The organism is Campylobacter sp. IFREMER_LSEM_CL2090 (assembly GCF_025771865.1).
Lineage (GTDB): Bacteria > Campylobacterota > Campylobacteria > Campylobacterales > Campylobacteraceae > Campylobacter_D > Campylobacter_D lari_D.
Genome location: NZ_JAKMRA010000009.1, coordinates 1 through 57,671 on the forward strand (window position 1 = coordinate 1; position 57,671 = coordinate 57,671).

The window sequence follows — 57,671 nt, forward strand, 5'->3', positions numbered from 1 at the left end:
AAAGCCTTATGAATAAAATAAATAAATTATAATGTATTTAGTTTATACTGTCTTCTTTTAATAAAAAAAGAAATAGAGAATGAATTAGCAATTGAATATAAAAAAGTAAAATGTATTTTTTATTTTATTCTTTTTTTAAATATTTTTATAAAAGTCAATTTCTTTTTTAGATTATAATGATAAATTATATTATTTTAACATGGAGTATTAAAAATTAATTTTTAAGAAAAAAACCGCTACCAAAACCGCTCCCTGAGTTTTTTAAAAATTTTAGAAAGTAGCTTCAAAGCATGGTGGTGCGGATGAAAGGACTTGAACCTTCACGCATTGCTGCACCAGATCCTAAGTCTGGCGTGTCTGCCAATTTCACCACATCCGCAAAAGTGGTACGCTCAAGAGGATTCGAACCTCTGACCTACGGCTTAGAAGGCCGTTGCTCTATCCAGCTGAGCTATGAGCGCAAAAAATAAAAGTAACAATAGGCTTATGGTGCGCCCGATAGGAATCGAACCCATAACCTACAGATCCGAAGTCTGTCGCTCTATCCAGTTGAGCTACGAGCGCTGATGGGGTGAGTGATGGGAATCGAACCCACGACCCTCAGGACCACAATCTGATGCTCTAACCGACTGAGCTACACTCACCATTTATAAAAATGGTCGGGGTGAAAGGATTCGAACCTTCGGCCCCTTGGTCCCAAACCAAGTGCGCTAACCAGACTGCGCTACACCCCGATGTATAAAAATAAAGCGTTATTCTACATAAAAAAATATTAAAAGTCAAGATAAATAAGAATATTTAGCATAAAAAATGCTAAATATTTTAAGAATTATTTGTTTGTTTTTTTTGTGAAATGATGTTTAAAATTTCAACTACCAAAGAAAAGGCCATAGCTACATAAATATAGGCCTTATCTATATGAATATCAAAACTTTCACATACTAAAACAAAACCTATCATTACTAAAAATGCCAAAGCTAAAATTTTAATGCTTGGATATTTTTCTACAAAATCTGCAATTGGTTTAGAAGCAAAAAGCATTACTAATACTGCAATAATAACAGCAATAATCATAATCTCTATATCTTGAGCAATACCCACAGCAGTAATAACACTATCTAGAGAAAATACTATATCTATCACAGCTATTTCAGCAACTACAATCCAAAGTTTATTGCTGATTTTTATATTACTTTGACTTTCCTCTTGATGTGTTATACTTTCTTTGATTTCTTTGATAGATTTAACTATCAAAAACAAACCTCCAAGCAAAAGCACCAAATCCCTACCTGAAATTTCATTGCCTAATATACTAAATAAAGGTGTAACAAGTTTCATAACCCAAAACAAAGACAATAACAATAAAATTCTAGTAATCATCGCAAAAGCAAGGCCTAAAACTCTACCCTTATCTCTATGTTCTGGTGGTAATTTAGAAACCAAAATAGCCAAGAAAATGATATTATCAATCCCTAGCACAATCTCTAAAGCTGTAAGCGTAAGCAACACTACCCACGCATCCACACTAAAAATCCACTCAAACATTTAACTTCCTTAAAATAAAAAGCGTAATTATAATGATAAAAAATTAATCATTTTCAAAAATTTCAACAATAGTTGCAGGTAAAATTTCATACTCTAATTTATGAATTTTATCTTCAAATTCTTCAAAGCTTAGTTTAGCTTTTTCAAACGCCTTTTGAGCAATGATTTTACCACCATCAAGCTCTTCGTTAACCCAATGCACGCTAACACCCGCAACTTTCATATCGCTCTCATAACTTTCTTTGATAGCATGAGCACCTTTAAATAAAGGAAGCAAAGAAGGATGAAGATTAATAGCTTTTATATTTTGAGTGAAAATAGGACTTAAAATTCGCATAAATCCTGCTAAGATGGTCAGATCTGCTTGACTTTCTTTTATAATTTTTACCAACTCTGCGTCAAATTCTTCTCTTGAAGTAAATTTTTCATGCTCTATAATTTGAGTATTAAGGTTATATTTTAAAGCTCTTTGTATACCATAAGCTTCTTTTTTATTGCACACGCATAAAACCACTTCAAAGGTATTTTTACCAAAAGTTTTTTTATGTAATTTTGCTAAAATATTTTCCAAATTACTTCCATTACCACTAAATAAAATTGCTAATTTTATAAGCATTTTAACCCCTTTATCAATTTTAAAGCATCAAAACTAATTTTGTTTTTCTTATAATTTTTAGCTACTAAAGCATGAGCTAATACTGCATTTTTAGCAGCTTCTAAAGCATTAAATTTAGCTCCAAGCAAAGCTGCTATCATACCACTTAACACATCCCCACTTCCACCTTTTGCTAAAGCTTCATTGCCACAATTTACTATAAAAAATTTTTCTTTTTGAGCAATAATAGGATTAGCTCCTTTTAATACCAAAACACATTGAAATTTAGAACTAAACTTTCTTGCATAAAAAAAGCGTTTGTTTTGAATTTCTTCTACGCTTATATCCTCATTAAAACAAAGTTTTAAAAGCATACAAAATTCTTTAGGATGAGGGGTTAAAACAACATCTTCTCTAGCAAGATATGAAAGTAAATTTTCACTTTGAAAGCAATTTGCGTCTAAAACTAAAGGAATGTTTTTTAATCTTTCATCTTTTAAAATACTTAAATCATCAAGTCCCATACCTATAGCAGCTGCATTTATTTTGCTTTCAATATCATCTTTTAGCATAATCAAAGGTGAAAAACTTTCTTTAGCCACTAAAGATACAAGTCCTGCTCCAAATTCTAAAGCACCAAGTCCTGCTAGAGTACCTGCACTTTTATTTGCAAAAATATAAATATGGCCAAAATCGCCTTTATTTGAGTTAATCTTTTTTGTAATAAGTTTTAAATCTTTTTTTTCTAGTAAAAAACTTGAAGTATTTTGCATATAAGGTTTTAAACCCAAATTTGCAATTTTAATTTTACCTACAAATTCTTTTGCAAAATCTTCTAATAAAATTTCTTTAATCGCTCCCATGCAAAGAGTGTAATCAGCCTTAAAACATAGCTCTTGTCCAAGACCACTAGGAACATCACAAGCTATTTTTAAAGCCTTACTTTTAGCAATTTTTTTAAAAATTCTTTGCAAATTTTCATCTAAAGCTTTATTTAAACCACTCCCAAAAACACAATCAACAATGATGTCAAAATCTTTAAATTTAGGTTCTTTTTTTAAAAATTTAAAACCTATATTTTTTAAAATTTGCTCTTGCTTGATAAACATTGTATTTTTTTTATATGGCATAACAAAAGCAAAAGCTTTTTTTAAATGCCTTATAGCCACAAGTCCATCAGCTCCATTTCCACCAGCACCAAGCAAAAATAAAATTTTAGCATTTTTTATGTTTTTATTTTTTTTCTTAATCAAATTTGCAAGCTCTATGCCTGCATTTTCCATCATTAAAAACTCATCCAAACCTTTTTCAATAAGTTTTTTTTCATAAGAAATATTATCTTTAAATACTGCTTTCATCGCTCATCTCACATTTTATAAATTTTTGAGTTTTAGCGCCTAGCTCTTTAAGCTTTATCACTCTTGATGCAATATTTCCACTTCCATGAGTAAGCTTTGTTTGCATATTATCTACATTTGTGTTTAATCTTTTAACATTTTCTTTGATTTTTTCAAAATCATCCAAAACACCTGCAAATTTATCATGAAATTTACCCAGTTCATCAAAAGCTTTTAGGATATTTTCATTACTTTGTATATTTTTCCATGAAATATTTATAGTATTTAATGCCATAAAAAGAGTGTTTGGTGTAGTTAAATAAACCTTTTTTTTATAAGCGTATTGATAAATTTCAAGATCTACATTTAAAATCAAATCTAAGATATTTTGATAAGGTATAAAAAGCAAAACAAACTCATAAGTGTGTTTATCATACTGCATATAAGGCTTTTTAGCTAACTCATCAATTCTTGATTTTAGATTATAAGCTAAATCAAGACAGGTATTTTTACTAATATCTTCAAAACTAAAATCACTTGGTAGAGAAAATTTTGCATCTATAACTATACTTTTTTGTTTATCTAAAAACACAACCGCATCAGGAATGTAAGTTTTACCCTCATCTTGAAATCTCTCTTGCAATTTATACTGCACACCCTCTACTAAACCACTATTTTCTAAAACTGATTTTAGTTGTAATTCTGCAAAATTACCACGAAATTTTTTATCTCCTTTTAAAATTTTAGCTAGCTTATCTGCATTTTCTCCCATATTTTGACTAAATTTAAACATATGATCAATTTGTGTTTTAATGCTAACTTCATTTTGACTGAGTTTTTCACTATACTCTTTAACACTTTTTTTCACAGGCAAGAAAATTTCTTCTAAGATTTTTTTTGTATCTTCATTGAGCATAAGTTTGTTTTGATTTAAAATACTAGCATTTTGTTTTTGGAAATTTTGCTCTAGCTCTTGTTTTAATCCCGCCAAACTTTGTTTATATTTTTCTTCTAATTTTATTAAGGTTTGAGTGTATTCTTCTTTTAAATTTGCACGCTCTTTTAAATGCATATTTAAAAGTTCTTGTTGAGTTTGTTCTTTTTGTGCTAATTTTGCCTCTAAAGCTTCATTTTTAGATAAATACGATATTTTTTCATCTAAAAGTTTGGAATTTTTTTCCATAAGTGCAGTTTTTTCAAACTCTAAATTAGAAAGTTGATTTTGCAAAGTCATATTGTTTTGATTTAAAAATTCTAACTTTACTTTTTCTTTCTGACTTTTAAATACCACCCATACAAAAGCTAAAATTACAACAGCCAAAAAAGCTATTAAGATATTTTCCATTTTTAAGCCTTTGCTTTTTCAAGGAAATAAATATTTTTCTCATTTGCTTCTTTAAATTGTTTCATCTTTGGTAAAAGTTCTTTCATCAAAGCTTTAAAATTTTTAAAGCCGAAATTTTGTGGAATAAAATTTGCATGTTTTCTGTTCATATTGGTACGAATTTGAGCATATTCTGCGCGACCTTTTTCTTCTATCAAAGCCTCTGCGATATTGATTAAATCTTTGATATATTCTTTTTCAATTATGACTTTTGTTTTTGATTTATCTTGATCTAAATAAAAGAATTCACTAAAGGAATTCACATAAGATTTTACAGCTTGCTTTAAACCCATGCCTATAACTTGTTTTTTATTTTCTTTTAGCTTCTGTATCAAACTAGTATAATCACTATCGCTTGATACAATAACAAAAATATCAATATCTTTTTCATAAAAAACACTCATAATATCAGTAATTAAATACATATCACTTGAATTTTTATTAGCTAAAAAATTAAATTGTTGCATAGCAATGATAGAATATTGTGCGATTTGTTCTTTCCAATTTTGTATATTTTTTTGAGTCCAATCTCCATAAATTCGCTTTATAACAATTTCTCCATAATCAGAAGCAATACCAAAAATCGATTTTGCGTATTTTGAAGGAATATTTTCCGCATCTATAAAAATTGCTATGCTTTTATTTTCCATTTTTGCTCCTAAATATTTCTCATTCTAAAACTTAATGCTTTTAAAATATGAGTTTTTAAAATCAACTCACTTTGCTCTAAATCTGCAATGGTTCTTGCTACTTTTATAGTTTTATTTACCCCTCTTTGAGAAAGATTATATGAATTTATAGCCTTTTGCAAAATTTCATTAGCAGAAGACTCTAAAATACAAAATTGTTTCATCTGCTCATCATTTAATTTAGCATTAAACTCTTCTTGCTGTCTTTGTTTTTGAAATAAAAATCCTTTAAATACCATCTCGCTCATTTGCTCTGATGTTAAACTCATTTTATCCTTATATGAAATTTCATCCATAGCTACATAAAGATCAATTCTGTCTAAAATTGGAGATGAAATTTTGTTTTTATATTTTTTTATTTCTATTTCTTGACAACGACAATTTTGATTTTTAGAAAATAAATTTCCACAAGGACAAGGATTTTGCGCACAAGCAAATAAAAATTTAGTTTCATAAATCACTTTGGTATTAACTCTTGAAATAAGAATTTTAAAATCCTCTAATGGCTCTCTTAAACTTTCTATGATTTGTTTTGAAAAATGAGGAAACTCATCAAAAAACAAAACTCCTCCATTTGCAAGTGCTATTTCTCCTATCTTGGCATTTTTAGTTCCTCCACCAAAAATACTAGCCCTAGTACTTGTATGATGAGGACTTCTAAAAACCCTACTAGCGCTAAAATCATCATCTAAAGAATTTAATGACTTATAAGCGTTTTGAGCTAAAATTTCTTTCAAGCTTTGCGGTGGCATGATAAAAGGAAGTCTTTTAGCACACATACTTTTACCGCTACCTGGACTACCTTCAAATAAAATATTATGCATTCCTAAAGCTGCTATTATACAAGCAAATTTAGCATTTTCTTGGCCTTTAACTTCCTTAAAATCATAAGGAAAGCTAGTGTTTTTTATATATTTTTCCCCATTAAATTTTATAGCATTTTCAAATAAAGGATGCGCATTACATATATGATAATTCTCATATTTTTTTTCTTTAAAAAAATCTACAGCCTGGGCTAAATTTTCTAAAGCATAAATTGTTAAATTAGGTATCATTGAAGCTTTTTGTGCTATGGCTTTTGGTACTACTACTTTAGCATTTTGTATTTTTGTACTTAAAAAAAGCAAGATAGAAAATAAACTAGCAGTGCTTTTTATACTCCCATCTAATCCAAGTTCTCCAAAAACAAAAAAATCATCTAAAATTTCTTTTTGAAATAAAATCAAAATTGCAATAGCTAAGTCAAAATGAGAACCATTTTTAGGAATATCCGAAGGACTTAAGTTGATAGTAATTTTTTGTGCTGGAAAGCTAAAATTCTGACTTAACAAAGTTGCTTTAATTCTTTCAGTGCTTTCTTTGATGGTAGAGTTTGCAAGACCCACTATGCTAAAGCCTGGCAAACCTCTTGTGAAAGTTGATTCTACATCGATGATATCAAGTTCTGTAGAAAAACTTGCACATTTTAGCTTTTTCATTTATTCTTTTTGGATTTTTTCTTAAAGTCTTTATCAAATTTTTGACGCTTTAAAAAAGAAAGTTTTTCTATAAATAAATGTCCATCAAGATGATCAACTTCATGTTGGATAGCCACTGCTAAAAACTCATGTGCTTGCAAACTTTGTGGCTTTCCAAACCTATCTTGATAGTCAAGTTGTATATTTTTATAACGCATTACATCTTCATAAAAACCTGGTATACTTAAACAACCCTCATTACAAGAAATTCTTTCATCATCTAAAGGTGTTATAATGGGATTGATGATTTCTAAAAGAGTTTGTTTGTCTTCTTTTTGCTCACCTTCTTCATCACCAATATCTACAAGTAAAGCTCTAATTGGCACATCAACTTGGATAGCTGCCAAACCTACACCTTTATTAGCTATCATTGTTTCATACATATCATCTAAAAGTACATGTAAATCTTTATCAAAATTTTCTACTTTTTTTGATTCTAAAAATAATCTTGGATTAGGATAGGTAATTATCTTTCTTATCATTTTTCTTTTTCCACTATTACAAAAGGTTCTAAATTTTTTCCCGAGTCTTTTAAAGCTTCAATGCATTTTTCTATTAATTCTTCACCTTTGCTGTCACTATTAACTGCACTAATAGCAACCTCCACATCTGCCTCTATTTCTTTATCTGCTAAGAAAAAATTTGAATTTTCTAAGGATTCTAAAATTTTATTACATATTTCTTGTGCTTTTTCTAAATTAGTATGAGAGATCATTATAGCAAAAATATTATTTCCACAATGTGCTACTATATCACTTGAAGAAACATTTTTACTAAAAATTTTACAAACACTTTTTAAAAAGGCATTTTTCTCTTTTTGAGTATAAGTTTGCTCTAAAATTTCTTCTTTTACTCTAAAGAATATCAAAGAGGTATAATAATTATATTTAGCATTACTCTCTATGCTTTTTTCCAAATTTTCTAAAAAATATTTTTTATTAAAAACTCCAAATTTAGAGTCAAAATCACTCTGCTCTTCTATATGTTTATAAGTCTGTCTAACCTCATCAAAATTTTCTTTAATCTCATCTGAATACTTATCTAAAATGCTAGAAAATCTTGAAAGGTCTGTTTCAAGGGCATGGATTACATTAGAAACAGCTAAATTTCCTGTACTAATAGCAAGTTCTGAATTACGCCTTTTTAGCATATCTTTAACTGTTTCAAGATGCCTATAAATCATGGCAATATATTGCAATAATGCCGAAGTAGAATTAAAACTTTTCTTTATTTCTTGTTCTATATTTGCACGCTTAAGACCATCATCATTTTGCTCAAATTCCATAATCTCACCAACTTTTTTCTTAAAAGCTCCTGGACGCTCTTCAAGCATTTTTTGAAAATAAACCCCATAATTAGTAGGAGTTGGAGGCACATTATCTTTTACAAGTTCAGTTAAAATAGATTTCGCAAATTTCTCAAATTCGCCTCCACTAATTTTTTGAATTTTTGGAGCTTCTTTGGCTGGAGTTGGATCGCTATTTAAATTTAAATCAGCAAATAAATCATCATCTAGCATTGCTTTGTTTCCTTATTTAAAACTTTTTTCCAAAACCTTATCGATTAAGCCATATTCCTTAGCCTCTATAGCACTCATAAAAAAATCTCTATCGGTATCTTTTTCTATTTTAGAAAGTTTTTGCTTAGTATTTTTTGCCAAAATATCATTTAAAATCGCTTTTAATCTTAGAATTTCTTTTGCCTGAATTTCTATATCTGTTGCTTGTCCTCTTGCACCACCTAGTGGTTGGTGGATCATAATTCTTGAATTTGGCAGAGCAAATCTTTTCCCTGGAGCACCACAACTAAGCAAAAATGCACCCATAGAAGCAGCTTGACCAATACAAATAGTACTTACATCAGCTTTAATATAATTCATCGTATCATAAATACTAAATCCACTTGTCACAACCCCGCCTGGTGAGTTAATATAAAGATAAATATCTTTTTGAGGATCTTCAGCTTCTAAAAACAAAAGCTGTGCCACGATAGAAGCAGCAAGATCATCATTGATCTCACCACTTAGCATGATAATCCTATCTTTTAAAAGTCTTGAGTATATATCATAACTTCTTTCGCCTCTGCTTGTTTTTTCAACTACATAGGGTATATATGAACTCATTATTTTTCACTTTCTTTTTCGGTTTTCTTTTTATCATTTTTTTTAAAAATATCAGCAAAAAGTTTTTCTTCAATTAAAGACATTTTAATAGCAGGTAATGCACCTTGCTTTTTATAATTATCTAAATGTTCTTGTGGGTTAAAACCATATCTATAAGCTTCAAAATAAATTGCTTGGATTAATTCTTGATCGCTTACTGTAACATTTCTAAGTTTTGCTAGCTCATCTATAATGAAAGTTAATTTTACGCTTTTTTGCGCATCTTCTTTGAAACTTTCTCTTTTTTCTTTATATTTAGCCTCATCTTTAAATTCTTTTAATTCCTCTTCGCTTAAAGTTCTTAAAGAGCTTCTAAATTGCATATCTGTTTCTTGCTCTACTATATTTCTTGGCAAAACAAAGTCAAACTTAGCTACTAAAGCTTCTGCAAATTGATTTTTAAGCTCATCATTAATAAGTTTAAAGATTTTTTCATTTTTTAGTTGTTCTTTTAATTTTGCGTCTAATTTTTCAACACTTGGCTCTTTTTCTTCAGGAAGTAAGTTTTTTAAAAGCTCTTCATTTAATTCAGGTAATTTAAGTTCTTGAATTTCATGAATTTTTACTTTAAATACCGCATCTTTTCCTGCTAAATGTGCTGCACCATATTCTTTTGGAAAAGTTACATTAATATCTTTTTCCTCGCCTGCTTTTAAACCAATCATACCTTCTTCAAATCCTGGTATAAATTGTTTTGAGCCAATCTCTAAAACATAATTTTGAGTTTTTCCACCATCAAAAGCTTTACCATCAACAAAACCTTCAAAATCAAATTTAGCAAAATCGCCTTCTTTTAAAGCTCTTGCCTCTTTAATCGCTTCAGGAGTAGCAAATCTTTTTAATAATTCTTCTTTTTTTGCATCAATTTCTTTTTGAGTTACTTTTGGTGTATTATAAGTTGGAATTAGTTCTTCATATCCATCTAATTTTACTTCTGGCTTAAAAGATAATACCATTTGAGCTTCAATATCGCCATCTTTTCTATCAAATTTTTCAAAATATGGCTCACCTACTAAATCTTTAGCCTCTTTTTTAACTTCTTTTAAAGCACCATCTACAGCATTTCTTAAAAGATCTTGCTCCGCATCTCTTGTAAGCTCTTTTTCATATCTTTTAAGTATAGCAGCAACAGGAACTTTTCCTGCTCTAAAACCATCCATTTTCATAGTTTTAGATGCTTTTTTAGCTAATTTTTCAACTTCTGCTTTAATAGCTCCTTGAGCAATTTTCACAGTAGCATTTGCATTTGCAAAATCAATTAGTTTTGCTGTAACTTCCATAATATTTTCCCTTTTTAAATAAAATTTCTTGATAATATACCAAAATTTTCCTTATCACTTTATATAAAAATAAAAATATGTTAAAATTTTAATTTTTGATGGAGAAAAAATGCAAGAAAAATTTGAACAATCAGTAAAAAATATGTTAGAAATTATCGGGGAAAATCCGCAAAGAGAAGGACTTTTAAAAACTCCTACAAGAGTTTTTAAAGCTTTTGAATTTTTAAATAGTGGTTATAAACAAGATCCAAAACAAATACTAAATGATGCCTTATTTGAAAGCTCAAACAATGAAATGGTTTTAGTAAGAGATATAGAATTTTATAGTCTTTGCGAGCATCATCTTTTACCTTTTTTTGGGCGCGTACATGTTGCGTATATACCGGATAAAAAAGTCGTAGGTCTTAGTAAAATTCCACGCCTTGTGGAAGTTTTTGCAAGACGCTTGCAAATTCAAGAACAACTCACAGAACAAATCGCAGAATCTTTAATGGAACATGTAGGTGCAAAAGGTGTTGGAGTAGTTATTGAAGCAAGACACATGTGTGTTGAAATGCGTGGGGTGCAAAAAGCAAATTCTACTACTAGCACTTCAGCACTAAGAGGTAGCTTTTTAAAAAGTGAAAAAACAAGAAAAGAATTTTTCACTTTAATTAACTCGGCAAAACAGGTTAGATTTTAATGGGTTTAGAAAAACTTCGTAGTAAAATTGCTTCACAAAATCTTGCTAGTGTTTTTGGTCAGATTACTAAAATTTCAAGTACTAGTATAGAAATAAATGGCTTAAAAACTAGCATAGGTGATATCATTAAAATAGTTTCTAGTGAAGATGAGAGTAAAGAAGCTATGGCTATGGTGGTAGAAGTAGATGAAAATTTAAGCTATTTGAGTCCTTTTGGTTTTGTGGAAGGTTTTAAAATAGGCGATCGTGCTTTTATTAACGATGCAGGTATGCAAATAGGAGTTAGTGATGAACTTTTAGGAAGAGTAGTCGATCCTTTTATGCGACCAAAAGATGGTAAAGGACCTATTGAGGCAAGTAAATTTATGCCTATTATGCGAGCACCTATTGATGCAATGAAGCGAGGTTTGATAGAAGAAGTTTTTCCAGTAGGTGTTAAAACAATAGATGCACTTTTAACTTGCGGGGTAGGACAAAAGCTTGGGATTTTTGCAGGAAGTGGGGTTGGTAAATCAACTCTTATGGGTATGATAGTGAAAAATTCCAAAGCTCCTATTAAAGTTATAGCTTTAATAGGAGAGCGCGGTAGAGAAATTCCTGAATTTATACAAAAAAATCTTGGTGGTAAACTTGATGATACTGTCATCATCGTTGCAACAAGTGATGATAGCGCGCTGATGAGAAAATACGGAGCATTTTGTGCTATGAGTGTGGCTGAATATTTTAAAGAACAAGGTAAAGATGTGTTATTTATCATGGATAGCGTAACGCGTTTTGCTATGGCTCAAAGAGAAATAGGTCTTGCCCTAGGTGAACCACCTACAACAAAAGGTTATCCGCCAAGCGTTTTAAGTCTTTTACCTCAGCTTATGGAAAGAACAGGAAAGGAAGAAGGTAAAGGCACCATAACAGCTTTTTTTACCGTGTTGGTTGATGGGGATGATATGAGTGATCCAATAGCTGATCAAAGCAGATCTATCCTAGATGGGCATATAGTGCTTAGTCGCGAACTCACTGACTTTGGAATTTATCCACCTATAAATATACAAAATTCAGCCTCAAGGGTTATGGGGGATATTATCAGTGATGAACATAAGCTAGCTGCTAGAAAATTTAAGCGTTTAAATTCTTTGCTTAAAGAAAATGAAGTGCTATTGCGTATTGGTGCTTATCAAAAAGGCACCGATAAAGAACTCGATCAAGCTATTGCTAAAAAAGATTTTATGCAGCAATTTTTAAGTCAAAATCCTGAAGAAAGTTTTGAATTTGAAGATACGATTAATATGCTTAAGATGATTGATACATAATAGTTGGAATATTTTTTGCTTTTTTTTGATAAAAAAGTCATGAAAAAAGGATAGATCATGTCAAATATAGCATTTTTAGATCATCAACAAAGCTTAGGTTTAAAATATACCGATATTTGTCAAAATATTTTTGAAAGAGAAATTTTTACACATATGTTTTTAGAATGCATAAGTTTTGTTTTACTAGAAGATAAAGCAAAATTAAAATATTTAAAAATTATCGCTTCAAAAGAAGATTTTATAATCGAATTTAAAATCAATAATCAAAAAAAATCTTTTATTATTAATAATAAAAAAGTTCTAAATGAAGAATTCAGTGCAAAAAGAATGACTCAAGATGAATATGAAAGAGAAGTGGCGAGAATTTATCAAATCGAAAGATATTTAAAAGCCCAAAATAATCTTCAAAATTTTTCTAATGAAATTAGCACTACAATGAAAAATCTTTTTAAAGATATGGATGAATTTAAAAATTATATCGATATGCTTGAAGCAAAAGAAAACACCCACAATCATTACTTATCAAAAATTTATAATATAGCTTAATATTTACCAAACTTTGCCGATAATACCTTTGATCCAAACAAAAGGAGTATGTTATGGGCGAAGTTACAAACAATCAAGCAAACTTAATGCTTAACATTGCAACTACTATGATGAAAAAAACCATAGAAGTTAATGAAAATGCAGTAATGCAAGTACTTGAAGGCGTAAATGCAAACCCTGCTCCAACTACTACTCCTACTGCTAGTTCAGGATTACTTGACATTTACGCTTAAAATTTTTCTCTTCAATTCAAAAATTTTGGCATAGCTTTTGCTTTTTAAAAGTTAAGCAATATTTTTGAAGAGAAGAGTTATGTTTGTAAATTCTAATGTTAATCCGTATCAGAATTTTGCAAATTATCCTTTTGCAAAAACTGGACACATAGAAGAAAAAAAAGAAAATACTAATATTAAAAGTGATTTACTTGATATCAATGGTTCTAATTTAGACTATAAAATTACTTATGCAAGTGAATTTGGTTTTAGAATCAATGAGCAAGGTTTTTTTGAAAAAGATCTTAATAAAGCAGCTGCTTTGCCTCTTGATTATGATATTAATATAAAAAGTATAAGAGAAATTTCAAAACAACTTATAAAGCTTGATGAGAATTTAAATTATAACAAAATAGATTTACCAAGACTTTTAAACACTTATCACAACACATTAAAAACTATAAATCCACAGTTTCAAAACAATGACAATGATTTTTTAAGTAAAGCTCAAATTTCAGAGTTAAATCAAGGTTATAGTTATACTTATGAGGGTAAAATTTTAAAAGTTTATGAAAATGCTAAAAATTTACAAAATGCAAAAGAATCAAATAAAAATTTAAACACCTTAATGCTTGATAATAAAATAGGTGATTTTGCGTTTAACGCAAGCATAGAAAATACAGCTAGTAATCCTGTTATCAAACCTTATTTAAATAAACAAGGGGAGGTTTCTAAAAGTGGATTGCTGCTCAATTATATTTATCATGATTTAAAAGAACAAAATCACAATAAAGCTAATTTTTTTCTATCGCCTATTGAGTTGGATATGTCCTCTAGTGTAAATTTTCAAAAACTCATGAGAGGTCAAATGAGTATGCAAGATTATATTAATGAAAACAACAAAGAAAAAATGAGTTTTGATTTATATTTATATATCAATGGAGTAGATAAAAACAACACTTCAGAAGATAAGCTTTCAGTTTTCTTTCAACAATATATTAACTATCAACATAGCATTAACATGAAAGAATTTGCCAATTCAAGTTCTATTTATAGTCTTTATAGCGAGCAAGTTAGTAAAGAAATTGAAGTTTTAAAAGAAGAATTCAATCAAAACAATCCTAATATTGATCTTGAAAAAATCAATACTCAAAAAGAACTTTTAGATACTCAATTTTTAGAAAATAGAAAAAAACAAGCTAGTATTAACAAAATTTTACATTCTTATTTAAATGCTATGGCTTAACTTGTGCTAAAATAATAATGTAAATTATTACACAAGTTAAAAACTTACTTGATTTAATATTAAATTTAATATTTTAGTGTATATTAACAAAAAAGATAAAAATTATCCTAATTAAAGGAGTATAATTTGAAAGTATATTTAGATAACAACGCAACAACACAACTTGCACCAGAAGCTTACGAGCTTATGAAGCCTTTTTTAAAAGAGCATTTTGGAAACCCAAATAGCCTTCATCAATGGGGTAGTGCAACCCATCCTGCCTTAAAAGAAGCTATGGATAAACTTTATGCAGGACTTGGGGCAAGTGATTTAGATGATATTATTATCACTTCCTGTGCTACAGAAAGTATCAATTGGGTGTTAAAAGGTGTGTATTTTGATAAAATTTTAAATAGCGATAGAAATGAAGTAATTATTTCTAGCGTGGAACATCCCGCAGTAGCTGCTAGTGCTATGTTTTTAAAATCTTTAGGAGTAAAAGTCATAGAACTTGGTGTTGATCATGAGGGTGTTTCTAGCGTAAAAGATTTAAAAGAAGTTATTTCAGATAAAACTGCCCTAGTGAGTATTATGTGGGCAAATAATGAAACTGGTATGATTTTTCCTATAGAAGAAATGGCTCAAATTACTCATGAATACGGAGCGTTATTCCATACTGATGCAACCCAAGCTGTTGGGAAAATCAAAGTTAATTTTGCAAAAGCTGGAGTTGATTTTGCTTCATTTTCTGCACATAAATTCCATGGTCCAAAAGGAGTTGGTGGGCTTTATATTAAAAAAGATATAGAACTAACTCCACTTTTACATGGTGGTGAGCATATGGGTGGCAGAAGAAGTGGAACTTTAAATGTGCCATATATTATAGCAATGGCAGAAGCTTTAAGAATTGCAAATACTATGCTTGACTTTGAAAATTCACACATTAGAAAATTAAGAGACAAACTAGAAGATTTAATTTTAGCAATGCCTGATACAAGCGTAGTTGGAGATAGATCAAGAAGAGTTCCAAATACAATTTTAGCAAGCATTAAAGGCGTAGAAGGTGAAGCTATGCTTTGGGATTTAAATAAAAATGGCATAGCAGCAAGCACTGGATCAGCCTGCGCTAGTGAAGCACTTGAGAGCAACCCTATCATGGAAGCAATTGGTGCTGAAAATGATTTAGCTCATACTGCCCTAAGACTTTCTTTATCTAGATTTAACACAGAAGATGAAATTGATTATACAGCAGAGCAGATAAAAAAAGCAACGCAAAGACTTAGAGCAATCTCAAGTACTTATGCGTATAAGCCTGAAAATATTTAAAGGATAAAAAAATGGCAAAAAATAATTTAATTGGCGGATCTATTTGGGATGAGTATTCTCAAAAAGTACAAGATAGAATGAATAACCCTCAACATATGGGCGAATTTACACAAGAAGATGCACAAAAAGCAAATGCAAAACTTATTATTGCAGATTTTGGAGCTGAAAGCTGTGGTGATGCAGTTAGACTTTATTGGCTAGTGGATGAAAAAACAGATAAAATCATTGATGCTAAATTTAAAAGCTTTGGCTGTGGAACAGCAATAGCAAGTAGCGATACTATGGTTGATCTTTGCATAGGTAAAACCGTGGATGAAGCTGTTAAAATTACAAATTTAGATGTTGAATTTGCTATGAGAGATAATCCGCAAACTCCTGCGGTTCCACCTCAAAAAATGCACTGTTCGGTTATGGCTTATGATGTTATCAAACAAGCGGCGGCACATTATAAAGGAGTCAATCCTGAAGACTTTGAAGATCAAATTATAGTTTGTGAATGTGCTAGAGTAAGCCTTGGAACTATCAAAGAAGTAATTAAACTAAATGATTTACATACAGTAGAAGAAATCACACAATTTACAAAAGCAGGAGCTTTTTGTAAATCTTGTGTTAAGCCTGGAGGACATGAGAAAAAAGATTATTACCTTGTAGATATTTTAGCTGAAACTAGAGCCGAAATGGAAAGAGAGAGATTAAAAGATCAAAGTAAAGCAGATATTGCTTTTGATGATATGACCATGGTTAAACAACTAAAAGCAGTAGAGGCTGTTTTAGATAGCGATGTACGTCCGATGCTACACGGAGATGGTGGGGATTTGGAAGTAATTGATATACAAAAAAGTGAAAGTAAAAATATAGATGTATATATACGCTATCTTGGAGCTTGCAGTGGTTGCTCAAGCGGAAGTGGCGCAACTTTATATGCCATAGAAAATATCTTACAAGAAGAACTTAGTCCAAATATACGCGTTATACCTGTTTAAGCAGTTTTTCTGCTTAAACTTTTAAATTTCAAGCCTTTTTATGTTAAAATAACGCATTAATTAAAAATTTAAAAAGGCTATTTATATGCAAAGACTTCAAACCTTTGTTAAAAGCGAAACTTTTCCGGGTGTTTTGCTAATATTTTTCACTTTACTTGCATTAATTTTACAAAACAGCTCTTTAACAGATCAATACACCAACTTTTTAAATATTCCTTTTGGGTTTCAAGCAGGAAGTTTAGAAATTTTCAAACCTTTGCTTTTATGGATTAATGATGGACTTATTGCAATTTTTTTCTTTGCCATAGGGCTTGAATTAAAGTATGAAGTAACAAGAGGACAGCTAAATAGTATAAAAGCTATGTCTTTACCTGTATTTGCTGCACTTGGTGGTATGATAGTACCTGCATTGATTTTTGCATTTTTTAATTATAAAGATGCTTTTGCTTTGCAAGGTTGGGCTATACCAACAGCAACTGATGTGGCTTTTGCAGTAGGAATTTTAATGCTTTTAGGTAAAAAAGTACCTACTTCATTAAAATTATTCTTGCTTTCCTTGGCTATTTTTGATGATTTGGGTGCGATTATTGTGATTGCTTTATTTTACACAAGCGAGCTTTCAGTATTTGCTATGATTGCTGCTTTGGTATGTATATTAGCACTTTATCTATTAAATCATTTTCATGTTACTAAAAAATCCTTTTATATCATTATAGCTATAGTATTTTGGATAAGCATGCTAAAAAGTGGAGTGCATGCAACTTTAGCGGGTGTGATTACTGCTTTGTTTATACCACTTGAAACAAAAAATGGAAAATCTTTTTTAAAAGAAATCGAACATGATTTAGCACCTTGGGTAAGTTATTTTATTTTACCTATTTTTGCCTTTGCAAATGCAGGTGTTGATTTAAAAGATATGGATCCAAGCTTTATGTTTTCTTCGGTTAGCTTAGGTATTATTTTAGGTTTATTTTTAGGAAAACAAATAGGTGTCTTTTTATTTTCATATATTAGTATAAAACTAGGCTTAGCAAAACTTCCACAAAATGTTAATTTCAAACAACTCTATGGAGTTTGCATACTCACAGGTATAGGTTTTACCATGAGCTTTTTTATAGATGGCTTAGCTTACCAAAATAGTGATATTTTTGCATATTCAGATAAGCTTGCTATTTTAATAGCCTCTTTGTTAAGCGCTGTGATTGGCTATGTTTATTTAAAACTCATTTATAGTTTCAAAAAATGAAATTTAAAAACCTCCAAAGCTTTTTATCTCTTGAAATTTTAGGAGGATTGTTGCTTTTAATAGCAACAATCTTTGCTTTATTACTCAAAAATAGCCCTTATGGACAACACTATATGAATTTTTTAAGTGTAGAAATGGGTATAAAAATAGGAGCTTGAGAGCTTTTTAAACCTTCTTTGTTATGGATTAATGATGGACTGATTGCAATTTTTTTCTTTGCAATAGGACTTGAATTAAAAAAAGAATTTGTTCAAGGAGAATTTAAAACTCTTAGCAATATTACTCTACCCTTAATAGCTGCCATAGGTGGTATAGTAGCACCTGCTTTGATATTTTGTGCTATTAATTTTAATGATACTTATGTTTTAAAAGGTTGGGCTATACCAACAGCAACTGACACTGCATTTGCTCTAGTTATACTTGCAATGCTAAAACAACGCATACCAAGCTCTTTAAAAATATTTTTAGTTTCTTTGGCGATTTTTGATGATGTAGGAGCTATTTTAATCATTGCTATTTTTTATACAGGTGAGCTTTCAACTTTGGCTTTTTTTGTTGCCTTTTGCTGCATTATTGGCTTGTTTTTACTTAATCGCTTAGGTAATGAAAGAAAATCATTTTATTATATACTTGGTGCTCTGCTTTGGCTTAGTGTATTAAAAAGTGGAGTACATGCGACTTTAGCAGGTATTATTACTGCTTTATTCATTCCTGTATATACAAAAAACAATCATGCTTTATTAGAAGAAATTGAGCATGGTTTAAAATTTTGGATAGCTTTTATAATACTGCCACTTTTTGCTTTTGCAAACGCAGGAGTTGATCTTTCTAAAATAGAATTTCATATGCTTTTTAGTGGTGTAAGCATGGGTATATTTTTGGGACTTTTTGTTGGAAAACAACTAGGTGTATTTGGCTTTGCCTATATGGCGATTAAATTCAAACTTGCAAAACTACCAAAAGATGCAAATTTTAAACAACTCTATGGAGTTTGCATACTCACAGGTATAGGTTTTACCATGAGCTTTTTTATAGATGCTCTTGCTTATGAGGTGAGTGATATATTTAATTTTGTAGATAACTTTGCAATCTTACTAGCCTCATTAGCTTCTGGTGTATTTGGCTATTTTTACCTGCGTTTTATTAAATAATTAAGCTTTTTTTAAATTAAATAAGATATAATTTCATTTCTTAATTTAATGTTTTGGCCCATTCGTCTAGCGGTTAGGACATCGCCCTTTCACGGCGGTAACACGAGTTCGAGTCTCGTATGGGTCACCACTCTTTTAACTCCTAAATAAAAATAGCATAAACGATAGTTTCAATATTTAAGCTTAATATAAATTTAATATATCAAATATATATTCTAAAATAAAATATAAATAAATATTGCTTACTAGCAAAGCTCGCAGGGATTTTATAAAAACATTATAAATAACAAAACTTGCATTTTAAAATCTAAAAAATAAAATTAGCTTTCTTTATTTTCTCCATCTTTAAAAGAAAATATAGGCAAACTTAAACCATAATGTATCGCTAAAAGTCTTGCTATAGTTCCTACAATCAATGAAGCAAGAATTACCCATAATTCATCTATGCCTAAAATATGCAATATATAATACAAAGCTCCTGTTAATATGGCCACACCTGCATAAATTTCTTTTTGAAATACAAGTGGTATCCTAGCACATAATATATCTCTTAATATCCCGCCAAATACACCTGTAATCACAGCTGAACTCACAGCCACTATAAAACCATACCCCATTTCTATTGCAATTTGTGCACCTAAAACACTAAAAACAACCAAACCTATAGCATCTAAAATTAAAAAAAGTTTTTCAAGTCTTATAACATATTTAGCAATTTTTGTTGTAATCATAGCCGCAACACAAATCAAAATGACATATTCAGGAGTTTTAATCCAAGTTAATGGATGATGATCAAGTAAAATATCTCTGATAGAACCTCCACCAATAGCTGTTACCAAAGCTATAAATATCACTCCAAAAAGATCCATTTTGTGCCGTCCTGCAGCAATAGCCCCCGTCATTGCATCAACAGTAATTCCGATAATATAAAGTATAGTTAAAAGCATAATGAGTTAAAACCCTTGTTAAACAAGGGTTAATTTTTACTCACGATATTAATGATATTTTGAGCTACTTTTTTAGCAATAGGCTCAACAAATTCAGCAGGAGAAGTAAATCCTACACAAGAGCAGTTAATCTCACCTAAAACATATTTATCTTTACCATTTTCATCTGTATCTAAGATAAAATCGGCAGTCCAAATTAAAGGAATATCGTAATTTCCAAGCTTTGAACGAATTTCTGGTAAGGTCGCTAAAAACCAATCTACCAATTCTTGCCAATCTTTTGGCTCATCATATCTATATTTTGCACCTGAAAAGAGTGTAGCAGAGAATGCATCAGCACCTTCTGCAGGCTTTTTATGCACTACATAAATTGGAGTATGATAAAGCATTAAAATTCTAATTTCACCTTCTTTAATACGCGGTAAAAAAGTCATATCTACAAGCATACCATTATCACCCACAATGTATTGCTCACAAAAATCCATAAATTCACCAAGCTCTCTTTCTTCTGTATGATTGTCTTTTGCTTCTGTGCATTTGATTTTTGCATTTAATGGCACACTTGTAGTCCCTGCTGGCAGTTCATCTATTAATCTCACACGCCAAATTCCCTCACCTGTTGAACCACGATTTTGCTTCAAAACCCTCTCGCCTTTTGCTAAGGTTTTTACAAAACTTTCTTTAAAAGTTTTAATATCATAATACGCATAAGTATCTTCAGGCACTAAAGCTGTTTTATTAAGCTTAGTAAGTGCATCTTTAGCGCCATATCCTATCATCGCATCAGGATGAGGCATACCTATAACACCATTTGCACAAAGTTTTCTTAACATATCAAAGTATTCATTTTCTTCTTTTAAATTTCCTGGGTTAATTCTAGAAACATAAGCATCAGCATTGTTTTTTACATATTCATAAATTTCGTCTTTTTTTTCAACTTCAAAAAAGATAACCTCAGCGTTCCAACCTTGCTCTTTTAAAGCATTTACCATAGGCATGGTGTCTTTTCTATGGCCATCTTCACCTTTATCGCTACCACCTCTAACTTCAAAAAATACGATATTTTTTTTCATATTGCTCCCTTTTTAAAGATATTTTATCATCATATCAAAATAAGTATTAAATTTTTATTTATTTTTTCCATAAATACATTGTAAATTTTGCAAATTTGAACTTGCATTTAAAAGTAAAGCATCGGCCATGCATATAGCTACCATAGCATTTACTACAACACTGCCTCTTATACCCACACAAGGATCGTGTCTACCTTGTAACTCGTGTATAATATTTTCTCCTTGAATATTTTGTGTTTGTTGGGGTAAAAATATAGAAGGAGTTGGTTTAAAATATGTTTTTATATCGATAAAATTTCCATTAGAAATTCCACCCAATATACCTCCGCTATGATTGCTTAAAAATACTCCATCTTTTAGCTCATCATTATTTTCGCTTCCATACATATAACTGCTTTGAATGCCACTTCCTATTTCTATAGCTTTAACCGCATTGACTCCCATAATTGCATGAGCAAGTTTAGAATCAAGCTTATCATACAAAGGCTCACCTAAGCCTTTAATAGGGTTTTTCACTCTAGTAAAAACTCTAGCGCCTATGCTGTTTTTAGCTTTTTTAGCTTTTAAAATTTCATCTTTAAAACTTTGCTCTAAATTTTTATCTAAAGCATAAATTTCACTATTTTTAGCATAATTAAAATCGAACTCATCATTACTAAGTTTGCTATCAATACTTCCTACCCCAAAAACTCCACTCATTATTTCTATATCAAACTCTTTTAAAAGCATACAAGCTAACGCCCCTGCTGCCACTCTTGCTACACTTTCTCTAGCGCTAGCTCTTCCACCACCTCTATAATCTCTAATGCCGTATTTGTGATAATAAGTAAAATCAGCATGTGCAGGACGAAACACATCTTTTTCATAATCTTTTGAGCGTGTATTTTCATTATACACCAAAACACTTATAGGAGTTCCTGTTGTATAACCCTCAAAAACCCCGCTTAAAACTTGAGCTTTATCTTCTTCTTTTCTAGGAGTGCTAAATTTATTTTGACCTGGTTTTCTTTTATCTAGCATTTCTTGCAAAAAATCAAAGTCAAACTTCACCCCTGCTGGCATACCATCTATCACACAACCTATAGCTTGACCATGAGATTCGCCAAAGCTTGTAAATTTAAATCTTTTTCCAAAGCTATTCATAGTTTTCCTAATTTTTCAAGTGCTATTTTGGCACATTGTTGTTGGGCTTCTTTTTTACTACCTGCTATAGATCTTGCTACTTCTATACCTTGAATTTTTACTGCAATTTCAAATTGCTTTTTATGATCAGGTCCAAAAGCTTTCATCACTACATACTCAGGTGTGCCTGCCATATTTGCTTGTGTAATTTCTTGAAGTCTTGTTTTATAGTCTTTAAATAAACTTTGTGTATCAATATGCGGATAAACTTCATTGAGTAAATTTAATGCTATGTTTTTAGTTTTTTCAAAACCTATTTCTAAATACAAAGCTCCCATTAAAGCTTCAAAGGCATCAGAAAGTATAGAAGGTTTATTGCGTCCATCATTATTTTCTTCTGCAATAGACATAAAAATACATGCTCCAAGATCAAGTTTTTGTGCTAAGGTTGCAAAAGATTTTTCATTTACCAAAGCTGCCCTAAGCTTAGAAAGGTTTCCTTCTGAATCTTTTTGGAATTTAAAAAACAAAAACTCCCCTACTACTAAATCCATCACAGCATCACCCAAAAACTCTAATCTTTCATTATTATAAGGCTTTTTATAGCTTTTATGTGTCAAAGCTTCGATGAGTAATTGCTCATTTTTAAAATGATAACTTAATCTTTCTTGGAGTTTTTTAAGCATTTATCAACCTTTCTTCTTGGAGTTTCAAGGCTGCATTTCTTGCTAGTTCATCACAACGCTCATTTAATTCATGGCCATTATGTGCTTTGATCCAAAAAGCAGTTATTTTATGATCTTTAGCAACATTTAAATACTCTTTCCAAAGATCAATATTTTTTTTACCTTTAAAATCTTTTTTTATCCAATCTTTAAGCCATTCATTAATACTTTGCACCATTAAATTTGAATCTGTGTATAATTTTACCTCGCATGGCTCTTTTAAAGCTTTCAAAGCTTGTATAATGGCCATTAACTCCATACGATTATTTGTTGTATTCTCACATGCCCCACTTTGTTCTTTTTGATGATTTTTATAAGTTAAAACATAAGCCCAACCTCCAAAACCAGGGTTATTTAAACACGAGCCGTCTGTATAAATTTCAATATTTTTCAAGCTTTTACCTCATAATAAATCTCACATTTTCCAAATTCATAACAAAATGGACAATGATAAAAAAACAAAGGACTTTGATTTTTGCAATTATTACACACATAAGTAAAGCTAAGATTAGCACTTAGCTTATTATCATTTAAAATTTTTAAAATTTTTAGTTTATGATTTTTTATAGGAATAGATTTTGTACTTAAATTTTTTGCATAAAAAAACTCATGGTATTTTTCATCTTCAAGATTAAGTGGGCTTTTACATTCATTAAGTAAATCAATAACATTTTCAAATTTAGGCATTTGAGTAAGTTTATCTTTATAGTGTAAAAAACAAAATCTTAAAACATACTCATTATCTTTGCTAAAAATTAAAATTTCTTTAATCTTTTGCTTTTGCTCTTTAGAACTTGCTTGAATTTTTAAAGCCTTTATCAAAGCTTTTTCTGCATATATATTTTCTCCAAGCTCAAATAAACATTCTAAAACATCTAAAACCTTATCATAATCTTTAAGTTTTAAATACACAATTTTTAAAAGTTTTAAGCTTTCTTTATTGCGTGCTTTGATTTTTAAAGCATTTAACAAAGCTTCTACACTACGCTCTAAAAATCCTGCTTTTAGATAAACTTGTGCTAATGAAAAAAAGATAAATTCTTTTTGATTAGCCTCATTTGTCTTTTGCAAAGCTATAAGATAAATTCCCACAGCTTTTTCAAATTCACCACTTTTGGTAAAAATTTGAGCTAGGAAATTTAAATTTTCTATACTTAAATTGGCATTTTTTAAAATCTGCTGATGGGTAGAATTGATTTCAAATTTTTTTACAAAACGATCAAGCTTGCTTTTTTGATCTTTGCTTGCAAAAAACCGCCATATATAATGTGAGCTAGCAACGATAAAAATCAAAGCCGTCAAAACAATAAGACCGAATAAAGGATCGCGGTATTCTACAAAGAAAAAATCCATAATCTTGCAACTTAACTTTCAAATTTATAACAATTATAGCTAAATGCTTATATAATTTTCTTTAAGGTTTAAATATGATAGAACAAGCAAGTATAGAACAACTTTTACAAAAAACAGATATTGTTGATATTATAGCTCATTATGTTGAAGTAAAAAAACAAGGTTCAGGCTATGTATGCGTTTGTCCTTTCCATGATGATAAAAATCCTAGCATGCATATTAATTCTATTAAAGGATTTTATCATTGTTTTGCATGTAAAGCTGGGGGCAATGTTTTTAAATTTGTAATGGATTATGAGAAATTAAACTTTGTTGAAGCGGTAGAAAAGGTTGCTTCGTGGAGTAATTTTTCACTTACTTACACCTCACAAAAACAGGACAATAAAAAATCTATCACTCACATCTTACCTACTCTTAATGCTTTTTATAAGCAAAACTTAGCTAAAAACAAAGAAGCTTTAACTTATCTTTATAAAAGAGGTTTAAATGATGAGGATATTAGAACCTTTGAGCTAGGCTTTGCACCAAGTTCTAATGAAACACTAAGACTTTTACAAAATGAGCAAATCACTCAAGAAGAAGCCTTAGAGGTTGGCGCAATAAAACAAAATGAAAATGGTGCTTATGCAAGTTTTATCAACCGCATTACTTTTAGTATTTATGATCATAAAAATTTACTCATAGGCTTTGGTGGTAGAACTTTAGATGAAGCAAATATGGCAAAATATGTTAATTCACCTCAAAGCAAACTTTTTGATAAATCACGCGTTTTTTATGCACTCAATTTAGCAAAAGATACCATTTACAAACAAAAAGAAATGATAATTTGTGAAGGTTATATGGACGCCATAGCCTTTCATAAGGCAGGATTTAAAAATGCTGTAGCAGTTTTAGGAACAGCTTTAGGTGAAAATCACATACCTTTGATAAAAAGATTAGAGGCAAGAGTGATTTTGTGTTTTGATAATGATAATGCAGGACTTAATGCCGCCGTGCGTTCAGCACATTTACTAAGTTTAGCAAAAATTGATGGAAAAGTAGTTTTAATAGAAGGTGGGAAAGATCCGGCTGAACTAGTGGCCGCTCATCAAGAAAAATTGCTTTTTAATATTTTAGAAAAAGGTATAGAACTTGGAGAATTTTATATAAGAAATTTGATCACAAATTTTGATTTAAGCTCAGCACTTAGTAAACAAAAGGCTTTAGAAGAGGTGCAAAAATATACTTTTAACCTTGAACCTTTAATAGCAAATTCCTACACTACCTTAGTAGCAAATCTTTTGGGTGTAAATATTAATGATATAAAACTTTCTAAAAATACTAGAAAAAATATAATTTTTTTTACTCCTACAAAACAAAATAAAATCAACAACATAAGCGAGTTGGAACTTTTGAAATTTTTATATGAAAATCAAAAAGCCATAGGACTTTTTAAACTTTTAAGCGCAAAAGAATATTTCTTACATCAAGATATTGCTAAGGCTATTTTAGAACAAAAAGACTTTAATGATCCTAGCATAAGAGAACTTTATGAGATCGAAAATATTAAAATTTTAAGTAATTTAGAAGAATTTTTATATGCTATTTGCAAAATTAATTTTGCTCATTTTAACAAATTAAAAAACTTAAATTTAAAACAAGCCTTTAAAAAGCAAATTTATAATTTGCTCAATCAAAATTTAGAAAAAATCAAAAAAAACTATCAAAATGATGAAAATTTTTTTAATCATTTAATGGAAGTTTTAAAAAATGTCCAATTTTTAGATGATGAGGGAAGTTTAGAATTATTTTTAAGTAGATTACAAAAAAATATAAAAGATAAAAAAGCAATTCATTATAACTTTGAAGAAGAAGTTTTTTAAATAAAAACTTACATAAAAATTAAAAAATATTCACTACAATATGCCAAAAATTTCGAAAGGAAAAAATGAAAGCATTAGCACTTTTTAGTGGTGGCCTTGATTCTATGCTTGCTATAAAGCTTATAAGCTCTCAAGGCATAGAGGTAAAAGCTTTAAATATCAATATAGGCTTTGGTGGTACAAGCGATAAAAGCGAACTCATGGCAAAACGCGCTGCTATGGCAGGGGCTAGTTTTGAAATGATAGATGTAAGAAATGCATATTTGCAAGAAGTTTTATTTAATCCTCAATATGGTTATGGAAAACATTTTAACCCTTGTATAGATTGTCATGCTTTTATGTTTAAAACCGCTCTTTCTATGTTAAAAGATGAAAATGCAAGTTTTATCATCACAGGAGAAGTAGTTGGTCAACGCCCTATGAGTCAAAGAAATGATGCTATGACTAAGGTTAAAAAACTAGCACTTGATGAAGAAGATTTAATCTTGCGTCCAATGTGCGCTAAAAATTTACCTTTAACTAAACCTGAGCGTGAGGGTTGGGTTGATAGAGAAAAGTTAGAAAACATCAGCGGAAGAAGTAGAAAAAGACAACTTGAACTAGCTGCCAAATTTGGTTTTGAAGATTTTGAAAGTCCAGGTGGTGGATGTTTGCTCACACTTGAGAGTTTTTCAAATAAAATCAAAGATTTTATTAAATTTGATAAAAATATACAAGTTAATGATGCACAACTTTTAAAATATGGACGCCACTTAAGACTTCCAAATGGCTCTAAAATGATAGTAGGTAGAAATGAGCTAGAAAATCAATTTTTAAAAGAATTAAAAACTCAAAAATATGAAGAATTAAAACTCTTTGATTTAATCGGTGCTTATTCTTTAGTAGATGAAAATATCAATCCGCAAGATCTTGAACTTGCTCTAAGCATAGCACTAACTTATGCTAAAACTCAAAATAATACAAAATACAAAATAGGTTTTAAAGATAAAATTTTCCAAAGTATGGCTTTTGAAGATAAAAATAAAATTCAAGAGTATTTTGTAAATTAAACTACCCTTAAAAAGGGTAGTTTTTTTAGAATTTCTTTCTTCTAACTTCTGCTACAATATCAGCCGACATAGAATCAACTTCATTTGCTACAGAATTAGTTGCATGTGCAATTTGTGAGTTTTCTTTAGTTAAACCATCTATTACTGAAACAGATTGATTAATTTGTGAAATTCCTAAAGCTTGCTCTTTAATACTCTCACCCATTTCATTAATAGATTGAACTAAGATATTAGTATTAGCTTCAATCTCACCTAAAGACTTTTGAGTTCTTTCTGCTAAGTTTCTAACTTCATCAGCAACAACAGCAAAGCCACGACCATGTTCTCCTGCACGAGCTGCTTCAATAGCTGCATTTAATGCAAGTAGGTTAATTTGATCAGCAATATCTCTAATAACATCAGTTACATCTTTAATATCGCTACTTTGTTTAATAACCTCTTCAGTTCTTGCTGCTACTGCGTTCATAGAAGCACTCATTTCTTCAACAGCAGCTGCGCTTTCTTGTAAAGAATCAGCTTGTTTTTGTGCGCCATCATTAAGCTTTAAAACACTCTCTTTTAAAGCATCAGCTTTAGTTTGAAGCATTTCCCCTTGTTTTAATGAAGCTTGAAGCATTTTTCTTATTTCTTCTCCGACTGCATTAAGCGATTTTTCTATCTCACCATCAGCATACTCAAGCTTATCTGAAAAATCAAGATTTTTAAAACTTTTAAAAACTCTTTCTATTTCATTTAAATCTTTACCAATTTTCATTTGCATATCATCAAGCATTTTATTTAATACTTCTTTTAATTCCACAAGTTTTGGATTAACAGGATTTGCTTTTATTCTTTGAGTAAAATGTCCTTTTTCTATATCACAAGATACTTCTAAGATATTTTGCACAGTTATGTCATCTTTTTCTAAACAAGTATGAATATATTGAACATTATCATTAATCATTAATGCCATTTTTCCAAGTTCATCATTATATCTAGGAATTAAAACCTCAACGGTTGGAAGCTCATGATTTAAGTATCTAAAAAATTTCATTAAATGATCTTGAAGTCTTTGCACTCTTATAGAAACTATTCTTTTTACTGAAGTACCAATCACAACCACTATAACAATTATCGCTATAATAGAATTAATCAAAATAATATTTCTTAAATCCACAATAGAAGCATATACAGATTCATTTGGGACAATAGCCAACATAGCCCAATAAATTCCTGTATTTGGCCATATTTCAAATACTCTTATAGCACCATGATATTCACTACCATCATCTGCTTTATAATCAATAGCTCCTGCATGGATAGTTTTTTGTGCTTCTATTATATGAGCTGTATTTTTATTAACCTCTGTAATCTTTTTTGTAACAAATTCAGCATTTGGATGCGTAGCTATAACACCATTACTTGCTATTAAAATCCTCCTTGCTCCTTGATAAATAGATCTTGAAGAATCATTTAAAAAATCAGCCGTAGGTTTAAGATCAAAAAGCATACCAACAACACCTATAGCCTTTCCTTTTTTATCTGCAATAGGTGCGGCTACATGAACACCTAGAAATTTATTTCCATGTATGTTATACCATCTTGGTTCTCCAAAATATAACTTACCCCCCCCCCATCAAATTTTTTATAGCATTAGTTTTAGCAATCTCTTCACTTGCTGCTAAAGTTTGCATACCGCCAGCATTGTTAATATCTACATCTCTCATTAACACCATAAATTCATTATTATTTGAAAAATATTTTACATCAACACCCAAATTTTTATATGCAGTTCCGTCTTTTAAATAATAATAACCATAAGCTATATCTCCATTTGCATCAATGGCTTCTCCGAGGATATTTTCTATCCTTTTTGGGTTTATAGCACCTTCTGAAATAAGATTGTTTAAAGTTCTTTGTGTACCAATAGTACTGACGAATAAAGACCTAATACTCGCTTCAGCTTGATTTCCATAACGATGCACAGAAGCTGTGAGTGTATTTTCTATTTGTGTATTTAAAATAGCTGTGGATCTGTTTATAATCAAAAAAGATAAAATACTTAAGATTAAAACAACCGTTATAATAGCTATTGCAACTATTTTAGCACCAAGACTCCAATTACGCATTTTTTCTCCTTTAGTTAATAAATTATAAATTTTTATAATTATAAAAACTTTTCATTAAATAAAAATTAAAATTTATTAAAATATTAAATATTTTATAAACAATAAAAATTATCAAGTTAAAGCTAAAGAATTGAGTAGTTTTTACAAAGAAAAGAAGTTGAAGATTTATTTAAATGGATGAATGAAAATGCCAAATCACCTCGTTGGCTGAGCGTAAATGGAATAGATTATGATGCAGCTTATGTTAAAATTTTTCACACAAGCAAAAGCATAGATGAGTTTAAAGAAAAATACCTTGAGCTTCAAAATACATACTTTGTTGATTTTAGCAAAAAGATTAATGAACCTCAGGAAACTTTAGAAAAAGACAAAGAAAAATCTTTCAAACCTATACAAGGTGAAAGTAAAAATAAAGAAACCTACAAAGATGATAATACAAAAAAATGAACTTATAAAAAACTTTTAAAAAATAAATTTAGCACAAGAGAAGAATTAGAAATTCTTTTTGGTATGAACTTTAATGATGATGTGGGAGAATTTAATCAATTTCTTTCTCAAAATATCACTCCAAAAATTATAGATATTAAAGTTTAAAAATATTTTTATAATATTAAAATATATTAAATTTTATAAAATCATTAGAGCCATTTTCACTAATAACATTAATAACATATTTACCTTTTTTTAAATCCAAAAATAAACTTTCTTCTTTTCCTTCAAAAATCAATTCTTGATTTAAATACCAAAAAAGTTTTTCTTTTTTAGGGTTTATAAGTTTAATTAACAATTTTTGCTTACTTTTTAAATCTTTTGGCAAAATGATATTAAGATTATTTAGCGGATATATGATTTTTAAATTTTGATTAGAGCTTTGTAAATTTTGCTTTTCTTTTGCAAAAAATGCTTGTGCATTGGAAGGTAAATTTAATATAATCTTTTTCTTTGCATGGATGAAATTTTCATCTAAAGAATCAACTTCTTTATTTTTATACATAAAAACTTCTTTTAAAAATGGTGAAGTTCTTAAGACATTTGCACTTTGCGGGTAAAGCACTTCTTTAAAGTCAAATTTATAATCATATCTATATCCTGTTTGATTTTCAATTTTGATAGAAACTAAATCATTAGGCTTTTCAAATTCTAAATTAACTCTCTCAAGTAAGGCTAAAAGTTCAAAAAACAATTCCCCTGCTATGCTTACACCATATAAATTTGCATTTGCCTCGCCATTAAAATTTCCAACCCACACTCCTAAAGTGTATTTTGGAGAAGTTCCTATAGCCCAGGCATCTTTTCTACCATAACTTGTGCCTGTTTTCCAAGAAATAATAGTATTAAAATCATATTGTCTTAAACCCGCTCTATCTAAATCCTTTAAGGTTTGTAAGGTTAAAAAGCTTGCTCCATCACTAATAAGCTTTTTATTTTCTTTAGTAAATGCATTTTCTTCATATAAAAGCTCTTTAAAATTTCCATAATTTCCAAGTCCTAGATAGATTTTTACCATATCTTCTAAACTAAATTCTTTTGTGCCCAAAATCAAAGAAAGTCCGTATTTTTTAAAATTTTCATCTTCAAAATCTAAAATATCTTTGAGCTTATAAAAAAACTTCTCATACCCATATTCTGCAAGTAAGCTTACAAAAGGAACATTAAGTGATTTTTGCAAAGATTCTTTTGCACTAATAAAACCATGGTATTTTTTATTTGCATTTTGTGGAGCAAAGTTAGAAAAAAATGTAGGCACATCAAGCATTAAAGATTCAGGCACTATAAGTCCCTCATCTATGGCAAAAGCAAAAAGCAAAGGTTTTAAGGTTGAGCCCACACTACGCTTTGCTATCACCCCATCAACTTGACCAAAACTTGCAAAATCATAAAAATCATTAGAGCCTACATAAGCTAAAACTTTATTTGTTTTGGTATCTGCTAACAATATAGCTAGATTTTTTATGCCTTTTTGTTGTAGTTTATAAGAATATTCTTTAGCTTTTTCTTCAAATTTAATTTGAATTTTTTTATCTATACTAGAAACGATTTGTTCTTTATCTGCTAAAAGCCTACGCGCTAAATGTGGAGCTAAGTTTTTCCTTGTTTTAAAGCTAGGAAGTTTTTCAGCCTTTGCAAGAGTTAAAATATCTTTAGAAAAATATCCCTTTTCAAAAAGCCTATCAAGCAAAGCATTGCGTTTTTTTAAAAGTCTATCTTTGTTTTTTTCAAGATTAATTAAACCTGGATTATTAGGAAGCACAGCAAGCAAGGCTGCTTCACTCCAAGTAAGATCTTTTAAATCTTTTTCAAAATAAAATAAACCCGCACTTGCAACACCTACTAAATTTCCTCCATAAGGAGCATTATTTAAATAAAGTCTTAAAATTTCTTCCTTATCATAAGCGTTTTCTAAAGCAAAAGCTTTGATGATTTCATTAAATTTATTAAAATATGTGCGTTTGTTTTGCTCTAGAAGTTTGATTGTTTGCATAGAAATTGTACTTGCGCCACTTCTTTTACTTGAAAAAATATTATTTTTAAAAGCCCTTATAATCGCTAAAAAATCTACTCCATAATGAGAATAAAAATTTTTGTCTTCATATAAAAGAACTGCGCTTTTTAATTTTTGCGGTATAAACTCACTCTCTAAATGCCATTGTTCGTTAGAATCTAAAAATACACTAAGAATTTCTTTATTTTTATCAAACAAAACCTTACTATAAGTGCATTTAAATAAATCCTTGCTATCAAAGCTAAAATAAATTAAGCCTATGTAAAAACATAGGCTTAAAAAGCATATTGCAAGGCTTATTTTGATTTTCACTGCACTACTTTAACTCTTTTACTCTCACTTAAAGCTCTATAAGCATTATCATACATTGCTTCAGCATAAGCTCCACTCAAAGTATAAACACCTGGAGTAACAGCACTTAATTTCACAAAAAATTCTCTTGACTCATCAGAGTATAAAGGAAAGAAATACATGATTTTATCATCTCTTATATCTACAAAATCATAATAAGAATTTTTCACAAAATCAGGAGTTTCATCATCTAAAAGATCATGTACTATCTCCCATCCACTTGGTAAAATTTGAGTTAAAGCTATATTAGAAGTGCCCGGATAATTTTTATTTGATATTTTTAATTTCATATAAAAAATTTGAGAGCTTTTTATAGCACTTTCATCTATTTCATTTCCATTTTCATCATAAAAACTTCTTTCTATATACATACGCTGTGCAAAAGGTTCGACAATACCTTTTTTAATTCCCTCTACTCCAAAATGCACATAAGTATCTTCTTTAGCTTCTATCAAAGCGCTGCCTTGATTAAACTCAAATTTAGAAAAACTTGTATTGAGCTTTTTACTCTCACCATTAATTTTTACACTTGCATTGATAGTTTTAGGATTTTCATTACTAAAGCTATTTGCCAAAGCATATAAAGCATAGCCTGTGCTTTGAGTGCTAAGCCAAGCTTGGCTTTCTAAAGTTTTTTTAATATCATCTAATAATTCATCATTATTTTTACCATAAATTATTTTATACGCATTTGCAATAATAGCTTCATCTCTTAGAAAAGATCCATAAGTATGAGTATAATTAGCTTTTTCATCAGGCTTTGTGCTTAAATTTTTAGCTATATTTAAAGCTACCTCATCAAAACCTGCTAATTTATAAGCTGCACTAAGTTGCCAAAGACTTACATTGTTTAAGCTTTGCAAATAAGTACTATCTTCATAAATAGCATTCATTATGCTTAAATTTGGCTCTTTGGCTAAAGCTAAAAGATATAAAGAATTTATTCTAATTTCTTTATTTGTTTGAGCTTTTAAAACATAGCGTTTTTGATAATCAAGCCATGCTTTAAACATTCCCTCGCTCACATAATAGCCTCTTTCTTTGGCTAAAATCATAAACATACCCGCATAATTACTTCCCCAAGCATCAGAATCTTTAAGTCCTTGCCAATAAGCAAAACCACCATTGGCAGTTTGAAAATTTGCGTATTTGCTTAACAATGCATTGATATTGTTAATATTTTTTTGTTCATTTGATCCTTGATCAAGTTTTTGCAAAAAGAGTTGCGGTAAAACTGCTGAAGTACTTTGCTCTATACATCCATAAGGATAATTTTGCAAGTATTTTAATCTATGATTTATATTTAAAATAGGCTTAGAACTCACACTTAAAAACGCCACTGGATTGATATAATCTTGTGTGATTTTAAACTCCATAGAAGTATTTGCAGGAATTTTAAAAGATTTTCCCTCATAAGTAATCGTATTTAGTGCTTTTATGTCAATTTGAGTATTTTGAGTATAGGTGTAATCTTTTGCATTTAAACTTAACTCTATTTCTTCCACCCCAAGCTTGCTTGAATTTACTCTTGTGTTAATATAAATATCTTTTGTTTTTTCATTACCAAAATCAATTAAAATTTCATCTTTTTCAAAATTTATGAGTGAATTTTTTGTTTTTAGTTTAAGTTTTGCATTTTTTACATCATCATCTACTTTAAATACCTGCACCAAAAGCTTAAACTCATCATCAAGTCTTAAAACCCTTGGCAAAGTTTCAAGCATTACAGCAGGTGCGCTAACTTGGATATCTTTAGAAGCACTGCCAAAACCTGCTAAGTTGTTCGCCACTACCATAACTCTAACCGAACCTAGATACGAAGGCATATTAAATTTTAATTTTGCATAACCATTTTCATCACTTTGTACTGGCTCTTGAAACAACACAACAGGTTTAAATCGTCTTGCTTTTTCATCGTTTTTACTTTTATTTGCCCTACTTTCTAAGAAAACATCACCACCTGTAGTTAATACCTTGGAAGCATTAGAAATATTTTTAGCAATGATTTTATCATAGGTATCATATATGCTCATATTAAAGCGAATTTTTTGATAAAAATATCCCCAAATATCTGGGCTTTTAAAAGCATTCACATCAAGCAAACCCTCATCTACAATAGCTATGGTATAAGTATAACTTTGCTTGTTTTTACTTTGAATTTCTACTTCAAAATCTTGTTTTGGCATGATTTTATCCGGTACTTTTAAATCAAGCTCGATTTTACTTTGTTCATCTACTATATTCAAAGGCACTACACCAAAAAGTCTTAAGGCTCTATCGTTAGTGTATTGATTATAATCTTGAAGCAAAATCACACTCACATACACATTTGGCTTATATTCTTTAAGAATAGGAATTTCAACCTTTGTAATATCTTCATGCGTATCTATCACAAAGCGTTTTAAAACCTTTACATTATCATTTAAAGTAACGATGGCTTTTGCACCCTTAACACTTTCAAATTCAATAAAAGCTGTTTCGTTTGGTTTGTATTCTTTTTTATCGCTTTTTATTTTTAAAGAACTCACTATATCAGCATTACTTGGCGCACCAAAACTACTAATATAAAAAAACTCTCCTGTGCTTGTTTTACTTTGTGTATCTTCAAGCTCTATAAACATTTCACCATGGTATTCTTTGGGATCAAATTCTATTTTAACCGGTTTATCCTTACTTAAAATAGTTCCTTGGGTAATGATTTGTGTGTTTTTATCTTTTTTGAGTGATTTTAAAAAATCATCATAATTATCATAATCCCACCACCAAGAATAATCATTTGCATAAATAGTATATTTAATCTCCCTATTTGCTATCAAATTCTCATCTAAATCACTCACAATAGCTTCAAAATTAATTGTAGAACCCGAGCTTAAATAGTGATTTTTTAAACGCTTAATACCCACAAAATACTCATGTAATATCACTTGTGAATTCACAAGCGCTTCAACCGATCTTGAACCTTTTTCAAAAACCCTAGCCCTTATGTTAGCTTCAAGATTATATGGAGTATTTTTAAAAAAATCTTTTAAAGCAAATTCTTGCTTTACAAAGCCACTTTCATCTAAAATGCCTTTTAAATTATCTTGATATTTTTGCACTAAAACACTAGGATTTGAAAAAATATATTCTGGATATTTTGAATTTTTATATTCTTTTTTACTTACAAATAAATCAGCTTGATATTGTAAATTACTTGCTGGTGTTCCAAAAAGATATTTTGAGCTAATATTAAAATCTAATTTTTCATTTTCTTTTATACTTTTTGGAGCTTGTATAGATACTTTTATACGATTTGGCACTATATTTTGCACTAAAATTTCTTTATCAAAAATAGCATTTGCAAATTCTACTCTAGCTAAATACACTCCACTTAAAGCTTGTTGATCAAGTGAAATCTTTTTATAAAAAGTTCCATTGCTCAAAGGATCAAGTTTAATTTTATCTAAAAACTTTTTGTTGCGTGGATCAAAAAAACTCAAGAATATAGGGTGATTAACAGCTCCTTTATCATTTCTTGCAACCATAGTTAAATGTATATCATCACCTGGTCTATAAACCCCTCTTTCTGTGTAAATAAACACTTTGTTTTGAGAATTTTGCTCTAAACCATCTACATCAAAACCATCATATAATAAAGGCGAACTTAAGCGTAAAATAGAAGCTTGCTTATCTTTTGAAGCAATGATAAATAAAGCTCTTGACTCATCAATATCATCAAAAACAGCCAAACCATTATCATCGCTTGTCTTAGAAGCTAAAATTTGATTGCTTTTGCTAATTATATCAACCCTAACCCCACCTAAAGCCTTTTGTGTGGTAAAATCTCTTACATCGACAAAAAGTTTTTTATTTAAATTTTGAGCAATTAAAGCTATATCTGAAAAAATCAAATTTTTACTAATCTTTGCTTTTTGATCGAAAAATCTTTGCTTTTTCCAACTCTCCATATCCTCATCGAAAACATAATCAACATCTTCTTCTTTAAAATAAAGCTTGACTATAAACACACCACTTAAATCTTTTAAACCATCTAAAACTATCTCATTTTCTTGCCATTGATTTTTAATATTTTTAATATCAAAGTCTTTTTTTAATACTACTTCACTAGTATAATCACTCTCTGAAAAAATATCGCTATCATAATCACTTAAATTTTTAGCACCTTGAAGATTTTTATATCTTAAATATTCACTTAAATTATTTGAAAATACCTGATGAACTTCTAAATGGATCTTTTTAATATTTAAACTTTTAAAAGCTATTTTTTTACTCGCTTTGCTAGATAAAAATACCCCTTGATTTGTAAAACTTATAGCAGGCTCATAGTCTTTTAAACTTACTTGAGTTTTATAGCTTTCTTTTGTACTAATTCCATCAGCGCTTTTAATCCCTTGAGCAAGTTGAATTTCATAAGTTTTATTTGGAGTAAAATTTCCTATGAGCTTGATTTTATTCCCAAATACCAATGCTTTAAAATCTACTTTGGGTGTAATAAAAATCAACTCTTTTAAATTTTGATCTTGCGAAATACTTTGAGAAAAAAGTAATTCTATGTTTTTATTGATTATATTTGCATTTTGAAATACAAATTCGTTCTTTGCAAGTAAAATATATTCTAAATCTATATTTTTCTCTAAACCTAAAATTTCTTTATCAAAAACTACTTTTATATTAGTGTTTGTATTTTTAATTTTTAATGGCTTAGAATACACACTTGCTATATCATCTTGGATGATAATTTTATCTATTTGAATTTCTTTTTCTTGTGCATTAATTTTTACAGCTTTTAACAACTCATCTTTATCAAAAGCATAAAAACTTTGAACATTTAAAATCAACACACTCTCATCATTTGATATATTTTGAAAATATCCTTTGACATCTAGTTTTTCAAAAGGAGTTTTTACTTTTAATTGTATTTTTTCATCAGCTACAATATCACTTAAGTCTATAAAAATATCATAATTTTGATTTGCTTTTAAAGAAGTGTATATGTTTAATCTTGTGGAAGTTTCAAGTTCATACTTTGCTTTTATTTTTTGATTATTAATAACAATTTCTCTTTCTTTTACAACACCTATGTTTTCTGTAATGATATTGGTATTAAATTCTATAAAAATACTATGCGTATTTTCATTAAAACCATAAGATCTTATAATAGAATTCTTATCTTCATTTTTAGAACATGCAAACAACAAGCTTGCAAGCAAAAAAATAAAAAAATAATGTAAAAATCCTTTCATGGGTATCCTCTTTTTGGTAAATTTTTCAAATTATATCTAAATTCACTCTTGCTTCACTCAAAAAATTATATAATTCTTACATAAAAATAAAGGAGAAAAAATGAAAAAGAAAATCGCTGCATTATTAACAACTTTAAGTCTTTCAAGTCTTGCTTATGCAGATGGAATTTATGGTGTTATAGCAGATGTAAATGATGGTGCAAAAACTATTTTAATCGATACCACCTATGGAGAAAAAATGAATATAAAAATTCTACCAAATACAGAAATTGACATGGATGATTGTGGTATTTTTGGTATGGATAAATATGGCACTTTTAGAGATTTAAAAGTAGGAACTTTTATAGAAGCTGAAGTTTTCCATGGCTATGCTCAAACAACACCAAATCCACAAACGCCAAATCAAGTTCAAAATATAACCGCTAAAGAAATTAAAATAGAATGCAAAAAAAGAGCTTATTAAGCAAAATAACTCCTAAAAAGGAGTTATTTTAATGCGTTTTTTTCTTATATTAATTTGCATTAGCACTTTTGCATTTGCTTATAAAATTCAAGGTATTTTAAAAAATACTACTACACATACAATAAGTATTCAAACAAGTTTTGATAATAACTTAATTATTACCATTTTACCCCAAACACATATAGATATTTATAACTGCGGAATTTTTGGTAGCAATAAAAAACAAGCCAATGTACAAGATCTAAAAAAAGGAAGTCTTGTTAAAGTTAAAGGTAGTAAAAATGGAAGCATTATCATTGCTGAAAAAATTATAGTAGAGTGTGATGATCAAAGAAGAGCTTATTAAGATAATAACTCTTCTTTATCGTCTTTATTGATTTTTTCTATATAAAGACTTTGTGAAGGAAATGCAAAACTTAGTTTATTTCTTTCGACAATCTTCATTAATTCAAGTAAAATACTTTGTCGTGCTTCTCTAAAACCTGCAGCATCAACTGCTTTAGTATAAAAATATACTTCTATATCAATAGAACTTGCGCTAAAGCCACTCACAGCCACATAAGTATTATTTTTATATCCTTCTAAATCATTCACTGAAACTAAATTTTGTCTATATCTAGCGCGGGTTCCACCATGATTTAGTGCACTATCATCAACTTGGGCTATTAAAGGACTAGTAGCTAATAAATATCTTATATCTTCTACACATTGCTCAAGTTGTTCAGGTCTTGCATCATAAGTTACACCTATAAATAATTTTACATGGCGTCCTATTTTTCTTTTACTCCAATTTTTTATATTAGTTCCCATAATAGTTGAATTTGGTAAAAATACCAAAGAATTATCAAAAGTTCTAATAGTAGTTTTTCTAAGCCCAATTTCTACTATAGTTCCTTCTATACCTGAAATTTCAACCCAATCGCCTTGATTAAAGCTGTTATCAAAAAGCAAAAGCACAGAAGCAAAGAAATTTGCAATAATATCCTTAGCTGCCAATGCCACAGCCAAACCACCAATACCTAAAGATGCAATCAATGCTGAAATATTAAATCCTAAATGTGATAAAACAAATAAAACAGCTATTACTATAATAATAAAATATAAAATTTTAATAATTAAATTAACCACTTCGCGTTTGCCACTTTTTTCAGCAAGCTTTGCCACAATTACCATACCATAACTATCAAAAATATTTATCACAAGCCAAGCAGTTAAAATAACATAAACAATTGATAAAATATTACTAATTCTTATATCTACAGGTGCAGGATAGTAAAAAATAGTAAAACAAATTCCAATAGCATAAGCAAACAAAAACCAACCCACTGGTCCTTGGAGCTTTTCTAAAAAGTGAGTTTTTATTTCTACATTTTCTGAATTTTTTCCAAATAAATGTATCAATACAAAATACAAAATTTTTGCAAGATAAAATTTCAAAGAATAAAACAAAGCAATGACAATAATAGAAATAACTATTTTTCCAACATTTACACTACTAATAGAGGTTTGTTTATTAATATAATTAATGGCATTTTGCAAGCCCAAGCCCGTAAACAAAAAATTAGTTTCAAGTAAATTTGCATTATTTCTTAGATATACCAAAATTTCATTATATGACTTGATGGTATTTCTTAAATTATTTTCACTAAGCTCCAAAGTTCTAAGTTGAATAATATCATTAATTTTCTCTTTATCTAAAGCAAAATTAAAAACTATATCTTCTTTTAATGAGTCAATGCTTTCATCAATAATTTTTTTTATTTTTTGACTTTGAGCGCCTTCTATAAAAACTTTTTCCAATTCAAATATACAAAGATAAAAATGTTCTGCAGAGGTTAAATTTAAAAGTTTGATTTTATTATCCACATAATCATAATATCTTTTTTTAGCTTGGGCATTTTCAACACTTTTTTGTAAAGCATTCTTAGTTTTTAAAAAATCTTTTGCTTCTTTATCATCAATCTTTTGAGATACCATTTTTAAAGGTAAAGTAGTTAAAAGAGCTGTTTTTTGTTTTTCTATTTCTTTGATATTATCTTGAAATTCGGTGCTATTTGTATCACCGGTTTTAAAACTTTCCAAAAGTAAATTAAGCTCTATATAATCTTGTACCAAAGCAAAAATACTATTCTTATCCTCTAAAGCATTTTTTTCCTGTGCATTCAAAGTGCTGATAAATAAAAATAATAAAATAATATTAACAATCTTTTTCATACTTTTTTCACCCTCTCTTGTATTAAAACAAAATTTTCAAAATTAAAATCATACTCATAAATTTCACCCGTTTCTATGATGTAATACCAAGCATGAAGTTCTATTTCTTTTTTATTTAAAGCTTCTTCTATACCTGGATAGGTTAATAAATTTTGCAAAGAATTAACCAAGTTCATTTTTTCAGTCATCCAAGATCGCATGGCTAAATCACTGCCTGCAACTTTTAAAACCTTATTTTTAATAGGCTCGAGCAAGGTAAGCCATTTTCTCACATTCGGCATACTCTTTAGCTCATTTTCATTTGCATATAAAGCCGCACAGCCACCACAATTACTATGTCCACAAACTATGATATTTTTTATATGTAAAGAACTAAAAGCATACTCAATAGCTGAAGTAGTTGCCAAAAAATCATCTCCTACTCTATAAGGTGGAACTATATTGCCTATATTTCTTACAACAAAAAGCTCTCCTGGGCCTGTATTAGTAATTAAATTTGGTATAACTCTTGAATCAGCACATCCTATAAAAAGCGTGTGGGGATTTTGTTTATTTTTTAAACTTTCAAAAAGTTCTGCATGCTCTTTAAAATCTTCTTGCATAAATTTTAAAGCACCCTCGATCAAGTCTTTCAAAAAAAGTCCTTTTTTGCATTTTAATAAAGCATTATACTAAATTATTTTTACTTAAAATAAATCTATAAATTTATTTTTTGTTATATTTTTATACAATTTTAATCTTTTATTTATCTTTTTTTTGTAAATTTTAATTTTTAAAAATTATTGGAGGATTTTAATGAGTCTTTATGATAGAGATTATTCTAACTCTAAAACTCAAGAATTTGAAGGTTATGCTAGAAGTAATTTGAGCATTTTTATAAAACAAACTTATCAGCTTTTTGCTGCTTCATTATTAGCTGCAACAGCAGGTGCTTACATAGGAATTTTTGCCTTAGCACATTTATTTGCACAATCTCAAGCAACTTTTTGGATTTTATTTATCGTAGAAATTGGCTTGTTATTTGCATTACAATGGAAAAAAAGAGAAGCTCCGCTTAATTTAGTTTTACTTTTTGCCTTTACTTTTGTTTCAGGACTTACTTTAACACCACTTTTATATTCTGTTTTAGCACTTCCTGCAGGAGCTAGCATTATCGCTCAAGCTTTTGCTTTAACAACAGTGGCTTTTGGTGCTTTAAGCGTTTTTGCTATGAATACAAAAAAAGATTTTACTATGATGGGAAAAATGCTTTTTATAGCTTTAATTGTTATCGTAGTAGCTTCTTTAATTAATATCTTTTTTCAAAGTTCACTTTTAAGCTTAGCAATTTCTGGTATTGGTGCAATTTTATTTTCTTTTTACATTCTTTATGATACTCAAAACATCATTAGAGGAAATTATGAAACACCAATCGAAGGTGCAGTTGCACTTTATCTTGATTTTATCAATCTTTTCATCTCTCTTCTTAATATTTTAAGAAGCTTTAATAGCAGATAAAAATTTGCGAGAAAAATTCTCGCAAATTTTCTTTACCTCTTTCAAGTTTTTATCAAACTTTTTAAGTTAAAATACTCATTTTATTTTCAATAAGGAAAATTCATGACTACTCTTTTAATTATTTTGCAATTTGCAATTGTTGTGATTATTTGTATTGCTGTTTTATTACAAAAAAGCTCAAGCATAGGACTTGGAGCATATAGCGGAAGTAATGAAAGCTTGTTTGGAGCAAAGGGTCCTGCAGGGTTTTTAGCTAAATTTACTTTTGTGATGGGTGTTTTACTTATCGCTAATACAATTGCTCTAAGTTATATGTATAATAATGCTAATTCTAACTCACTTGCTGAAAAAGCAGAACAAATTTTACCAAAAGCACCTGAAACAAACACAACTAGCATTCCAGTTGCACCAAGTGCTCCAATTAGCGAAAGTAATACTAGCAAATAAAAAAAGGAAATACCATGCTAAATGAAATTTATACCAAGCAAAAACAACAATCAGACAAAAGCTTAGAGGCCTTAAAAAAAGATTTTACTACCATAAGAACTGGCAAAGTAAATATAAATATACTTGATCATATTCATGTAGATTATTATGGTAGTGCAACTCCATTAAATCAAGTAGCAACAGTTTTAGCAACCGATGCTTCAACTATTAGCATTACTCCTTGGGAAAAATCAATGCTAAAGGCCATAGAAAGTGCTATAGCTGCAGCAAACATTGGAGTAAATCCGAACAATGATGGCGAAAGTGTTAAATTATTTTTTCCTCCTATGACAAGAGAACAAAGAGAAGAAAATGCTAAAAATGCTAAAGCTATGGGTGAAAAGGCTAAAGTTGCTATTAGAAATATTAGAAAAGATGCAAATGATGCGGTAAAAAAACTAGAAAAAGATAAAGCAATCTCAGAAGATGAAGCTAAAAAAGCTTATGATGAAGTACAAAAACAAACCGATAATTATACAGCAAAAGTAGATGAGTTAGTTAAAAACAAAGAAGCGGAACTTTTAAAGGTTTAAAATGAACTTAGAACAAATTTATAAAGATTGTGGAGCATACCTACAAGGACATTTTTTACTTAGCTCAGGGAAACACTCTGAGTTTTACCTTCAAAGTGCTAAAGTTTTAGAAAATCCAAAACTAGCAGGTGAGCTTTGTGATGAGCTTGCGAAAGTTATTGCCGGTTTTAATATTGAATTTGATAGTATTTGCTCGCCTGCCTTGGGTGGAATTTTAGCAGGTTATGAACTTGCTAGAGCTTGCAACAAACGCTTTATTTTTACTGAACGCGTAGAAGGAGTGATGAGTCTTAGACGCGGTTTTGAAGTAAAAAAAGGTGAAAAATTTATCGTTTGTGAAGATATTATTACAACAGGTGGCTCAGCACTTGAGAGTGCAAAAATCATCGAGAATTTAAGTGGAGAGGTAGTAGGTTTTGCAGCTTTAGCAAATCGTGGTTTTTGTGCTGTAAAAAATTTAAACAATCCAAGAAAAGAAAATGCAAAATTACCACAAAATTTACCACTTTTTGCACTAGGAAATTTTGAATTTGATATTTATGATGCAAATACTTGCTCACTTTGTGAAAAAGGCACTAAAGCTATCAAACCTGGTAGTCGTGGTAACTAATGAAAACTAAAGCAAAAATAGCCACTCGCTTTTTAAGATTTAAAGCCTTTTTGATTGATCTATTTTTGCTTTATGTGCCCATTTTGTATTTGTTTTATTTTACTCTTGGCTCTAAAGAAGCTTTTTTAAACAATCAACTTATAATTTTTTTGTGCCCATTGCTTTTTGGATTTTTACAAGCATTATTTTTAGTAAAAAAAGCTCAAAGTCCTGGACTTAAAGCTTATGATTTATACTTGATTGATATTAAAAATGGACACAAACTTAATTTTTTTAGAATAATCCTACGCTATGTAATTTTCATTATAAGCTTTGGCTTGTTGATTGGCTTTTTGGTAAGCTTTTTAAGAAAAGATACCTTAGCCTTGCATGATATTTTAAGCCAAAGCGCTATTGTAACAAAGGTGGAAAAATGAATAGAAAAAGAATTTATAATCCAAAATCAAATGAAACTTTAAATGATAGAAAAGTATTTAACGGCAACCCACATGGTATTTTAAATTTTACTAAAGCAAAATACACATGGGCTTTAAAACTTTGGGATTTAATGGAAGCAAATACTTGGTTTCCAAAAGAAGTAGATACAACAAAAGATGCACTAGATTATCGTTGCAATCTAACCGTAGCAGAAAAAAGAATGTATGATCTAGTTTGGTCTCAACTTATCTCAATGGATAGTTTTCAAACAAACAATCTTGCTGATAATATCAACCCTTATATCACAGCACCTGAAATCAATGCGGTTTTAGCAAGACAAGCTTATGAAGAAGCAAATCACTCAAAATCTTATGCAGTGATGGTTGAAGCAATCTGTGAAAATACAGACTTAATTTATGAAATGGAAAAACACGATGAGACTTTAAGAGAAAAAAATGATTTCATTTCAAGTATTTATGAAGAATTAGCTGGCGAAGTAGATGATAATAAACTTTTACTTGCAATGGTAGCAAATCAAATTCTAGAAGGAGTGTATTTTTATAGTGGTTTTACTGCTATTTATGCTTTAGCGCGTGCAGGAAAAATGCTAGGTTCAGCACAAATGATACGCTTTATACAAAGAGATGAAATTACTCATTTATTATTATTTCAAAATATGATTAATTCTGTGCGTAAAGAAAGACCTGATTTGTTTAATGATATCAATATAAACAAAATTTATGATATGTTTAAAAAAGCAGGTGAACTTGAGATCAAATGGGGTAAATACATCACTCAAAATCAAATCATGGGTTTTACAGACGATATTATAGAAGAGTACATTCACTATCTTGTTGATCAAAGACTAATAGCTATTAATCTTGATAAAATTTATAATGCAAAACATCCTATTAAATGGGTAGATGATTTTTCTAAATTTAATGATCAAAAAAGCAATTTCTTTGAAAGCAAGGTTACAAACTATTCTAAAGGGAGTTTGAGTTTTGATGACTTTTAAGTCACAAAACTACCCATATTTTACATTTTTTTAAACTAAAATTCTCTTTTTATTTAATATTTTATTTTTATTTATTTCACTATTGTAAAATCCGCCATTTTATTTTATTAGTAAAGGGGTAATTATGGAGTTTTTAGAACTTTTGCTAGTCTTTATTGCCATAGTTCTCATGATAATTAAGCCTGAAAAAGAAAAACTGGCTTTTTCTATACTTGTAATTTCATGGGCTATTATGGTATTTGACTATTTAGGTCGCAAATCAGGCGCAATCTTAGGCCTAATGAATCTATAAGGTGGCAAATATGTGTGATATTAACAAAACTAAATTTTTTTATTTTTTAATGTGCTTGGCAGGTTTTTTAATCATTTTAATGCCTGTTGGAATTGCAAATTTGATTTTTGGTTATATGCTAGGTGATAGCCCTTGTACTTCTTGTTGGGGCCAAAGAGAATCAATGATTTTCATTGGTGTTGCAGCTTTATTTATCGTACGTTATGGTATGAAAGGTAAGTTCTTAGCTTTTCTTTTAATTGCAACTGCATTTGGTTTATGGCAATCATTTAATCATATAAGCGGACATGCACATCGTGATCTTGATCAAGGTTTTGGTTTGCCTATTTTTGGTTTGCATACTTATTTTTGGGCTGAAGTAGTATTTTGGGCTGTAGTTTTATTACTTGGTGTAATTTTTGCTTTTGCTCCAAAATTTGGCTCCTTTGAAAAAGAAATGGAAGGAGTTAGTTTTAGAAAATTAACTAAATTTAACCTAGCTGCTATGGTTATTGTTGCTTTTATCGTAGCTTCAAATGTCTTCCAAGCTTTCGTAAGCACTGGTCCTATCCCATATAGCGGACAAGGTGATCCAGTTCGTTTTAGTTTAAATCCAAAATATATTATTTGGGATGATTCAGGCTGGAATAAAAGTTGGAAAAGCATTTCTTTCTTAGGAAAACGCGATGTTAAAGAACCTGATTTTGCTTTTGCTCCTGCTAATGAAAAACTAGGTATTGAATTTGATAATAATATCAGTAATGCTCCATTTACAAATATCGATGATAATCTAAAAATCGTAAATGAAACAAAAATTGATTTTCCTAAAGCTATCAATACACTTGATTATATCAATGGAGAATATGTCGCAAGTTCAAAATGGGAAGTATTTTTCCTAGATGATAATTTTAGTACTAAAACAGATTTTCTATTAGACCCATATTTTTCAGCCACAATTAATCCTATCATAGGAATTATTCCTTATTTGGACAACAAATACATCTTAATGGGCTCTAATAAAACTTTCTTAAGATTTGCTCAAAATCCTAATGCAGATGAAGCTTTACAATATGCTGATTTTATTAGAGGGGCAAATAATTTTGAAGGACAAGGTGAAAACCTTGGTCGTGGTAGAATTGACACAGTTAGAGCTAAATTCCATCATGTTTTAAGCACAACTACTGATGGAAAATACATGTATCTTGCTACCGTTCCAAACAATAAGGATGCTAAAACTTTTGTAATTTCTAAAATTTCTTTAGCAGATAGAGTTCTTTCAGCTGAATTTACTCCTAAAGCTGAGTTAAAAGAAGGAAAAACTTTAGGCGATCTTTATATAACTTCAATGGCTTTTAAAAATGGTAAAATTTATGCATTAAGTAAAAAGCATAATGTTATTGCTGTAATTGATCTAGACAAAGAAGAAGTTGTAAAAACTATTTCGTATCCAGAAAATATAACTAACGCAAGAAGTTTATTCTTCAAAGATGGCAAAATGCACATCTTATCTTATCAAGATGGATCAAACATCCTTTATACACTTGATTAATCTTAAGGCGTTTTTACGCCTTAAGGATTTTAAAGCTAGATAAATAAAATTTAAGATAAAATAACACTTTTTATCAAGGAGTGCTTATTGATTCATATATTTGAACAAAAACAATGCCAAACTATGGCAGAAGAAATTCGCAAAAACACTTTCATTAATGAAGAATTATTTGAAGCTTTTTGTTCTACTCCAAGAGAAATTTTCTCACCTTTAAAAATGCATGCTTATAGACTTGATGCGCTTCCTTTAATGGGTAATCAATGGATAAGCTCGCCTTTAACCGTGGCTAAAATGACTATGGCACTTGATTTTAAAGATGCTGATAGTGTTTTAGAAATAGGTTGTGGTAGTGGGTATCAAGCTGCGATTTTAAGTAAGCTTATTAGAAGAGTTTTTACCATAGAACGCATTGAAAAACTTGCAATTAGTGCTATAGAAAAATTTAAAAAACTAAACTATGCTAATATTCATGTAAAATTTGATGATGGGCAAAATGGCTGGAAAAATTATGCACCTTATGATAGAATTTTACTCTCAGCTTATATAGAACACATTCCAAATGTATTATTTGATCAACTTGAAAATAACGGAATTTTAGTAGCTCCTTTACTCATAGGAAATCAACAATTCATCACTAAATTTACCAAAAAAGATGGCGAGATTAGCAAAGAAGTTTTAGATGAATGTCTTTTTGTGCCTATTAAAGACGGTAAAGAATAGTTAAAATTTCATTTTTAAAACAATAAAATCATATTCATCTTTATATTCACCCTCTTGTAAAAAACCATTTTTCTGATAAAAATTTATACGCCTTATAATTATCTTTATTTACTTCAACATATTTCAAATGATAATCATTTATGGCTTTAGATATTAAAGTAGTGTCTATACCTTTGTTAAAATATTTTGAACTTAAAAACAACATTTCAATTTTATCATCCACAAATGCTAAAAATCCAATCATTTTGTCTTTATCATAACAAATCAAATAATTTAAACTAAAGAATACTTGAGAATTTAAAAGATCATTTTTAATCTTTTCTCTATCAAAATCAGATAAAAAATCATGGGAATGTTTCACACTATCCTCCCATATATCGATCAATTTATCTTTAATATTATCTGTAATTTCTTTAAAATATTTAATTTTAATATAATTATTTTTAAACATAAGCTTCTTGTAGGATTTATTTTTTTATAATTATATTAAAAAAGGAATATTATGAGTTTTAAAAGAATACTTTTTGGTTTATTTACTACTAGCATGCTTTTTGCCTATGAGCAAATGCCTCAAAATGCCTCACATGGAAATTTCATAGACAAAGACAAATGGAAAAATTTAGATAAAAACTGGATTTATTGTGAAAGTGGTTTAAATCAAGATTTTATCAATATAAATAGTAAAAAGGCTACAAACAAAAATCATTCTTTAGAATTTAACTACTCAAATGATTCTTTTGGTTTAATAAATGATGGTTATACCATAAAAATGTATTTTGCAAGCAATGGAAGCCATATCGTGCTAGATAATACAGCTTATAATTTATCGCATTTTCACTTTCATAGCCCATCAAAGATTTCTATTGATAAAAAATCTTATCCTTTAGAAATTCATTTTAGCCATGTAAGTCAAAAAGGCGATATAGTAGTGGTTGTGCTGTTTTTACAAGAAGGCGCGGAAAATCCTTTTATTAAAAAAATCATCCGTGCTTTTCCTAAAAAAGAAGGCGATAAGCTTTATGTTCAAAGCTTAAGCGCTAATGAGTTATTACCAAATAATCTTCAATCTTTTTACATCTTTAAAAACAAACTCAACAAGCCTTGTAATCAAAAAATCACTTGGATAGTTTTAAAAGATATGAGCTATGCCTCTAAAGAGCAAATTCAAATCATACAAAATTTAATGGGAAAAAATGAGAATTTGAAAATACAAGAAATTAATAATTTAGAACAAAATGATTAAGTAAGCTAAACTTAATCATGTATAAAAGTTTGAATTTTTTCTAAATTAGCTCTAAAAAGTTTAAAATTTAACTCACTTGAAATTTTTAAATCAGCAAAAAAAGGATTTTTTAAACTTGCTATGAGTAAATAATCATCTTTTTTCAAAACTCTTTGTGTAGAAAATTCTTTATCCTTTACTTTTTCAAAAATACTTTCACTTGAGCTAATATCTTCTTTTAATTTCTTACTATAAAGCAAAATTCCACAAAAGAAATTCCCAAATTCATCTTTAAATTTCACATCATAAAGAATAAAATCATCAAAAATAAAAGAATTTTGAGAATGATAAGTTTTTAAAGAAAAATCAAAAGCAATTTTTTCAAAATATTTTTGATCAAAGCCTTGTTTATCAAATTTAGCATTATTTTGTTTTAAAAATTCTTCACACATTTTAAACACAAGCTCATTGCGTCCCCACATAAGCTTTCTTCCTAAAATTCTAAAAAACAAAACTCCTGCTAAAACAGCAAAAAACAAAGCTATAATCACATCTTTGCTAAATTGAAAAGCAAGAAAAAATATAACCAAAGCTTCGGCAAATGCTAAAATTTGTAAAGCTTTGAGTCTTTTATTTAAAGCTTGTCTTATGGCTTCAAAATCCATTAAGACTTAGCCTTTTCCATTCTTTTTCTTTGAGTAGGATCAAGATATCTTTTTCTAACTCTAATATTTTGTGGAGTAACCTCTACAAGCTCATCTTCTTCTATCCACTCTAATGCTCTTTCAAGGCTTAATTTTCTAGGTGGTACAAGCTTAATCGCATCATCACTACCACTTGCTCTAACATTGGTTAGATTTTTACCTTTAATAGGATTAACATCTAAATCATTTGGGCGTGAATGCTCACCTATAATCATACCTGTATATACTTTTGTTTGAGGATCAATAAATAATACCCCTCTATCTTGTAAGTTAAATAAAGAATACCCTAGCGCAACACCATTTTCCATAGAAATTAACGCACCATTATTTCTTTTTTCAACTGCCCCGCTAAATGGACGAAACTCTAAAAAGCTATGGTTCATCACACCCTCGCCTTTGGTATCTGTTAAAAATTGTGATCTAAATCCTATAAGCCCGCGCGCAGGAATTTCAAACTCAAGTCTTGTTTGACCATCTCCAGTTGGTGTCATAGTTTTCATTTCAGCTTTTCTTTTACCTAGTTTTTCAATCACTACTCCTGTAAAATCATCAGGCACATCAATCACTAAATGCTCAAATGGCTCTGTTTTAACCCCATCTTCTACCTTAACGATAACTTCAGGTCTTCCCATACAAAACTCAAAACCTTCTCTACGCATATTTTCGGCTAAAATAGTTATTTGAAGTTCACCTCTTCCACTTACTTTAAATTTACCCTCGCCTGTGCTTTCATATTTCATGGCAATATTAGTTTTCATTTCAGCTTCTAAGCGTTCTGCGATTTTATTTGAAGTTACATGTTTACCTTCAGTACCCGCTAAAGGACCATCATTTACTGAAAATACTATACTTAAAGTTGGCTCTTCTATATGTAAAGGATCAAGCGGCATAGGGTTATTTGGATCTACCACACTATCTCCTACATCTAAAGCTTCAAAACCTGCAATCGCTACAATATCGCCTGTCCCTGCTTCTTCAATGTCCATTTTTTCTAGACCCATAAAACCAATAAGCTTTGAAATTCTTCCATTGATTTTAGAGCCATCTGCTTTAGCAAGCATAACATTTTGATTTTTCTTTACTTTACCATTAAAAATTCTTGCAATCCCTATCTTACCAACGAAATTATCATAACCTAGAGTAAAAACTTGAAGCTGTAAAGGATTTTCATCACTACCACTTGGAGCAGGCACACGCTCAAGTATAGTCTTAAACAATGGTTCCATGTTAGTGCTTTCATCTTCAAGTGCAAGTTTTGCATAACCATTTTTAGCAGCCGCATATACTACTGCAAAATCAAGTTGTTCATCATTTGCCTCTAAAGCCACAAAAAGATCAAAAATTTCATTGATTACTCTTTCAGGATCAGCAGCTGGCTTGTCGATTTTATTAATAACAACAATAGGTTTAAGCCCTAAAGATAAAGCCTTTTTTACCACAAATTTAGTTTGAGGCATAACCCCTTCTTGTGCATCAACTAAAAGCAAAACCCCATCAACCATTTTTAACACACGCTCAACTTCACCACCAAAATCAGCATGGCCTGGAGTGTCTATGATATTTATTTTTGTGCCTTTATAATTAATAGCAGTATTTTTAGAAAGTATAGTGATACCTCTTTCTTTTTCTATATCATTACTATCCATTACACGCTCTGCTATTTGTTCACGCTCATTAAAAGTTCCTGATTGTTTTAAAAGCTCATCTACCATTGTTGTTTTACCATGATCAACATGAGCTATAACAGCTATATTTCTAATATTATCCAAGTTTTTCTCCAAAGTCTTAAATTTAAAATCTAATATTATATAAAAAAAATGCTTAAAAATTAAGATTTAAAAATTGGAACACTTGTTGCTTTTGTCTTGAGTAAGAATTATTTTTAAGGAGAAAAATATGTCAAACCTAAATACTCAAATCTTTAACGCTAACTTAGAAAAACAAGGAACTTCAGTTTTAAATAGTAAGCATTTTATGGAACTTTTAAATTATTTAGAAGTTATAAATTCAAATGAAGAAAAAGAATTAAATTATGCAAAACTTTCAAGCAAAGTAAGTGAAATTTTAGATGATGCGCAAAATGAAAATGCGGTTTTAAATGCTAAAAACATAGAAGAATTATTAGTGATATTTAAAAATTTTAATCTTACTCATGAAAATCTAAAACTTGATTGTGCAGCACAATTACAAAATTTATTTCCAAATTTAGCAAAAAATAATTTTTTAGTAGGTTAATTAATGTCTAATATCCAAGCTAGTGATGCTTTAAACTTACTAAGCATCACTCCACAAAATGAAAACCCAAGTAAAGAAAACGCTAGCTCACAAAGTGATGGCGAGGAATTTTTAAATTCCTTATTGCAAGCAATAAATGAAAAAGATGGAAGTTTACCAAAAGATTTCAAGACTCCACAAAAAGATGATAAAGTTAATGATAAAATTTTAAAAGATGATGTCAAAGATAAAATACCGCTGGATGAAAAAGATGCTTTGAAGCTTTTTGAGGGTGCAAATTTTATGCAAATTCTTTCTTTATTGGAGGTTTTACAAAGCGATAGCAAGGATATAAAACTAAACAAACTTGTCCAGGATAATACTGCTATTTTAGCTCTTGAAAAAAATCTACACAAGCTAAAAAATATAAAAAATATTAATGAGCTTTTTAATGTGGCAAAAGAGCTTGGATTAAACATCAAAAATATAAAATTTGAACAAATTAAAGATTTAAAAGAAGCCTTTCCAAATCTTGATAAAAAAGGTTTTTTTGAAATACCAAAACAAAATAATAATACTAATGTTTTTCAAGATTTAATCAATCAAAAAATTACCAAGCTTTTAAAAGAAGAACCAAATACAAGCAAAAATATAAAAAGTAAAGAAAATGAAGGTGTGTCTTTGCTTTCTTCTGCTTTAAAAAATATAGAACTTCCAAAAAAAGATATAAAAACGCAAGCAAAAGAAAACATTCAAAACATAGATTTTAAAGAAAAATTAGTAGAAAAAATTCAAATTCAAGATGAAAAAGAAATAAAAAACGCAAAAAATATCCAAAATACAACAACAAAATTCAATGAAAAACTAAGTGATATTGAGTTAATTAATCTTACTCAAAACACAAACCTAAAAAAAGATATTAAAGAAAAAGAAAAGCTAGATTTTAAAGAAATATTAAAGAATGAAAAACTAACTACTAGCGAAGATAGCTTTAGTAAAAAAATAAGTTCTGTTTTAGAAAATTCAAAAGATTTAAAAACTGAATTAACAAATATAAAAAATACTCAAAATATACAAAATCAAGATTTAAAAATTAACTTAGAAAATCTATTAGCCCCTCAAGATAAACATTTAAAAATAGATAAAAATAATCAAAATATAGATAATTTTAGTGATATTTTTAAACACACAAAAGAGTTTTCAAAAGATGAAAATGATCATAGTGAAGAGAATTTAAATTCTTATGTAAGGGAAATGAATAGGGTTTCTAATAATTTTATAAAAAATCAAAATATTCCTATGAAAGAAACTTTTAATGATTTTGCCCAAGAATTTAAAGAAAAACTAGAAAGCTACAAAGCACCTATAACTCGCTTTAGTATAACTCTTAATCCACATAATCTTGGAGAAGTAGAAGTAACTTTAGTCCAAAGGGGTTCAAATTTAAATATTAGCTTTAACTCTAATCAAAATACCTTAAATCTTTTCATACAACATCAAGCTGAATTTAAAAATGCTCTTGTAAATATGGGATTTACAAATTTAGAAATGAATTTTAGTAATCAAGAAAGAAAAGAACAAAGCAATCCGCAAAGACAAAAAAACAACAATAGTAAAGAAGATAAGGTGAATTTTGAAAAAGAAATTCAAGAAAAACCGAGCTTAGAAATGGTTTTAGCAAAATATTTTTAAATGGAATATTTTTTGCTTTGAGCTTTAAAAATATATAAAAAAGGATTTTTATGTCAAATATAAACACACAAACCCTTCAAGGTCCTTTAGCAACGCTTAATACTAAAGATATGCCAAATGCCAAAGGAAGTACTAGAGCCGGTGAAGGTGATAGCGGGTTGATTTACAACCCTGGGGCAGAACTTGACAAGGATGCGTTTTTAAAGCTTCTTTTAATAGAACTCCAACATCAAGATCCAACAGATCCTATGGATACTGAAAAAATGCTTACCCAAACAGCACAACTTTCAGCACTTGAAATGCAAGATAATACTAATAAAACCATGACTCAACTTGTAACTGCGATGACAAAACTACAAAATTCTATTGCAGCAAGCACAGGTATGAGCGCACTAGCTGCAGTTGGAAAGCTTGCAACAGTTAAAGATAATTACCTTGTAGTGGCAGATGATGATATACAATTTCAAATTAATATGTATTTACCACAAGAACCACAAAAAGGTAAAAAGACTGATATTGATATTGAAGGTTTTGAACTTAAGAAAAATGGCGAAGATAAACTAGATATAACAGGTAAAGTTGATAAAGAAATAGCTGAACCTGGAGAAACTATACATATAAAATTAAAAGATGACAAAGGTCAAGAAGAAACGGTTCAAGCAGTAGTTGGAGAAGATCAAACATTTAAAATAGTAGGACATACCCCAAGTGTTGATATCAAAACAGCAAAGATTGATTCAGCTTATAAATCAGACAGCACACCTGTAACATTTACTATTTATAATGAAGCAGGAGATCCTGTAAGAACAATGAGTGTTAAAGATATGAGTGCTGGTATGAAACAAATCGTTTGGGATAGAACAGATGATAGTGGAAGTCCTGTACCATCTGGAAAATACTATGTAAGAGCAAGCTATATAGGTGAAGATGGCACAACCGTTAATTCAACTTATGGTGCTTATCCTATCACTGGAGTTAAATTTGAAGAAGGTGAAGCTCTAGTTGGTATGGGCGGTAGCTGGGTTAAATGGGAAGATATTAAAGAGATTACAGGATAAAATCATGTTTACAGCATTTTACAATGGAGTAAATGGAGTAAAATCCCAAAGTTATGGTATAGACAATACCGCTCATAATATAAGCAATGTCAATACAGTCGGTTTTAAATACTCTGATGTGGCATTTAAAGATGTATTTTATAGCACCATAACAACACAATCATATAACAAAGGTCAAACTGGTTATGGTAGTGTAGCAGGAGCTACTAATGATATTTTTGAACAAGGTCCGTTAGTTTCTACCGATAATGAATTTGATGTAGCAATTGCTGGAAAAGGCTTTTTTGGTGTAAGTAATGCTAATGGGGTTTATTATACTAGAAATGGTGCTTTTAAACCTGATGCAAATGGATTTTTAGTAGATTCAAATGGAAATTATGTACTTGGAACTATGAATCCATCATTACAAGAAATTCAACTAAGTGATAGAGTTTCTAATATGTTTGGTCAGATTATGGGACAAAAAGTCACTACAGCTTGGAGTGGAACACCTGGACAGAATTTACAAATGGGCGGAGTTAATACTCAAGGACCTATTTCTGTACCTAAAAATCTTTACTTACCACCTCAACCAACGCAAAATATAACTTGGAGTGGAAATTTAGACACAAGCACCAAAACAGAAGCAGTAAATGTAGATGTAGATGCTTCTAAATTTGAATTTAGTAAAAATGAAGATGGTAGTGTAAAAATTTCAGGTAGTGTAAAAGATGAACAAATTTATGGTATAAAACCTGGCGATACTATATATTTTAAAATCACTGATGAAAAGGGTGCTAGTCAAACATTACAAGCTACTTTAGATGAAAATTTAGCTTTTAGTATCGACAATCAAAAACTAGATAAAGTCGATTTAGAAACAGCCAAATTAGAATCATCTCACTTAAGTGTTGAAAAAGAAGTAGCTGATAGCACAGAACTTTCTGCAAAATTAATAAATCCTGATGGATCTATTAGTTGGGTAAAAGTTAAATTAGATAGAGTTTTACCGCAAAATGGTACAGATTTAGAATACAAAGCCGTTGCACAAGTGTATGATAATGATGGCAATAAAATAGGTGGAATAACTGAAGGTTTAATCACTTTTAACGAATCTGGAGCTTTAGTATCTAACACCTTAAATTCAGTAGATAATAATGGCACAAGGGTTAATATAAATCTTGGTTCTTATTATGATCCAAATATACCAAATTCAGGCTATGATGGGCTTCATGCTTTACAAAACAAACAACCTTCAGTGCATACACAAACAGATGGTAAGGGCGAGGGGTTTTTAAATAATTATTCTATTAACACAGATGGTACTATCATCGCCACTTTTACCAATGGAGATCAAATAGCTATGGCAAAACTTGCTTTGTTTAATTTTACAAACGAACAAGGCTTGGAAAAGCTAGGGGAAAATCTTTATGGGCAAACAGGAAATAGCGGTAATCCAACTTTTTTACTTGATGCTAATGGAAATTTCAGCACAGCAACTTTTAAAGGTTCTTATTTAGAGCAATCTAATGTAGATTTATCGGTAGCTTTTACTAACTTAATCACTCTACAAAAAGCTTATGATTCAAGTAGTAAAAGTATCACAACAGCCGATCAAATGATACAAAAAGCAATCAACATGAAACGCTAATTTTAGCTTTTCATGTTTTATTTATATTTTTTTGCTCTAAGATATATTTTACCTCTTGCTCAAAAAATTCATACACCCTAAGCTGAACCAAAGATTCTTCTTCATTTTTATCTATTAAACGCTCAAGTTTATCAAATTTTATCTTTTGTATATATCTTGGATTTTTTTTCAAAAGCAAAGCAATATTTTTAAGTAAAGTATCCAAACTAAGCTCACTTTTTAAAACTCTATCTACATATTCTTTAGAAGTTTGCACCAAAATTGCTTGCCTGCTTTTATCTTTTGGATAAATTTCACTAGCAATATCAGCTAAAACTTGCCAAATTTCTGCTTTTATATTTTTATTTGCCACAATAATAGCCGCAAAAGATTTTGCTCTAAATTCTAAAGACAGATGACTAGGAACAAAAAATTCTCTAAATTTAGATAAAAAATTTGCAAATATACTCAACATGCTTCACCTCAATGTTTTTTAAGATATTTTAAGATATTATTTCAACTGCCTTCTCTTAGACCTGTGCAATGCTATTTTTAAGCACCGCTTCAGGGTGGGAACACAGCAGAGCACTTAGACTTAGTGTGTGCCGCAGTCATCTGGGAGAGGGTTTTTAAAGTTTAAAATATCCTTTAATATCCTCACAAATTCTAAAGAAATTTACCCCATTAATAGTCGGATTTGTTTTAAAATATTCATACATTCCCACAAAACCGCTTTCAAGCTCTTTAGACTTTACTCCATAGCTAATCGATAAAGCCGCTTCTATAAAAGCTGCTAGCTTATCACAATACTTCAAAGCCTTTCCATCAATAGCCTTAAAACGATCCTCATTGACCGCATCCAAACTACCGCTATAAACACTTGGCTTGTTATTAAAAATACGATTTTCAAATTCATTTTTTACAAAGGCACTTTCTTCATTTTGTCCTTCTCTAATACCAAGTATATAACTAAATTCTTCTCTAAAAGATAGTGGTATAAAAGGTAAAATTTTCTCATTAATAAGCTTCATTTCATACTCATTGATGATTTCATTTAAACCATCTATGCCATATTTTACCGGAGAGATGATATCTCTAGTTAAACTTTCAGGCAAATCATGAAACAAAGCACAATAAAAATTGCTTTCTATCCTACCATCGCATGCTTTTACTTCTAAAGAATAAAAATAAGACAAAATAGCTACCACAAGCATATGTCCTAAAACCGCAGTTTCTGGAATCCTTGGAGTTTGTGCCCATCTTTTTTGAAAACGCAAGCGTCCGCTTAGATCGATTATTTTAGAAATTTTTCGATTAAGGGCTATTTTTCTTGCGCCAATTAACTCATAATAATCTTCTAATTCCTCTTCAACCTTAGCCTTAATCTCATCAATATCACTTAAAAATGAACTAGTTTGATAAACTATATTAAACTCCCACCTTGTCGCAAAATACGAAGCAGCTTTTAAAACAAGCCTTTCTTTTGCACAATCTTTACCTTGCAAAAAAAGCTCATAGCGTTTTAAAAACTCACCATTTTCAATATCTTGAATCATTGGTGCGATTTTACTTAACACCCAAGCACTTACTTGCTCATTTTTTGCACGCGTTATCTCATGATACACATCAGGGCGTATATCAGTCACTACCACCCTACTTAAAAACTCAAAAATCCCCGCTTCTATGATAAAGCGCATATTGACATCTTTTTCCATTTTAGCAATGAAATAAGCAATGATGAATTTATGCGCTTGCTTATCAAGCTCAACTAAATTTGTCATTCTAGGATAATCATTCCACCTTGATATAGAAGCAGCTTTAAAAATATGCTCTATCAATTCTACACTAATCATTTATTTCCTTTTTTTGCTG

52 protein-coding genes, 6 tRNA genes, 1 other RNA gene and 3 pseudogenes are annotated in these 57,671 nt (G+C 29.6%); 30 read left to right on the forward strand and 32 right to left on the reverse strand.

Annotation, left to right across the window (positions count from 1 at the left end; translation table 11 throughout):
- Positions 1-294: 294 nt before the first annotated feature.
- The 15 genes from L8V85_RS06340 to tig form a co-directional block, all read right to left on the reverse strand.
- Positions 295-379, reverse strand: a tRNA-Leu gene (locus L8V85_RS06340).
- Positions 380-384: 5 nt separating this feature from the next.
- Positions 385-461, reverse strand: a tRNA-Arg gene (locus L8V85_RS06345).
- A gap of 26 nt (positions 462-487) precedes the next feature.
- Positions 488-564, reverse strand: a tRNA-Arg gene (locus L8V85_RS06350).
- 3 nt (positions 565-567) lie between these two features.
- A tRNA-His gene (locus L8V85_RS06355) sits at positions 568-644 on the reverse strand.
- A gap of 12 nt (positions 645-656) precedes the next feature.
- A tRNA-Pro gene (locus L8V85_RS06360) sits at positions 657-734 on the reverse strand.
- 88 nt (positions 735-822) lie between these two features.
- A complete protein-coding gene (locus tag L8V85_RS06365; RefSeq protein WP_263666675.1) occupies positions 823-1,545 on the reverse strand; it encodes a TerC family protein in 723 nt (240 codons plus the stop codon).
- Between the two features lie 43 nt (positions 1,546-1,588).
- A complete protein-coding gene (purN, locus tag L8V85_RS06370) occupies positions 1,589-2,161 on the reverse strand; it encodes a phosphoribosylglycinamide formyltransferase (protein ID WP_263671507.1) in 573 nt (190 codons plus the stop codon).
- The gene (locus tag L8V85_RS06375) at positions 2,152-3,498 is read right to left on the reverse strand and encodes an NAD(P)H-hydrate dehydratase (RefSeq protein WP_263737691.1); all 1,347 of its coding nucleotides are present in this window, start codon (positions 3,496-3,498) and stop codon (positions 2,152-2,154) included. The genes purN and L8V85_RS06375 overlap by 10 nt, the downstream gene beginning before the upstream one ends.
- Positions 3,482-4,822 (reverse strand): DNA recombination protein RmuC, encoded by a 1,341-nt coding sequence (gene rmuC / locus L8V85_RS06380; RefSeq protein ID WP_263737692.1) that lies wholly within the window; start codon positions 4,820-4,822, stop codon positions 3,482-3,484. Before rmuC ends, L8V85_RS06375 begins: the two co-directional genes overlap by 17 nt.
- A 2-nt stretch (positions 4,823-4,824) precedes the next feature.
- Positions 4,825-5,511 carry an NYN domain-containing protein gene (locus L8V85_RS06385; protein ID WP_133318989.1) on the reverse strand — a complete coding sequence of 229 codons (687 nt, stop codon included), beginning with the start codon at positions 5,509-5,511 and terminating at the stop codon, positions 4,825-4,827.
- Between the two features lie 8 nt (positions 5,512-5,519).
- Positions 5,520-7,028: a YifB family Mg chelatase-like AAA ATPase gene (locus L8V85_RS06390; RefSeq protein ID WP_133318990.1), complete on the reverse strand. Its 1,509-nt coding sequence runs from the start codon at positions 7,026-7,028 to the stop codon at positions 5,520-5,522.
- Entirely contained in the window at positions 7,025-7,549 is a 525-nt protein-coding gene (def, locus tag L8V85_RS06395; RefSeq protein WP_263737693.1) for a peptide deformylase, read from the reverse strand. Before def ends, L8V85_RS06390 begins: the two co-directional genes overlap by 4 nt.
- The gene (locus L8V85_RS06400) at positions 7,546-8,586 is read right to left on the reverse strand and encodes a GGDEF domain-containing protein (RefSeq protein ID WP_133318992.1); all 1,041 of its coding nucleotides are present in this window, start codon (positions 8,584-8,586) and stop codon (positions 7,546-7,548) included. Before L8V85_RS06400 ends, def begins: the two co-directional genes overlap by 4 nt.
- 12 nt (positions 8,587-8,598) lie before the next feature.
- The gene (clpP, locus tag L8V85_RS06405; protein ID WP_012662167.1) at positions 8,599-9,189 is read right to left on the reverse strand and encodes an ATP-dependent Clp endopeptidase proteolytic subunit ClpP; all 591 of its coding nucleotides are present in this window, start codon (positions 9,187-9,189) and stop codon (positions 8,599-8,601) included.
- The gene (gene tig, locus L8V85_RS06410; protein ID WP_263737694.1) at positions 9,189-10,508 is read right to left on the reverse strand and encodes a trigger factor; all 1,320 of its coding nucleotides are present in this window, start codon (positions 10,506-10,508) and stop codon (positions 9,189-9,191) included. Before tig ends, clpP begins: the two co-directional genes overlap by 1 nt.
- A 109-nt stretch (positions 10,509-10,617) precedes the next feature.
- On the opposite strand from tig, the gene folE reads away from it, so the two are divergent.
- The 10 genes and pseudogenes from folE to L8V85_RS06460 all read left to right on the forward strand — a co-directional run bounded on the left by folE (position 10,618) and on the right by L8V85_RS06460 (position 19,316).
- Positions 10,618-11,190 (forward strand): GTP cyclohydrolase I FolE, encoded by a 573-nt coding sequence (gene folE, locus L8V85_RS06415; protein WP_133318995.1) that lies wholly within the window; start codon positions 10,618-10,620, stop codon positions 11,188-11,190.
- Positions 11,190-12,497 (forward strand): flagellar protein export ATPase FliI, encoded by a 1,308-nt coding sequence (gene fliI / locus L8V85_RS06420; RefSeq protein ID WP_220566469.1) that lies wholly within the window; start codon positions 11,190-11,192, stop codon positions 12,495-12,497. Before folE ends, fliI begins: the two co-directional genes overlap by 1 nt.
- Positions 12,498-12,554: 57 nt before the next feature.
- The gene (locus L8V85_RS06425; protein WP_133318996.1) at positions 12,555-13,043 is read left to right on the forward strand and encodes a hypothetical protein; all 489 of its coding nucleotides are present in this window, start codon (positions 12,555-12,557) and stop codon (positions 13,041-13,043) included.
- A 53-nt stretch (positions 13,044-13,096) separates the two neighbouring features.
- Positions 13,097-13,276: a putative motility protein gene (locus L8V85_RS06430; protein WP_133318997.1), complete on the forward strand. Its 180-nt coding sequence runs from the start codon at positions 13,097-13,099 to the stop codon at positions 13,274-13,276.
- Positions 13,277-13,355: 79 nt separating this feature from the next.
- Positions 13,356-14,501 carry a hypothetical protein gene (locus L8V85_RS06435; protein ID WP_133319187.1) on the forward strand — a complete coding sequence of 382 codons (1,146 nt, stop codon included), beginning with the start codon at positions 13,356-13,358 and terminating at the stop codon, positions 14,499-14,501.
- A 126-nt stretch (positions 14,502-14,627) separates the two neighbouring features.
- On the forward strand, positions 14,628-15,806 hold the full coding sequence (locus L8V85_RS06440) for a NifS family cysteine desulfurase (RefSeq protein ID WP_263737695.1): 1,179 nt from the start codon (positions 14,628-14,630) through the stop codon (positions 15,804-15,806).
- Between the two features lie 11 nt (positions 15,807-15,817).
- On the forward strand, positions 15,818-16,789 hold the full coding sequence (locus L8V85_RS06445; RefSeq protein ID WP_220566466.1) for an iron-sulfur cluster assembly scaffold protein: 972 nt from the start codon (positions 15,818-15,820) through the stop codon (positions 16,787-16,789).
- Between the two features lie 85 nt (positions 16,790-16,874).
- Positions 16,875-18,035, forward strand: a complete 1,161-nt coding sequence (nhaA, locus tag L8V85_RS06450; protein ID WP_133319000.1) for a Na+/H+ antiporter NhaA — start codon at positions 16,875-16,877, stop codon at positions 18,033-18,035.
- Positions 18,032-19,186: pseudogene (gene nhaA, locus L8V85_RS06455) on the forward strand (Na+/H+ antiporter NhaA). The gene nhaA (L8V85_RS06450) and the pseudogene nhaA (L8V85_RS06455) overlap by 4 nt, the downstream one beginning before the upstream one ends.
- A 55-nt stretch (positions 19,187-19,241) precedes the next feature.
- A tRNA-Glu gene (locus tag L8V85_RS06460) sits at positions 19,242-19,316 on the forward strand.
- Positions 19,317-19,506: 190 nt separating this feature from the next.
- Here L8V85_RS06460 and L8V85_RS06465 read toward each other — a convergent pair.
- The 6 genes from L8V85_RS06465 to L8V85_RS06490 are packed head-to-tail and all read right to left on the reverse strand — an operon-like array spanning position 19,507 to position 24,406.
- Positions 19,507-20,133, reverse strand: a complete 627-nt coding sequence (locus L8V85_RS06465) for a trimeric intracellular cation channel family protein (RefSeq protein ID WP_220566464.1) — start codon at positions 20,131-20,133, stop codon at positions 19,507-19,509.
- A gap of 29 nt (positions 20,134-20,162) precedes the next feature.
- Positions 20,163-21,206 (reverse strand): Cj0069 family protein, encoded by a 1,044-nt coding sequence (locus tag L8V85_RS06470; RefSeq protein ID WP_263661621.1) that lies wholly within the window; start codon positions 21,204-21,206, stop codon positions 20,163-20,165.
- A 54-nt stretch (positions 21,207-21,260) separates the two neighbouring features.
- Complete coding sequence (gene aroC / locus L8V85_RS06475; RefSeq protein ID WP_263737696.1) at positions 21,261-22,349, reverse strand: chorismate synthase; 1,089 nt, start codon at positions 22,347-22,349, stop codon at positions 21,261-21,263.
- Positions 22,346-23,014 (reverse strand): ribonuclease III, encoded by a 669-nt coding sequence (gene rnc, locus L8V85_RS06480; RefSeq protein WP_220566461.1) that lies wholly within the window; start codon positions 23,012-23,014, stop codon positions 22,346-22,348. The genes aroC and rnc overlap by 4 nt, the downstream gene beginning before the upstream one ends.
- Positions 23,007-23,447, reverse strand: coding sequence for a ribonuclease HI (rnhA, locus tag L8V85_RS06485; protein ID WP_133319006.1), 441 nt, complete (start codon positions 23,445-23,447; stop codon positions 23,007-23,009). The genes rnc and rnhA overlap by 8 nt, the downstream gene beginning before the upstream one ends.
- On the reverse strand, positions 23,444-24,406 hold the full coding sequence (locus L8V85_RS06490; RefSeq protein WP_263737697.1) for a hypothetical protein: 963 nt from the start codon (positions 24,404-24,406) through the stop codon (positions 23,444-23,446). The genes rnhA and L8V85_RS06490 overlap by 4 nt, the downstream gene beginning before the upstream one ends.
- Positions 24,407-24,480: 74 nt before the next feature.
- On the opposite strand from L8V85_RS06490, the gene dnaG reads away from it, so the two are divergent.
- Positions 24,481-26,268 carry a DNA primase gene (gene dnaG, locus L8V85_RS06495; RefSeq protein WP_263737698.1) on the forward strand — a complete coding sequence of 596 codons (1,788 nt, stop codon included), beginning with the start codon at positions 24,481-24,483 and terminating at the stop codon, positions 26,266-26,268.
- Between the two features lie 65 nt (positions 26,269-26,333).
- Positions 26,334-27,317, forward strand: a complete 984-nt coding sequence (locus L8V85_RS06500) for an argininosuccinate synthase (RefSeq protein WP_263737699.1) — start codon at positions 26,334-26,336, stop codon at positions 27,315-27,317.
- Positions 27,318-27,342: 25 nt separating this feature from the next.
- Here L8V85_RS06500 and L8V85_RS08435 read toward each other — a convergent pair.
- A pseudogene (locus L8V85_RS08435) lies at positions 27,343-27,765 on the reverse strand (methyl-accepting chemotaxis protein); the annotation flags it as partial.
- Positions 27,766-28,918: 1,153 nt separating this feature from the next.
- The gene (locus tag L8V85_RS06510) at positions 28,919-29,425 is read right to left on the reverse strand and encodes a hypothetical protein (protein WP_263660654.1); all 507 of its coding nucleotides are present in this window, start codon (positions 29,423-29,425) and stop codon (positions 28,919-28,921) included.
- 372 nt (positions 29,426-29,797) lie between these two features.
- On the opposite strand from L8V85_RS06510, the pseudogene L8V85_RS08440 reads away from it, so the two are divergent.
- A pseudogene (locus tag L8V85_RS08440) lies at positions 29,798-30,019 on the forward strand (hypothetical protein); the annotation flags it as partial.
- Positions 30,020-30,035: 16 nt separating this feature from the next.
- Here L8V85_RS08440 and pbpC read toward each other — a convergent pair.
- Positions 30,036-32,240 (reverse strand): penicillin-binding protein 1C, encoded by a 2,205-nt coding sequence (gene pbpC, locus L8V85_RS06520; protein ID WP_263737700.1) that lies wholly within the window; start codon positions 32,238-32,240, stop codon positions 30,036-30,038.
- Positions 32,237-37,522 carry an alpha-2-macroglobulin family protein gene (locus tag L8V85_RS06525; protein WP_263737701.1) on the reverse strand — a complete coding sequence of 1,762 codons (5,286 nt, stop codon included), beginning with the start codon at positions 37,520-37,522 and terminating at the stop codon, positions 32,237-32,239. Before L8V85_RS06525 ends, pbpC begins: the two co-directional genes overlap by 4 nt.
- A 100-nt stretch (positions 37,523-37,622) precedes the next feature.
- Here L8V85_RS06525 and L8V85_RS06530 point away from each other — a divergent pair, with 100 nt between their 5' ends.
- Together L8V85_RS06530 and L8V85_RS06535 are read left to right on the forward strand one after the other, a co-directional pair.
- Positions 37,623-37,985 (forward strand): hypothetical protein, encoded by a 363-nt coding sequence (locus L8V85_RS06530; protein WP_263726111.1) that lies wholly within the window; start codon positions 37,623-37,625, stop codon positions 37,983-37,985.
- Between the two features lie 31 nt (positions 37,986-38,016).
- Complete coding sequence (locus L8V85_RS06535; protein WP_133319015.1) at positions 38,017-38,331, forward strand: hypothetical protein; 315 nt, start codon at positions 38,017-38,019, stop codon at positions 38,329-38,331.
- Here L8V85_RS06535 and L8V85_RS06540 read toward each other — a convergent pair.
- Together L8V85_RS06540 and L8V85_RS06545 are read right to left on the reverse strand one after the other, a co-directional pair.
- Positions 38,328-40,199, reverse strand: coding sequence for a mechanosensitive ion channel family protein (locus L8V85_RS06540; protein WP_263737702.1), 1,872 nt, complete (start codon positions 40,197-40,199; stop codon positions 38,328-38,330). The genes L8V85_RS06535 and L8V85_RS06540 overlap by 4 nt on opposite strands.
- Positions 40,196-40,834 carry a carbonic anhydrase gene (locus L8V85_RS06545; RefSeq protein ID WP_133319017.1) on the reverse strand — a complete coding sequence of 213 codons (639 nt, stop codon included), beginning with the start codon at positions 40,832-40,834 and terminating at the stop codon, positions 40,196-40,198. The genes L8V85_RS06540 and L8V85_RS06545 overlap by 4 nt, the downstream gene beginning before the upstream one ends.
- 160 nt (positions 40,835-40,994) lie before the next feature.
- Here L8V85_RS06545 and L8V85_RS06550 point away from each other — a divergent pair, with 160 nt between their 5' ends.
- The 9 genes from L8V85_RS06550 (at position 40,995) to L8V85_RS06590 (ending at position 47,300) form a co-directional block, all read left to right on the forward strand.
- Positions 40,995-41,696 (forward strand): Bax inhibitor-1/YccA family protein, encoded by a 702-nt coding sequence (locus L8V85_RS06550; protein WP_263737703.1) that lies wholly within the window; start codon positions 40,995-40,997, stop codon positions 41,694-41,696.
- Between the two features lie 102 nt (positions 41,697-41,798).
- Positions 41,799-42,143 (forward strand): preprotein translocase subunit SecG, encoded by a 345-nt coding sequence (gene secG / locus L8V85_RS06555; RefSeq protein WP_133319019.1) that lies wholly within the window; start codon positions 41,799-41,801, stop codon positions 42,141-42,143.
- Between the two features lie 14 nt (positions 42,144-42,157).
- On the forward strand, positions 42,158-42,715 hold the full coding sequence (gene frr / locus L8V85_RS06560) for a ribosome recycling factor (RefSeq protein WP_039668941.1): 558 nt from the start codon (positions 42,158-42,160) through the stop codon (positions 42,713-42,715).
- A 1-nt stretch (position 42,716) separates the two neighbouring features.
- The gene (gene pyrE / locus L8V85_RS06565) at positions 42,717-43,325 is read left to right on the forward strand and encodes an orotate phosphoribosyltransferase (RefSeq protein WP_263737704.1); all 609 of its coding nucleotides are present in this window, start codon (positions 42,717-42,719) and stop codon (positions 43,323-43,325) included.
- A complete protein-coding gene (locus L8V85_RS06570) occupies positions 43,325-43,741 on the forward strand; it encodes an RDD family protein (RefSeq protein ID WP_133319021.1) in 417 nt (138 codons plus the stop codon). The genes pyrE and L8V85_RS06570 overlap by 1 nt, the downstream gene beginning before the upstream one ends.
- Positions 43,738-44,760: a ribonucleotide-diphosphate reductase subunit beta gene (locus L8V85_RS06575; RefSeq protein WP_133319022.1), complete on the forward strand. Its 1,023-nt coding sequence runs from the start codon at positions 43,738-43,740 to the stop codon at positions 44,758-44,760. Before L8V85_RS06570 ends, L8V85_RS06575 begins: the two co-directional genes overlap by 4 nt.
- Before the next feature lie 124 nt (positions 44,761-44,884).
- The gene (locus L8V85_RS06580; protein ID WP_133319023.1) at positions 44,885-45,052 is read left to right on the forward strand and encodes a dihydroneopterin aldolase; all 168 of its coding nucleotides are present in this window, start codon (positions 44,885-44,887) and stop codon (positions 45,050-45,052) included.
- 10 nt (positions 45,053-45,062) lie between these two features.
- Positions 45,063-46,580, forward strand: coding sequence for a disulfide bond formation protein B (locus L8V85_RS06585; RefSeq protein WP_263660646.1), 1,518 nt, complete (start codon positions 45,063-45,065; stop codon positions 46,578-46,580).
- A gap of 90 nt (positions 46,581-46,670) precedes the next feature.
- Positions 46,671-47,300, forward strand: a complete 630-nt coding sequence (locus tag L8V85_RS06590; RefSeq protein WP_263664091.1) for a protein-L-isoaspartate(D-aspartate) O-methyltransferase — start codon at positions 46,671-46,673, stop codon at positions 47,298-47,300.
- Between the two features lie 46 nt (positions 47,301-47,346).
- Here the strand turns inward: L8V85_RS06590 and L8V85_RS06595 are convergent, their stop codons facing one another.
- Positions 47,347-47,751 carry a GNAT family N-acetyltransferase gene (locus L8V85_RS06595; RefSeq protein WP_263737705.1) on the reverse strand — a complete coding sequence of 135 codons (405 nt, stop codon included), beginning with the start codon at positions 47,749-47,751 and terminating at the stop codon, positions 47,347-47,349.
- A 51-nt stretch (positions 47,752-47,802) separates the two neighbouring features.
- Here L8V85_RS06595 and L8V85_RS06600 point away from each other — a divergent pair, with 51 nt between their 5' ends.
- The gene (locus L8V85_RS06600; RefSeq protein ID WP_263660644.1) at positions 47,803-48,543 is read left to right on the forward strand and encodes a carbonic anhydrase family protein; all 741 of its coding nucleotides are present in this window, start codon (positions 47,803-47,805) and stop codon (positions 48,541-48,543) included.
- Between the two features lie 11 nt (positions 48,544-48,554).
- Here L8V85_RS06600 and L8V85_RS06605 read toward each other — a convergent pair whose 3' ends face one another.
- Complete coding sequence (locus L8V85_RS06605; RefSeq protein WP_263737706.1) at positions 48,555-49,187, reverse strand: poly(A) polymerase; 633 nt, start codon at positions 49,185-49,187, stop codon at positions 48,555-48,557.
- Entirely contained in the window at positions 49,187-50,995 is a 1,809-nt protein-coding gene (typA, locus tag L8V85_RS06610; RefSeq protein ID WP_220567072.1) for a translational GTPase TypA, read from the reverse strand. The genes L8V85_RS06605 and typA overlap by 1 nt, the downstream gene beginning before the upstream one ends.
- Before the next feature lie 127 nt (positions 50,996-51,122).
- Here typA and L8V85_RS06615 point away from each other — a divergent pair, with 127 nt between their 5' ends.
- The 4 genes from L8V85_RS06615 to L8V85_RS06630 are packed head-to-tail and all read left to right on the forward strand — an operon-like array spanning position 51,123 to position 55,820.
- The gene (locus L8V85_RS06615) at positions 51,123-51,461 is read left to right on the forward strand and encodes a hypothetical protein (RefSeq protein WP_133319030.1); all 339 of its coding nucleotides are present in this window, start codon (positions 51,123-51,125) and stop codon (positions 51,459-51,461) included.
- Positions 51,462-51,464: 3 nt separating this feature from the next.
- Positions 51,465-53,132 (forward strand): flagellar hook-length control protein FliK, encoded by a 1,668-nt coding sequence (locus L8V85_RS06620; RefSeq protein ID WP_220567071.1) that lies wholly within the window; start codon positions 51,465-51,467, stop codon positions 53,130-53,132.
- Positions 53,133-53,182: 50 nt separating this feature from the next.
- Positions 53,183-54,190 (forward strand): flagellar hook capping FlgD N-terminal domain-containing protein, encoded by a 1,008-nt coding sequence (locus L8V85_RS08445; protein WP_220567070.1) that lies wholly within the window; start codon positions 53,183-53,185, stop codon positions 54,188-54,190.
- Positions 54,191-54,194: 4 nt separating this feature from the next.
- Entirely contained in the window at positions 54,195-55,820 is a 1,626-nt protein-coding gene (locus tag L8V85_RS06630; protein ID WP_263737707.1) for a flagellar hook protein FlgE, read from the forward strand.
- Between the two features lie 10 nt (positions 55,821-55,830).
- Here L8V85_RS06630 and L8V85_RS06635 read toward each other — a convergent pair whose 3' ends face one another.
- On the reverse strand, positions 55,831-56,274 hold the full coding sequence (locus L8V85_RS06635) for a hypothetical protein (protein WP_133319033.1): 444 nt from the start codon (positions 56,272-56,274) through the stop codon (positions 55,831-55,833).
- A 52-nt stretch (positions 56,275-56,326) separates the two neighbouring features.
- Between L8V85_RS06635 and ffs the strand changes: the two genes are divergently transcribed.
- Positions 56,327-56,424: signal recognition particle sRNA small type (ffs, locus tag L8V85_RS06640), an RNA gene on the forward strand.
- A 4-nt stretch (positions 56,425-56,428) separates the two neighbouring features.
- On the opposite strand, the gene L8V85_RS06645 is transcribed toward ffs, so the two are convergent.
- Positions 56,429-57,652: an HD domain-containing protein gene (locus L8V85_RS06645; protein WP_133319034.1), complete on the reverse strand. Its 1,224-nt coding sequence runs from the start codon at positions 57,650-57,652 to the stop codon at positions 56,429-56,431.
- Between the last annotated feature and the right edge of the window lie 19 nt (positions 57,653-57,671).

What these genes read in the sequence shown, in the direction of transcription:
- L8V85_RS06425 (WP_133318996.1), top strand. Translation starts at nt 12,555, where the DNA reads ATGTCAAATATAGCATTTTTAGATCATCAACAAAGCTTAGGTTTAAAA.
- tig (WP_263737694.1), bottom strand. Translation starts at nt 10,508, where the DNA reads ATGGAAGTTACAGCAAAACTAATTGATTTTGCAAATGCAAATGCTACT.
- L8V85_RS06540 (WP_263737702.1), bottom strand. Translation starts at nt 40,199, where the DNA reads ATGAAAAAGATTGTTAATATTATTTTATTATTTTTATTTATCAGCACT.
- fliI (WP_220566469.1), top strand. Translation starts at nt 11,190, where the DNA reads ATGGGTTTAGAAAAACTTCGTAGTAAAATTGCTTCACAAAATCTTGCT.
- L8V85_RS08445 (WP_220567070.1), top strand. Translation starts at nt 53,183, where the DNA reads ATGTCAAATATAAACACACAAACCCTTCAAGGTCCTTTAGCAACGCTT.
- L8V85_RS06580 (WP_133319023.1), top strand. Translation starts at nt 44,885, where the DNA reads ATGGAGTTTTTAGAACTTTTGCTAGTCTTTATTGCCATAGTTCTCATG.
- L8V85_RS06620 (WP_220567071.1), top strand. Translation starts at nt 51,465, where the DNA reads ATGTCTAATATCCAAGCTAGTGATGCTTTAAACTTACTAAGCATCACT.
- L8V85_RS06385 (WP_133318989.1), bottom strand. Translation starts at nt 5,511, where the DNA reads ATGGAAAATAAAAGCATAGCAATTTTTATAGATGCGGAAAATATTCCT.
- L8V85_RS06635 (WP_133319033.1), bottom strand. Translation starts at nt 56,274, where the DNA reads ATGTTGAGTATATTTGCAAATTTTTTATCTAAATTTAGAGAATTTTTT.
- pyrE (WP_263737704.1), top strand. Translation starts at nt 42,717, where the DNA reads ATGAACTTAGAACAAATTTATAAAGATTGTGGAGCATACCTACAAGGA.
- L8V85_RS06550 (WP_263737703.1), top strand. Translation starts at nt 40,995, where the DNA reads ATGAGTCTTTATGATAGAGATTATTCTAACTCTAAAACTCAAGAATTT.
- L8V85_RS06430 (WP_133318997.1), top strand. Translation starts at nt 13,097, where the DNA reads ATGGGCGAAGTTACAAACAATCAAGCAAACTTAATGCTTAACATTGCA.
- L8V85_RS06530 (WP_263726111.1), top strand. Translation starts at nt 37,623, where the DNA reads ATGAAAAAGAAAATCGCTGCATTATTAACAACTTTAAGTCTTTCAAGT.
- L8V85_RS06435 (WP_133319187.1), top strand. Translation starts at nt 13,356, where the DNA reads ATGTTTGTAAATTCTAATGTTAATCCGTATCAGAATTTTGCAAATTAT.
- L8V85_RS06575 (WP_133319022.1), top strand. Translation starts at nt 43,738, where the DNA reads ATGAATAGAAAAAGAATTTATAATCCAAAATCAAATGAAACTTTAAAT.
- L8V85_RS06465 (WP_220566464.1), bottom strand. Translation starts at nt 20,133, where the DNA reads ATGCTTTTAACTATACTTTATATTATCGGAATTACTGTTGATGCAATG.
- rmuC (WP_263737692.1), bottom strand. Translation starts at nt 4,822, where the DNA reads ATGGAAAATATCTTAATAGCTTTTTTGGCTGTTGTAATTTTAGCTTTT.
- L8V85_RS06535 (WP_133319015.1), top strand. Translation starts at nt 38,017, where the DNA reads ATGCGTTTTTTTCTTATATTAATTTGCATTAGCACTTTTGCATTTGCT.
- L8V85_RS06445 (WP_220566466.1), top strand. Translation starts at nt 15,818, where the DNA reads ATGGCAAAAAATAATTTAATTGGCGGATCTATTTGGGATGAGTATTCT.
- dnaG (WP_263737698.1), top strand. Translation starts at nt 24,481, where the DNA reads ATGATAGAACAAGCAAGTATAGAACAACTTTTACAAAAAACAGATATT.
- L8V85_RS06375 (WP_263737691.1), bottom strand. Translation starts at nt 3,498, where the DNA reads ATGAAAGCAGTATTTAAAGATAATATTTCTTATGAAAAAAAACTTATT.
- L8V85_RS06490 (WP_263737697.1), bottom strand. Translation starts at nt 24,406, where the DNA reads ATGGATTTTTTCTTTGTAGAATACCGCGATCCTTTATTCGGTCTTATT.
- L8V85_RS06585 (WP_263660646.1), top strand. Translation starts at nt 45,063, where the DNA reads ATGTGTGATATTAACAAAACTAAATTTTTTTATTTTTTAATGTGCTTG.
- L8V85_RS06470 (WP_263661621.1), bottom strand. Translation starts at nt 21,206, where the DNA reads ATGAAAAAAAATATCGTATTTTTTGAAGTTAGAGGTGGTAGCGATAAA.
- L8V85_RS06400 (WP_133318992.1), bottom strand. Translation starts at nt 8,586, where the DNA reads ATGCTAGATGATGATTTATTTGCTGATTTAAATTTAAATAGCGATCCA.
- clpP (WP_012662167.1), bottom strand. Translation starts at nt 9,189, where the DNA reads ATGAGTTCATATATACCCTATGTAGTTGAAAAAACAAGCAGAGGCGAA.
- def (WP_263737693.1), bottom strand. Translation starts at nt 7,549, where the DNA reads ATGATAAGAAAGATAATTACCTATCCTAATCCAAGATTATTTTTAGAA.
- L8V85_RS06390 (WP_133318990.1), bottom strand. Translation starts at nt 7,028, where the DNA reads ATGAAAAAGCTAAAATGTGCAAGTTTTTCTACAGAACTTGATATCATC.
- secG (WP_133319019.1), top strand. Translation starts at nt 41,799, where the DNA reads ATGACTACTCTTTTAATTATTTTGCAATTTGCAATTGTTGTGATTATT.
- L8V85_RS06600 (WP_263660644.1), top strand. Translation starts at nt 47,803, where the DNA reads ATGAGTTTTAAAAGAATACTTTTTGGTTTATTTACTACTAGCATGCTT.
- rnc (WP_220566461.1), bottom strand. Translation starts at nt 23,014, where the DNA reads ATGCTTAAAAAACTCCAAGAAAGATTAAGTTATCATTTTAAAAATGAG.
- L8V85_RS06365 (WP_263666675.1), bottom strand. Translation starts at nt 1,545, where the DNA reads ATGTTTGAGTGGATTTTTAGTGTGGATGCGTGGGTAGTGTTGCTTACG.
- nhaA (WP_133319000.1), top strand. Translation starts at nt 16,875, where the DNA reads ATGCAAAGACTTCAAACCTTTGTTAAAAGCGAAACTTTTCCGGGTGTT.
- L8V85_RS06595 (WP_263737705.1), bottom strand. Translation starts at nt 47,751, where the DNA reads ATGTTTAAAAATAATTATATTAAAATTAAATATTTTAAAGAAATTACA.
- L8V85_RS06605 (WP_263737706.1), bottom strand. Translation starts at nt 49,187, where the DNA reads ATGGATTTTGAAGCCATAAGACAAGCTTTAAATAAAAGACTCAAAGCT.
- aroC (WP_263737696.1), bottom strand. Translation starts at nt 22,349, where the DNA reads ATGAATAGCTTTGGAAAAAGATTTAAATTTACAAGCTTTGGCGAATCT.
- L8V85_RS06615 (WP_133319030.1), top strand. Translation starts at nt 51,123, where the DNA reads ATGTCAAACCTAAATACTCAAATCTTTAACGCTAACTTAGAAAAACAA.
- purN (WP_263671507.1), bottom strand. Translation starts at nt 2,161, where the DNA reads ATGCTTATAAAATTAGCAATTTTATTTAGTGGTAATGGAAGTAATTTG.
- L8V85_RS06500 (WP_263737699.1), top strand. Translation starts at nt 26,334, where the DNA reads ATGAAAGCATTAGCACTTTTTAGTGGTGGCCTTGATTCTATGCTTGCT.
- L8V85_RS06510 (WP_263660654.1), bottom strand. Translation starts at nt 29,425, where the DNA reads ATGCGTAATTGGAGTCTTGGTGCTAAAATAGTTGCAATAGCTATTATA.
- folE (WP_133318995.1), top strand. Translation starts at nt 10,618, where the DNA reads ATGCAAGAAAAATTTGAACAATCAGTAAAAAATATGTTAGAAATTATC.
- L8V85_RS06630 (WP_263737707.1), top strand. Translation starts at nt 54,195, where the DNA reads ATGTTTACAGCATTTTACAATGGAGTAAATGGAGTAAAATCCCAAAGT.
- L8V85_RS06570 (WP_133319021.1), top strand. Translation starts at nt 43,325, where the DNA reads ATGAAAACTAAAGCAAAAATAGCCACTCGCTTTTTAAGATTTAAAGCC.
- L8V85_RS06525 (WP_263737701.1), bottom strand. Translation starts at nt 37,522, where the DNA reads ATGAAAGGATTTTTACATTATTTTTTTATTTTTTTGCTTGCAAGCTTG.
- frr (WP_039668941.1), top strand. Translation starts at nt 42,158, where the DNA reads ATGCTAAATGAAATTTATACCAAGCAAAAACAACAATCAGACAAAAGC.
- L8V85_RS06645 (WP_133319034.1), bottom strand. Translation starts at nt 57,652, where the DNA reads ATGATTAGTGTAGAATTGATAGAGCATATTTTTAAAGCTGCTTCTATA.